We start from the raw sequence: 57671 nt of genomic DNA on the forward strand, positions 1-57671 counted from the left end.
CCGTTGCGCCCAGTTCCGGCGCCGCGATCTTCGCGAGCGAGCCGCCGAATTTGCCTACCGCCGTACGCGCGGCCGATACGATCACTACGTCAGTCATTTCAGTTTCCTTTGGCATCGATTGTTAATGCATTAGCCCGGGCATGATCCGCGTGCGCCCATGAGCGCCACGGCGCGCCGCTCAGACCGCTCAGGCATCGCGCTTCAGCACATAGCGGCCGGGCGCGGCCTCGATCACCGGATACGCCTTCGAACCCTGCGCCGCCGCCGGCTTGACCTGCTCGCCCGCGTTGGCCGCGAGCCAGGCGGACCACGTCGGCCACCAGCTGCCGGGATGCTCCGCCGCGGCGTCGAACCAGGCGTCGGCGGACTCGGGCAGCGAACCGGTATCGCCGTCGACCATCCAGAAGCTGCGCTTGTTCTTCGACGGCGGATTGATCACGCCTGCAATGTGCCCCGACGCGCCCAGCACGAAGGTCCGCGGACCGCTCAAGATGGGCGTCGACGCATACGCGGACTTCCACGGCACGATGTGATCCTCGCGCGAACCGTAGATGAACGTGGGCAACGCGAGCCGCGAGAGATCGATCTTCTCGCCGCATACCGTCAACGCGTTCGGCTCCTTCAGCGCATTTTCGAGATACGTGTTGCGCAGATACCAGACGCACATCGGCCCGGGCAGGTTGGTCGAATCGCTGTTCCAGAACAGCAGGTCGAACGCCTGGGGCGTGCGTCCTTTGAGATAGTTATCGACGACGTAGTTCCACACCAGATCGTTCGGGCGCAGATACGAGAACGTGTTCGCGAACTCGACGCCACGCATCAGCCCGGCCGGCGCGCCGTTCTTGCCGCCGATCGCCTGCTCGCGCATGCGCACGTGCGACTCGTCGACGAACACATCCAGCACGCCGGTGTCGGAGAAATCGAGCATCGAGGTGAGCAGGGTCATCGAGGCCGCCGGCTCTTCGCCACGGGCCGAGGCCACGGCAAGCGCGGTCGCGAGAATGGTCCCGCCGATGCAGAAGCCAAGCGTATTGATCTGTTCCGCGCCGGTGATCGCCTGCACGACGCCGATGGTTTCGAGCACGCCCTGTTCGACAAAGTCGTCCCAGGTCTTGTGCGCGATCGACTGATCGGCGTTGCGCCACGACAGGATAAAGACCTGATGCCCTTCGTCGAGCGCATAGCGCACGAGCGAGCTTTCGGGCGAGAGATCGAGGATGTAGAACTTGTTGATGCACGGCGGCACGATCAGCAACGGCCGCGCATAGACCTTCGGTGCGCGCGGCTTGTACTGGATCAGCTGCACGAGTTCGTTCTCGTACACGACCGAGCCTTCCGTCGACGCGATGTTCTTGCCGACCGCGAAACCCGATTCGTCCGACTGCGAGATCTTGCCGCGCTGCATGTCGGCCAGCAGGTTCATCATGCCTTGACGCAGGCTTTCGCCCTTGCTCTCGATCAGCGTCTTCTGTGCGTCCGGATTCAGCGCGAAATAGTTGCTCGGCGATGCTGCCGCGGCCCATTGCTGCACGGTGAAACGAATTCGCTCGCGGGTCTTCGGGTCGCTCTGCACGGCATCGGCGAGTTCCTGCAGATAGCGCGCGTTGAGCAGGTACCACGCGGCGGTGAACGCATACGCGGGCGTGGTCTGCCAGGAGGTATCCGTGAAGCGGCGGTCCTTCAGCGCACCCGGATCGATGTGCTGTTCGCCTGCCTGACGAAGCAGTTCGGATGCATCGCGGGAATAGTTGCTTTGCAACTGCTGCAGACGCTCGGGCGGAATCGCGGCGGTGGGAATCTTCGGCAGCGTCGGCAAGCCCTGCATCGCGGCGCCGAAGCCCGGCATGCTGCTGGCCAGTTTGGCGAACTCGGCCATGCCGTTCATGTTCGTGAAGTCGGGCATCTGCGGCATCGCGCCCGGCGCCGGAAATGCGCCCTGGAATGCAGCCGGAAAAGCTTGTGGGAAGCCACCGGGAAAAGCGTTGGGAAATGCATTCGCGAAGGCGCCGAACGCCGCGAACGGCGAGGCCGCCGCAGCGGCGCCTGCCCCTGCCGCCCCTGCCGCATCAGGCGCGGCATTCGTCTGCTGAGTCAGCTTCGCCCATTGCGCGGGATCGGCAACGGTGCGCCAGGCATTTAGCCATTGATCGAACGCTTGCTGTACGCCAGTCGTTTCGGCCGATGCTTGGGCCGAAGTGCTGTCGGCGGTACGGGAGCGGGAAGATGAGGAAGATGTTTTGGAAGCCATACCCGCCATTGACCTGTGAGTCTCGCAAGACTGGATTGCTGATGCAGGCATCGCCGGGCTTTCCTCGACCAGCGCGCAAGTATTGATGCGCCCTATGCGCGCCGCAAGAAACCGCCTTGCTACGCCGTGCCCGATGGATTGAATTCCGGGAACATTCTTGCTCCAGGCTATCGGGCATGTCAATGCTTCGTCCCGATTTTGCCGCAGTGCGATAAATTTTTAATTATCGTTTTCCCCCATCCGAAATATTGTATTCACAAGGGGTTTCGTCACGCCGGGGAAACGATCGTCTGGCACGCTTGAATGCAGGTTAGCCGGGCTCGACGCGACTCAGTCGGCCAGCCAGATCATCGCCGCCATGCGTCCCGTCACCCGATCCCGCCGATACGAATAGAAGCGCGTCTGCTCCGTCACCGTGCAATGCGTGCCGCCGTCGATGCGCCCGTCATCGACGCCCAGTTCCGCGAGCCGCAGCCGCGCGAGTGCATGGATGTCCGCGAAGTACTTGGCGGGCGCACCGCCGGCGGGCCGGAAGGCGGCCGTGGTGGCGTCGCGGCGGGCCGCCGGCGCCGCGCTGGCGAACGCATCGAGCACGTCCTCGCCCACCTCGAACGCCGACGGTCCGATCGCCGGCCCGAGATACGCATTCAGCCGCGCAGGCGAGACGCCCGCGAGCTTTGCCACGCGTTCAGCCGTCCGTTCGATGACGCCGCCCGCCAGTCCGCGCCAGCCCGCATGCGCTGCGCCGACCGCGCGGCCCTCGTCATCGCAGAACAGCACCGGCAGGCAGTCCGCCGTCATCACGACGCACACGACGCCCGCGCGATCCGTCACGCTCGCATCCGCGCGCGAGCGTTCGCCGAACACGAGGCGGTCGAGCACCGCCTGCGCGTCCTCGACCTGCGCGCCGTGAATCTGCTCGAGCCATGCAGCATGCCGCGAAGGCGTCAGCGCCAGCGCGCGGCGCCGGTTCTCCGCGACGGCCTCGGGCGCGTCGCCCGTCGAGAAACCCAGGTTGAGGCCGCCCGCGCCCGTGCCGTCATCGAACGGCGCGGCGCTCACGCCGCCCGCGCGCGTCGTGACGAAGGCGCGCACGCGCGGCGACACCTTCCATTGCGGCCACAGACAGGCGCCGTGATCCAGTGCGGCAACGTGATGCGTCATGCTTCGTCATCCTCGTATTCGTCGTCGTCCCAGTCTTCGTCGTCCTCGCCGATCACATAGACCTGCGCGAACTCCGGATCCTCGTCGTGTTCGATCTCTTCGTCCTCTCCGAAGCCGAGCGCGGCGCGGAGCGTCTCCATGTCCTCGGGGATCTCGGCGCGCCAGTGCACCGGCTTGCCGGTCGCCGGATGAATCAGGCCGAGCCGCCATGCATGCAGCGCCTGACGGGCAAAGTCGTCCGGCAGCGGCGTGACGGAACGCTTGCCGCGCACGTGCCCGTACAGCGGATCGCCCAGCAACGGATGACCCGCCGCCGCGCAATGCACGCGGATCTGATGCGTGCGGCCCGTTTCGAGATCGCAATGGATCGCGCTCACCGGCTGGTTGTGCCACACGGTTCGCTCGACGGTCTTGAAGTGCGTGCGCGCCGGCTTGCCCGAGGCGCTCTGCACGACCGCCATGCGCTTGCGTTCGCGCGGATCGCGGCCGATGGGCGCGTCGATCGTGCCTTCGTCGCGCATGTTGCCCCACACAAAGGCAACGTAACGGCGCTTCACCGTGCGCGCCTGCAACTGGCGCACGAGATCGGTCTGCGCTTCGAGGGTGCGCGCGACCACCATCAGTCCTGAGGTTTCCTTGTCCAGCCGATGCACGATGCCCGCGCGCGGCAAGCCGGCCGCCGCCGCGCCATAGCGATGCAGCAGACCGTTCAGCAGCGTGCCGCTCCAGTTGCCCGCGGCCGGATGCACGACCATGCCGGCGGGCTTGTTGATGACCACCAGCGACTCGTCCTCGTAGACAACCTCCAGCGGCACCGGTTCGGGCGTAAACGCGAGCTGTTCGGGCAGGAGATCCGGCACGAGCGTGATGGTGGCGCCAAGCGGCACCGGCTGACGCACTTTCGCACCGGCGCCATCGACCTGCACGCGCCCCTCTTCGATCCACCCCTGCAACCGGCTGCGCGAGAACTCCGGAAAGAGTTTCGCGAGCACCTTGTCGAGCCGGTCGCCGGCGAGTTCGTCGGGCACCTGCGCGATGCGCGGCGGTTCTTCGCCCGCGCCCCGCTGCGCCACCTGCGCCTCGGTCGCCTGCGCGCCTGTCAGGTCTGTCGCGCGGGGTGCGTCAGGGTTTGCATCGGGCGGCGCTGCGTCGTCGCCGATGGCGCTTGGGCTATAATCTTTGAGTCGGTCTTTGGTACGACGGGTACTTGAGCGGGTCATTTGAACGAGATTCGGCAGGACTTGCCGTAGAAAACCGCGCATTGAAATGCGCATGAGGAACCACGCAAAAGCCGCACGAGACATTGCGCGAGCGGCGGCGCCGGACACACAGCTGGACACAGCGAGAATCAGCCAGGAACACCAAGCACTGATGCGAGCCTTCAACACCATTCATCAATCGATGCGTCAAACGATCAAGTATCTTGCGCTGGCCGCCAGCGTCGCGATCGTCGCAGCCTGTCACGGCCTGCCGGAGAAGACCGACGAAACCGCGCTGTGGAACAACAACAAATTATATACGGAGGCTCAGGACGCGCTCTCCGGCAGCGACTGGGGCAAGTGCGCGAAGTACTTCGAGGCGCTCGAAGGCCGTGATCCGTTCGGCCACTTCGCGCAGCAGGCGCAGATCAACGTCGCGTACTGCAACTGGAAGGACGGCGAAACCGCCAACGCCGACCAGGCCATCGACCGCTTCATCAAGCTGCACCCGGATCATCCCGATATTTCCTACGCGTACTACTTGAAGGGGATGATCCACTTCAACGACGACCTGGGCCTGTTCGGCCGCTTCTCGGGTCAGGACATGAGCGAGCGCGATCCGAAGTCGCTGCGCGAGTCCTACGACGCGTTCAAGGTGGTCGTCGACAAATACCCGCAGAGCAAGTACGCACCAGATGCCGCGCAGCGCATGCGCTATATCGTCAACGCGCTGGCGTCGCACGAGGTGCATGCGGCGGACTATTACTATCGGCGTGGCGCGTATGTCGCGGCCATCAACCGCGCGCAGCTTGCCATTCGCGAGTACAAGAACGCGCCGGCCACCGAAGACGCGCTGCACATCATGATGCTGTCGTACGGCAAGCTCGATCAGCCGCAACTCGCCGACGACACCAAGCGCGTGCTCGCCGCTACCTTCCCGGACAGCCCGTACGTGACCGGCAAGCGTCGCCCGGGAACGGACGACAAGCCGTGGTATCAGATCTGGTAAGCGGCGTTTGAACGCGGGACGTCGGACCTGCAATTGTTATGGAAACGGCGCGCGATCGGTGATCGCGCGCCGTTTTGTTTGTGTGCCCGGCGTGTGCCGCGGCTTCCGGCTAGCTCACATAGTTCCACATGAGGCGGCCACTGCGCGACTTGAGCCAGACGTCGTAGCGGAAAACAAAGTCCGCGTAACTGGCGGGACTGGTCTGGGACAATCTCAGCAGCCAGACAGCGTACGCGAAGTTTTCGGCGTTCTTTATCTTGTCCACGGACGTCAGACGCGCCAGGCCGGCGAGGTCGCATCCGTTCTGCCCGGGGATGTTCTTCGCATACGCCAGGTCCAGCGACGTATGCCCGACCGCATGATGCCACTCATGCGTGACGACCTCCCCCATCTGCGACTTGAGGCTCCCCGACGGAACCTGCCTGGCCATCGTCTTGATTCCCTCGTCATAAATGCTGATCTCAACGTCCTTCAGTGCATCGGGGACCTGTGCGATCCCTCCAGACGAGCGCGTAGGCACATGAGTCGACATGACCGTGTTGGGACTGGCCGTGCCGTCCGCCTTGGTCAAGACGTTCTTGAACTGGAGCTTCGAATAGTCAAACCGCACCGAGAAGTCCTGCGCGCGCTCCACGAGCTTGAGAAAGTTTGCCCTGTCCGTGGCCAGGGTGCTTCCCCAGAAAATCTGCAGCACCTTGTCTACCTTGGCCACGTCGCTGGCCGCGGTGCTCCTCGCCATCCTCCGGGTCACGTCGAGGCTGGCTTCAGCGTAGTCCGCTCCGTCGATCACACGCACTCTCAATTCGCGAGCCTTTGGAACACTCACCCCGTGGACATGGTCAAGCGGGATCGGCGCTCCCCAAAAACGCCTCCACACGGCTCTGAAGCCCGTGGCGTGACGTCCACCCGTAGCGAAGATCAGCGACCAGCGGGAATCGATCCATTGCACAGGCGCGCCGTACGACACCAGAAGGTCCGCGCCCTGATTCACGAGCCGGTAACTGCCGTAGCTCGTATCCCAATCGACCCGATAGAGATTGCCGTCCTGCTTGATGAACACTTGCGGCGAGCTGACCCCGGAGTCGTCCGCGGTTTTCCACAGTCCGCGGCCGAGAGGCTCCAGCTTGTGATTCGTCTGCGTGACAGAGCCGGAAGGCAGCGACGTGCCGCCTCCGCCCTTCGCCGAGATCGGGACCGAATCGAGCAAGGGCTTTCGTGTCGGAACGGACGACAAGGCTTTGCCGCTCGGCGTCAGTCCTTTGGCGATCTGCCGGAACGGCACCGGTTCGACGACATCGTAGAGCAACAGCGCGGCGCCTCTGACGGCGCTCAACGCCAACTTCCCGAACAAGGTCGCCATTTCGCGGGCAACGTGTTTCATCAGCGCCCGCCCGCTCAGGCCCAACGCCCGGCCTGCCCGAACGAGCGCGCTCACGCGCAGCGCATTCGCGGCCAAGGTGCCCGACAACGAAGTACCGGCCGTTGCCACTGCCGTCATCACACCCACGCCATCCATCACCGCCTGAGCGATGTCGCTGCTGTCAGGGGCATAGTTCGGGTCGTGAATCGAGTAGTAGGACAGCTTGTAGAACGGCACGAACATTTCTGCGAGCGTTTGACCGGACGTTGGCGTGTACAACGATTCTTTCCGCTCGTCGGCGTAGCGGCATTGAAGCTGTCGCAGCAGATCGGCCTGAAGCGGCAGCAGCAGACGCTCCGCCGGAAGGTCCCGCGGCTTCGGCGACAGGCCTCCATCGGACACCACCACGATGGTCCATTCGATGCCTCCGCTCTCGTGGGCGCCGCGTATGAAGCGGCCTTTGCGCACGCATTCCAGACACTGGCCGTCGGCAAGTGAAGGGGGCGAGGTCCAGAACTTTGCTTGCTCGGTCTCGATGGTCGCCTCGTCGACGTTGCTGCACGATTCAGCACTGTCCGAGACACGAATGGATAACCAGGATCCCGACGCAAGCTTCAGCATCAGCACGAACTCTCTGTCTATATCGTCGTAGATCCGGATGTACTGCTTGACCGAACTTTCGAAATCATCCAGGGTCAAGCCAGCGAAAGCGAGCAGCCTGATGGTGCGGCTGAATCCGTCGAAGCCGGCGCTCGTGGTCTTGTACAGCGCGAATTGAGCCGCGTAGTCCGTATAGTTATCGTAGAAGTCGCTCGGCCGCATCAGATTCAGCGGCCGATAGCCATCGGGTTGCGAGAAATAGGGCCTGTATGGATTGTCCGCGAGTGCCGCTGCCATCGCGGACTGAACAGAAGCGAAATCCCGTCGCGCGAGTTGCTGCACATCAATGCGCTCGGCGTCCAGCGTATACACGGCTATCGCGATGAGCTGGATCAGTGTCTCGGCATGCTCATCATCCCGCGCTTCTTCCAACATATCGTGCAAGATCTCCGCGAGGTCAACCGTCTTCTCGCGAGGTATTTTTGGTGCGTACCACTGGCCGTGCAGGAGCGTGGCCCGTCTGTACGCAGCTCTCGCCTTCTGATATCTCGACCCGCCAGACAAGGGCTCCACCCCCTTCGCGCCCAGTATCTCGAGCAAGGTCAGGTACTCACGCATCAGCGTCCTTCTGCGTTCGATATAGGCGCGCGCGACGTCCAGCGCCTCCAGCGCCTCCCTGCCCGCCCGCGTCGCCAGCGCTTCGACGACGGCCGCGTCCAGGGCGGATCGCGCATGCAGATACGCGATCTCATACTGGTGGCGGACATTGACGATATCCCCCGTCACGCCCTGCCGAGCAACGAAGCGCGCCTCGCTCGCCCTGCCCTTCGCCAGTCCCTCCTGATAGACCGCATAGCCGCCGAATGCAAAGATCCCTTGCTCGAGGTCACTGAGTGATTTCCCGGCGCTTGTTTTGACACCGCTTTGCGAGGTCTGCTCCTTTTTCAGCGCCGCGATATGACTTTCGTACCACTTGATGCGACGCTCGACACCATCCTTGATGGTAGTCAGGGAGGCAATCATGCTCTGGTGGCCTGGCAGCATCTCGCGTCTGGTCCGCGCCAGATCGGCCTTGACCTTCGCAAGCTTGAGTTTTTCCGCGTTTAGCGCGTCATTGTCTGCAACCAGTTGCTGGTTGAGCTTCGTCAGTTCCTGTTCGGCCAAGCTGATGATTTTCTTGAACACGACCGTGCGATCGCCCACCGCGGAATCGTCGATGACCCGCGACAAAGACTCATGATCCACCGGCCCTGCGATCAGCGCGTCCCGGTACCACTGCAACAGATCGGCGTCGCCGTTGGTCGTGCCAATCGCCGCAGGAAGCACCGACGCCAGCCCGGCGAGGCGAAAGTCGATCTCCGTGCGCAGTTGGAGAATGGGCTCGAGCGACGAAGCCTGAGGCGTGCGATAGACCTTCAGGAATTCACTCTCGAGCTGCTTGAACAGTTCCAGCAGCAGATGCGAGAACGAGAGCGCGCGGCTGGATTGCACGATCCGCCGGGTGTGCGCCGCCATCCTCGCACCGACCTCGCCGGCGTGCGCAAAAGACGCCAGAAGCTGGGCGAGCAGCCACTTCGAACGACCTGCGTCCTGCTCATAGCCTTTTTTCCACACGCCACCCTGGTTCACCAGGAACAGCATGACGTCCCGCTGCTTCGAGGCGGCTGCCAGTATCCCGGAGGCGGGCGTCTTGAGTGCAAACGGCCAGTAGCGGCCGTCGAGATACATGTACGTGGAGGATGCATTCGCTCGGTACACCGCGCCCTCGACCCCTGCCACCTGCCCGAAGAAGGCATGCGCCCTGCTTGAATCGAAGGTCCTGGCCCGCTTCATCAACTTCGCGGCCGCCTGAGGCTTGACGACCGTCTCCGTGGCAGGCGCGCGGGTGAAACCCTTCGGCACCGTTTCGAAGCGCCAGGCGGGTTGGTCCTTGTCCTTGACGAGCGTGTGATACGGACTGTGCTCCGACGCGATCATCAAGTGCGCGCTCAGTACGCCTCTGATGCGCCAGGTACCGTGCACCGGCCAATAGCGGCCCTTTGCATAAAGGTAGTCGGTCTTCGACTGTGCCTTCGTCTTGTAGAAATTCGCACTGGTTCCTTGCGATGTGAAGTCGCCGGCCAAGGGCGCATACGGCTGCGTCGCGTTCTGCTGCACCAGCCATGCCAGGTGGTCCTCCGCGGTCGTGCTGAGGGCCGCCTGGCGGGGCAGCCAGTCGAGCTCGCTTTGCCGGGCTTGCGTCAGTTGCCCGGACTGCGAGGCACGAATGGCATAGAAGTCTTGCTGTCCATAGACGACCAGGAAGTCGCTGATGAGGTCGCACGGCCAGTAGACGCCATGGAGAAAGATGTAGCGACACTCGTCACGCTCGACATAGACCGTTCCTTCGACACCGGGCGCCAGATACCGGTAAGCGTATCCCGGTCCGGCGCCCAACACCTTTCTGGCCTCCCCGGCGAGGTCTTGGTCCAGCAAGGGGGGGCGATCGGCTGGGCGCTTGGAATCAGCCTTTTCCTTGGAACCCAAGGTCCAGTTCCGGGCAGACTTGCTGAACATGATGTTCAACGTTCGCTTGCCCGTATTGATCCTGGCGAAATGATCGCTTCCGACGACGATGTAGGGGTTTTCGAGCGGCCAGTAGTAGCCGGCAATGTAAAGGTATCTCGTGTAGTTGGCCTCATACAGGCCGACCTCGTTGCGCTCGTCGAATTCGCGCTCGCCGGGACGATAGCCGCGCAGCGCCCGATCCGACACATCGTTCCCGACCGCGTGCAGCAACTCGTCCGAGACACTGGTCTGCCGCGGCATCGCCCAGAAACTATCGGTATTCGGCTTGAGGTTCTCTTCCGAAGGTTCTCCCGCCGCCCCACGCCGGGTTCGCTGCGCTCGTGCGACCGCCTGAGCGTCTACCAGGAGCGGCGCGTCGAGCGCCGGCGGCATCCAGTTCGTGACGATGCTGGCCACGCCGGGCAGCAGGTCCACGTCGCCGCCCGATGCCTGCGTCCAGCGCCACCGTTTCCAGGCGTATGCCGTGCCGCCCGCCAGACCCGCGCCGATGAGTGCGGCAAGCGCCGCGCCACCGTACCGTTTCCATCCGCTGCCGGGCGTTGCGCCGCGCTGCGAAGCGGAGGTTCCCGCCGGATCGGAAGGCTGGGCGAGTCCGAGGGCAACCTGACGCCTGACCGCCGGCGCCTGGCGTTCCTCTCCGAGCAGACGGTCGCCTTCTTCGCTTCCCTGTCCCGCCCGTTCCTGCTGCTGCGCGGGCGCGGACGGCGTGTCGGGCGTCGCAACCGGACCGGCGGCGAGCCCGGATCGCGGACGGTGCACCGGGACCAGCTCGATCATCTCCGGCCGGTATCGATTGCCCGAACGAGCGGCTTCCTCCGACGCCGATGCCGCCGCCGTCCGGCGTGCGCTCGACGACAATTCCCGCGTGCACAGCCAGAAGAGCCCCAGGCCGGCGAGCGCACCGATTGCGCCGAGCGCGGCAGGCAGGACCCACCCGGAGGCGTCGCCCAGTTCACGCAGTTCCGCATCGGTGAGCTGGATGATGAAATCCTCCGGCAAGTGCAAGTCCTCCGCATCCGCCGCCTCTGCCAGCCATGCGGAGGCTTCTTCGTCGACGGCCGCCCGCACCACCGGGCCGGATCCCCGCGCGCCGCGCGACAGCAGACGGATCTGCCAATGCCCGGCGAGCCGTTCGATGGCCGGCGCCCACGACAATGTCCCCATGCCTTCTTTCATCAGCCGCCAGGTTTCCTGCGAGCGATCCCAACGGACGCGATACGCGCGCCCGCTCTCCAGGATGAACTGCTGCTCTTCGCCATTTGGGCTGAGCGTCGTGTAGATGCCTTCGTCGTCGGGCGTTTGCGATCCGAGGACGATATTGCGTGCCCACGCGCGCATCAGCGTGTGAGCGCCCGCTGCCGGCGGACCTGCTTCGCGTCTTCGTTCGTGCGGGACGCGCGCACCTTCCGCCCAGGCGCCGAACAGATGATCGATGCCTCGCTCGAGCCCGCTGATCGCCCACTTCGAGATGAAATCCTCCAGCGCCGCGCACAAGCGCCGGTGTGCCGGAGACGGTCCGCTCGCGAGGACCTCGATCAAGGCGATACCCCATTCCGACCATGAATGGGTCGGCGGCATCCGCGCGATGACATCCGGCGGCAAGCGCAGCAAGTCCGGAAGGATCGGCATGAGCTGCGCCAAGGCTTCCACGCCGGGCCAGTCGCCCGTCTCGCGAAGTTGACGCTGCACCGTCTTCAGCAGGCGGCGCTGTTCGCGTGGATTGGTGCACTCGCTCGCCCGGCTCAGCGACCAGCACATGCACAGGAACATGACCTGTTCATAAACCCAGCGCAGCTCGGGATGCTTCCTGCACGCCTCGATGCTCGCGGCCCATAGGTCGCTCGGATCCGAGTCGAGCGAAAAGCTTCGGATGGCGAACAACGCCTGCGCCACGCCGGTTTCGCCGGCCCCGGCCAGATGAGCAAACTTGTCGGGATGCGCCTGAATGTCATCCCGCGCGATCCGCAGGAATTGCCGCAGGGCCTGCTTCCACGACGCCTGTGAATCCGTCTGCCGGTACCAGTCCAGGCCTTGATGCAGGACCGGCAGAAGCGTGGTGCCGCCGGGGGATCCGACGGCCCACGCCCCCGCCGAAAGGCTCCACTGCGCCGCATGGATCAGCGTGTTGCGCGTGATGCATGGCGTCAGCACCAGTCTGATCCTGGCGCCGAGCGGCTGATCCGTGAGCTGCATCGCGCGTACGAAGTTCTCGAACACCGGGTTGCCGGTGTCCATGCCCATGGCTTCCAGCCAGGCATCGAGATCGAACGCCAGCGCGTTCCTCGCCAGCAGGTCGCGCAGTTCGGCGCTGCGCAACAGCCGCTCCAGCCATGCGATCCGTTCCGCCCCGGTGCCGTGTACCGGAAGAAACCGGAGGTCGTCGAACAGCGTCAGTCCGGATCCCGCCCATGCGCGGCAGGTTTGCGGCAGCAGGGAGATGACCGTCGCGCGCGTATCGTCCGCAAGCAGGATCTCGTACAGCCAGGCCGCGACCTCCGGCAGCGCCTCAGGAAGCTTTTTGCCGAGCACCCGGGAAACGACCCCGGCGAAACGGACAGCCGGCTGCATTTGCCTCGCCAGCCACGAATCGTCTCCCTCCAGCTGGAGAAGGACGGACACGTACTGCTCGAACGAAGGCTGCGCGGGAAGTTCGCCTGCCGTCCGGCCCAGCCGAAACACCAGTCGCGCTGACTGCAGCGCGTCGCGCCAGTCGCCGGCGTGAGCCATGAACAAGGGATGGCTCGCGAGCGCGGCGAGCTGATCGAGCGCGCTCGTCGTGGCGTCCTGCCACGAGCGGTCCCGGGCCCGGATAGCGAGCACCCGCGCGACCTTCTGGAGCGCGCTTAGGCAGTCGATCACGGGTAGCCGAAGGTCTGTCGGGAGCAACACCGGGTGTTCCTCCAGCAGCCGGCTCGCCTCTTTCAGCTTCAGCAAAAGACGGGTCTCGCCGGAGCGGATCCGCAGATAGCATGCGTACGCTTGGCGGGCAGCGTTCAGATACGCCGTCAGTTCGTGCAGCGCGGAGCGGGACGCTTCGAGCGATGAACTGACCCAGGCGGGAACACAGTCGGCAAAGCGGATCCGCAGCTTGTCGAGCAGGAGATCGAGCATGTCCAGCAGACCGCGGGAGGATTCCCCGCTCTGCATGACGAACCGTCCCAGTTCGCTGAATTGCGCGAACTTTGCCGCCAGATCTTGCAGAGGGTACCGATGCCCGCTTGCCGCTTGCTGGCGCATGAGTTCGGCCACGATTTCATCGAAGGAAAATGAACGCGCCCGGTAGTGGCTTATCTCGTCTTTGATCGCGAGCAACTGCCGATGAAGCATGCCCAGATCGCCCGGCTCGACGACTTCCCGTATCATGCCGGCCGGCAGACAGGCGGCCTTTTCGCGGATGAGTGCATTGATCCTGCTGATTTTCAGCGTTGCATCGTCAAGGGAATAAAGCGAGTCCAGGGCCTCGACCACGCCCTCGACGGCGCGCACATCCCCGATCCTGGCATTGAATGCCACGCGCATGCTGTCGAGCGTCTCGCTGAATTCCGTCGGCAGGATGCGGGAAAAATCCTGCCGCAGATGCATGACGATTCGCGACCATTCCAGCAAGGTGCCTCGCGCTTCACCCCGGATACTCTGAATCTCGACGCACAGCTTCTGGGCCATCGAGAAATACGTCAGGATCTCCTGCAGTTTTTCGACGCCGCCCTCGATCCGGATCCGGAATGCCTCGGGCCACAGGTCCTGGTACAGAACACAGACGGTCGCCAGGTCGTCCAGCCGGGTTTCCCAGTGCGCGGTGCTCTTGCAGACCGCTGCGACGTCCTGGCAGGCAGCAGCGGCATGGTGATAGCGATTGAAAAGACTCTCGGCGATACGCTGGGCCATTCTTGAAACGACTTCGCGCGTAACCCCTGAAAAATCGAAGGGTTCGTTTCGTTGAAACGCGTCTTCGGGGAAGTCCGCATCCGCTTCGCTTTCCTCGTCTGCGAAGGCCATGTCGGATAACGAATTCGCCCAGGCCGATTCTGCCAGGCTATTGACCGGAATATCCGTTGCGGAGGAATGGGCTTGATTACCGCGGCGATGGCGCAACCTTGTTTCGCTTTCCGAAGCAAATGGCATGGACCGAATCTCCCGGAGATTTTTCACGCTGGCAAGCAGACGTGTGGCGCCGGTCGATGCTTACTTGCAGCGCACGCTATGCCAGATTCCCGCAGAGAATGCCTTGGCCAACGAGGTCTGCCAAGAACAAAAAATGGCTCGTTCGGAAAGAGCGAATTGAATGATCGGGAACCTGCGTTTCGCGAAACAAACGCGGCACGGAATGAAGATCATCACCGGCACCGTTTCCCGGCGTGAGCACAATCGCCGGAAGACTGCCATTCGAGACGCTACTCAGCCAGTTCCGTCTTCCACTTCGCCGCATCGCTGAAGAATTCACGCACCACGTCCAGTTCACGCGTGCGCTTGAACGGCGGCAGGCTTTGCCAGATGCGCCGGCCATAAGGCTTCTCGACAAGACGCGTGTCGCAGATCATCAGCACGCCGCGGTCCGTCTCCGCGCGAATCAGCCGCCCGGCGCCCTGCTTGAGCGTGATGACCGCCTGCGGCAGCTGATGCACGGCAAACGGACTCAAGCCCTTCTTCGAGAGCGCATCCAGACGGGCCGCGAGCACAGGATCATCGGGCGGCGCGAACGGCAGCTTGTCGATGACCACCAGCGACAGCGCGTCGCCGCGCACGTCCACGCCTTCCCAGAAGCTCTGGCTGCCGACCAGGATGGCATTGCCGTACGCGCGAAAACGGTCGAGCAACTCGGTTCGGCTGGCATCGCCCTGCACGAGCAGCGGATTGTCCCAGCCACGGCGCTCGATCACCTCACGCAGCCGCGTGGCGATGCGGTCGACCGCGCGCAGCGTCGTACACAGCACGAACGCGCCGCCGCCCGCCGCCTCGATCACCGGCAGCGCGGCTTCGAACACGGCATCGGTGAACTGCGGCGAGGACGGCTGCGGTAGATTGCGCGGCACGTATAACAGCCCTTGCGACGGATAGTCGAACGGGCTCGGCAGGGTCATCGAACGGCGCGAGTTGAGGCCCATCTGCGCCGCGTAATGCGTGAAGTCGCCGCGCACCGAGAGCGTCGCCGACGTGAAGATCCACGCGCGCGGCACGCCCGCGCGCTGCTTGGCGAAGATCGGCGCAACCGACAACGGCGTCTCGTGCAGCTGCACCGTGTGCGAGAACACTTCGATCCAGCGCACCATCTCGTTCGGCTCTTCCTTCGCGGCTTCGGCGGCGGTCTGTTCGTCCGCGACGACCGCGCGTTCGAGCGACGTCGGCGGCGTGGTCCAGCCGGACAGCAGGTCCTGCAGCTCGCGCGCGCGACGCACCAGCGCCTGCAGCGATTCGGCGCGCTCCGCGTGCGCCGACAACGCCGCCGCCAGCGAGGCGAGATGCGTCTCGAGCGTGTCGAGCGCGTCGAACAGCGGATGGCTATCGGGCAACTGGCCGAGCGACAAACGCACCGAATCTTCCTTGAACACCAGCCGCAGATCGCGCGCGGCGCGTTCGAGCGCGGCGCCGAGCTTCGTCCAGTCGGCGGCATCGCGCGCATGCGACAGGCCTTCGGCGACCGTATCGCGCGCGAGTTCGAGCAGCTGCGTAGTCGACAGCGTGTCGCCGAAGAACAGCGTGGCTGTTTCCGGCAACTGATGCGCCTCGTCGAAGATGATGGTGTTGGCCATCGGCAGGAGTTCGGCCATGCCGGTGTCGCGCAGCATCACGTCCGCGAAGAACAGATGGTGATTCACCACGACGATGTCCGCCTGCTGCGCTTCCTTGCGCGCCTGCATGACGAAACATTCCTTGTAGTGCGGACAGTCCTGGCCGAGACAGTTGTCGCGCGTGGAGGTCACCATCGGCCAGACCGGCGAATTCTCGGGCACGCTCGCGAGCTCGGCCTTGTCGCCGGTGCGCGTGATCTTCGCAAAGCGCACGATCTCCTGCAAATGCGACGTGTCCTGGCGCGTCGGCAGACGGCCGTTGTCGGCCGTGCGCTCGAGATAGTAATGGCACAGGTAGTTTGCGCGCCCCTTCAGCATCGCCACTGAAACCGGCACCGCCAGCGCATCGCGCACGGTGGGGATGTCGCGCTGGAACAGCTGGTCCTGCAAGTGCTTCGTGCCGGTCGAGACGATCACCTTGCCGCCCCACAGCATGGCCGGCACGAGATACGCATAGGTCTTGCCCGTGCCCGTCCCGGCTTCGACGATCAGCGTGTTCTCGCCGCCGTCGATGGCCGTCTTCGCCGTGGCGATGCCGAGGTCTTCCGCGGGCGGCGCGTCGGGATCATGCGGCTTGTCCGACGGTCCGAGCTTGCGCGCGGGGCGGCGCTGCGCCTCGAACATCGCGGGCTCGGGCATTGCGCGGCCGGAGGCCTCCATGGCGGACGCGACCGAGCGCGCCATTTCGATCTGCGAGGCGCGCGGCCGATAACCGTCGATGGCGCGCGCAAGCAGTCCCTGCGCCGCGAAGATGGCGTCGAGTTCGACGGCGCGCTTGTCGGTGAGCGCGTGCGGCGCGGGGACGTCGTCGCGAGAGGGTGTGGGTGCGTTCAAGGCGTGCTCAATCCTGCGGGGGTACCGGCGGCGGCTGCGAAGGGCGCCGCCGGCATGCACTGGCACGCGCCGCCGGCGGCGCGCGGCGTCAGTGCGCGTCCGGGTCCAGCTGCAATTGCAGCAGGAGTATGGTGTCCTTCACCTTGAGCTTGCGCTTTTTCAAGCGTCTCAACTCGAGGTCTTCGATGCCCGACATCTTGTCGATCAGAATGTCCAGGCTGTGATGCTCGTCCTGCAACTGCGCGATGCGATCGCGCAGCAATGCGGCATCCATGGTGGGTTGTCGGGGTGCGTTCAAGCGCTGCTGCATGCTCGCCTCCTTTCATCCGCTCTTTCATCTGCTTCGCGTGTGCCCGCAACGCGGACACGAACGCGCTACTTGCCTTGCTGCTGCTGTTGCTGCTGCAGTTGCTGCTGGCGCTGCTGTTCTTCAGCGGCCTGCTGCGCCTTCTCTTGCTGCTTCCTCGCGGCTTCCTTCTGACGCGCCTCGACTTCTGCGCGATGCTGCGCGGCTTCCTGCTGCTTCTGCTCGTAACGCTGCGCCTTCAGATCCCGGTCCTGCGCGTCCTGCACACCGCGTGCGCGCGCATCGCTGAGTTGCTTCTGATAGTCCGCCTGCTTGCGATCGTACGCCGCCTGGTTGGCCGCGCGCTGCGGCGCCTCGGCCTGGCGCTGGGCCGCAGCCAGTGCGTTCTGACGCTGCTTCTCGTCGAACGACTGCTGACTCGTGCGTTCATTGGCCGCGCGCTGCGGCGCTTGCGCGTCGTATTGTGCCTGCTTGATCGCCGTCTGCTGGTCGCGCTGACGGGCGCGCTCGGTGCGCTGTTCATCGTCGAGCGCGAGCTGGTCCTGACGGATCTGCTGGCGCGCTTCGCGCATCTCGTTGCGCGCGTTATCGAGACAATGATTGACGAAGAAGTTGCTGTAGCAGTCGTGCCGCTTCACGCCATAGCGATAGTCGTTCGCCTCGGTGCGCTTGTTCAGCGCTTGCTGCCGTTGCGTGAATTGAGCCTTGAGCGCGGCGTCGGGATCTTGCGTGACGCTGGAAGAGGCGTCGTCGAGCGGACGGGTGCTGACTGCGCTGTCGGCGGCAATGGGCTTCGGCGTCTGCGCATCCGCATGATGCGGCACGAAAGCGGCGACCAGCACGGCTGCGGTGAAGAACCTGGCGAACGTCATGGCCGACGCGACGCGTGCGCATTCAGCTGCGCCGGCGTGGCCTGCAGCCGGGCCAGAATGGGCGGCGCGTAAAAAGCGGAATATGGGCAAAGGAATGAACGGCAACGTGATCAGGAATCAGGTGCGAAGCGGCTTGGGCGATGCCCAAATTCTATCACCGCACGCCGGAAGGCTTCGCCATTTATGGCAAAATGCCCCGCTCCAGCAACCCGGTCCGAACCGGCTCGTCACGCGGTCACGCGCCCGCCGCGCCTCGCTCACAGCAGGCCCGTGCGTGCGGCGCGATGCCCGCCGGCAGGCCTGAGAACAGCGCAGACACATGACGGAAACCGTAGCACTCAAGATCGTACAGCGCATCGCCGCCGAACTCACCGTGCAGCCGCGCCAGGTCGCCGCTGCCGTGCAGCTTCTCGACGAAGGCTCGACTGTCCCGTTCATCGCCCGGTATCGCAAGGAAGTGACCGGCAATCTCGACGATACGCACCTGCGCACGCTCGAAGAACGCCTGATCTACCTGCGCGAACTCGAAGAGCGCCGCGCCACGATCCTGTCGAGCATCGACGAGCAAGGCAAGCTCAGCGACGAACTGCGCGGCGCCATCGAAGGCGCGGACAGCAAGCAGGTGCTCGAAGATCTCTACCTGCCCTACAAGCCCAAGCGCCGCACGCGCGCGCAGATTGCCCGCGAAGCCGGTCTCGAACCGCTCGCGCAGGCCCTGCTCGCCGACCCGACGCTCGACCCGCAAGCCGAAGCCGCGAAGTTCGTCGATGCGGAAAAAGGCGTCGCCGACACGAAGGCCGCGCTCGACGGTGCACGCGACATTCTCTCGGAACAGTTCGGCGAGACGGCCGGCGTGCTTGGCAAGCTGCGCGAGCATCTGTTCAGCCAGGGGCTCTTGATGTCGAGCGTCGTCGACGGCAAGCAGAACGAGGAAGGCGAGAAGTTCCGCGACTACTACGACTACAGCGAGACGGTCCGCACCGTGCCGTCGCACCGTGCGCTCGCGCTGTTTCGCGGCCGGAATGCGGGCGTGCTGAGCGTCAAGCTCGGCCTCGGCGAGGAACTCGACGCGCAGGTTCCGCATCCTTGCGAAGCGATGATCGCGCAGCAGGTGGGCATCGCCAATCGCGGCCGCGCCGCCGACAAATGGCTCTCGGACGTCTGTCGCTGGTGCTGGCGCGTGAAGGTGCAGCCGCACATCGAAACCGAGTTGCTCACGCAACTGCGCGAGCAGGCCGAGCACGAAGCCATCCGCGTGTTCGCGCGCAACCTCAAGGATCTGCTCCTGGCCGCGCCGGCGGGCCCGAAAGCCGTGATCGGTCTCGATCCGGGCCTGCGCACCGGCGTGAAAGTGGCGGTCGTGGATCGCACCGGCAAGCTGCTCGCCACCGACACCATCTATCCGCACGAGCCGCGCCGCGACTGGGACGGCTCGCTCGCGAAGCTTGCCCGCATCGCGCAGGCGACGCAGGCCGAACTGGTGTCGATCGGCAACGGCACGGCCTCGCGCGAAACCGACAAGCTTGCAAGCGAACTGATCGCGAAGCATCCGGAATTCAAGTTGCAGAAGATCGTGGTGTCGGAGGCGGGCGCGTCGGTGTATTCGGCGTCGGAACTCGCAGCAAAGGAATTCCCGGAGCTGGATGTCTCGTTGCGCGGCGCGGTGTCCATCGCGCGCCGTCTGCAGGATCCGCTCGCGGAACTCGTCAAGATCGAGCCGAAGGCGATCGGCGTCGGCCAGTATCAGCATGACGTCAACCAGCGCGAACTCGCGCGCTCGCTCGATGCCGTTGTCGAAGACTGCGTGAACGCCGTCGGCGTCGATGCGAACACGGCCTCCGTCGCCCTGCTCGCCCGCGTGTCGGGACTCAATGCGACGCTCGCGCGCAATATCGTCGAGTTTCGCGACGCCAACGGGCCGTTCCCTTCGCGCGAGCATCTGAAAAAGGTGCCGCGCCTTGGCGACAAGACCTTCGAACAGGCCGCGGGCTTCCTGCGCATCAACAACGGTGAGAACCCGCTGGACCGTTCGTCGGTGCACCCGGAAGCGTATCCGGTCGTCGAACGCATGCTCGCGAAGATCAGGAAGCAACTCGGCGATGTGCTCGGCAAGCGCGAGGCCTTGACGGGCTTGTCGCCGGCCGAGTTCGTCGACGAGCGCTTCGGCCTGCCCACCGTGCGCGACATCCTCGCCGAACTCGAGAAGCCCGGCCGCGATCCGCGCCCCGAGTTCAAGACGGCGACCTTCAAGGACGGCGTCGAGAAAATCTCTGATCTCGTGCCGGGCATGATCCTCGAAGGCGTCGTGACGAACGTGGCGGCGTTTGGCGCGTTCGTCGATATCGGCGTGCATCAGGATGGCCTCGTGCACGTGTCGTCGATGTCCACCAAGTTCATCAAGGACCCGCACGAAGTCGTGAAGGCCGGTCAGGTCGTCAAGGTGAAAGTGCTCGAGACGGATGTGAAGCGCCAGCGCATTGCACTGACGATGCGTCTCGACGACGACTTCCCGTCGGCATCGGCCGGCAGCGGCGCCAACGCGCAGTCGCGCGGCGGACAGGATCGTCAGGACCGGCGTTCAGGCCAGCGTCCGCAGCAGCGTCGCGAGCCGGAAGCGTCGGGCGCCATGGCCGCGGCGTTCGCGAAGCTGAAACGCTGACGTATGCGGCGCCGCTGAGCCAAACAGGGTGAGGCGGCGTTTGCACCCGACGCAGTTGCGTCAGGCGTGATAGCCGAGAAATTCCCAGTCGTTGTTGTCGGTAGGCGTGGTCGGGAAATACCAGTACTGGGACGGTGCGCCGGTCTTCAGGCGAAAATACAGGGTGCCGTCCTGGAACACACTCCCGAGCCTGCCGACACGATTGTTTTCACCCCACTGATGCACCACCATCGGAGGGATGGGTTCGTCCTTGCGCGGATGCCGGCCCACATAAGTCCAGTCATCGTTGCTCGTCTTGTCGACTGGAAAATATCCGGCGCTGGTTCTCTTGAGTTTGAAGTATTCCGTGTCGCCGGTGTAGGGATTCTCGTAGACAAAGAAATCTCCAACCGATACGTACGACGCGCCCCGCTCCTCCCATTGCCTCAACGGCTGATTTCTGAAGTACAGGTCATTGATCACCGGCGTGCCCCTGCCCAGCGGTTGCCAATACGCGTTGGCCTTGCCCGTGGTCGGGAAGGAGCCGTAGGTGCCGTCCTTGAGTGCGCGATAGACCTGCGGACGGTCCGCCGCTGGATCAGTCGCGAACATCATTCCGGCTCGTGCGGTGCTGTTGTACTTCCCGTACTGTTGAACGCCGCGATACGCGTTGCCTGTCGCCGTCACCACGCCCGTCGAATTCACCGACGACGACGAGCCATACTCGGCCGGCGTCATGCCGCTCAGGGGATAAGGTGAATTGCATACGTCGGGATCGCCGTATGCCGTTCCGTTCATTGCCGCGAGTGCGGTCGCCCGCCCGAAGTCTCCGCGCGGAGGCGCATACGTGGCGTTCGCGGCCCGCAAGGTCTGACATTCATAAGGTCCCCAGAAATATTCCAGGAACAGGCCGTTATCCGTTTTCAGCCCACTGTCATCTGGAAGCTGTATTTCCCCAAGGATGTCTTCCGTACCCGTGGTCAGGTCGGCCAGCGTAATTTGCCACTCGTTATCCGCATGCCGGGGACTGCGTTCCACACGGAACCGATATTGATGACCGACCTTCCAGTCGTACGGACCCTTGATGCTGCTGCACGGGCCGCCTTCGTTGCAGGACACCGCGGGAAGCGTGTTCCCTGTTGCACCGGCGCCGCTCCAGATCGACACGATCGCCAGCTTCGTCCCATCGGTCCGCTGTAGCCCGAGATAGCCACTGTAGCGGTCGAAATTGACGTACTGCGCCCAGTACACGGATGAGGGTGCATAGCCCGGCTGCACATACTTTTCTCCGGGATCGATATCCACACGGAGAAAATAATCCCTGACGTCAGGACTCGCCGCCGCAAGCGTCCAGCCACCAGACGGTGTGATGGCCAGCGCCGACGGCACGACGCCGCCCGCGACGAGCGCCAGCGCCAGCGTTGCTGTACAGCACTTCTTCTTGAATTTGAGATTTGACATGACGCCCTCTTCTTGCGGTCGACGGTTGACCGGGTGGAGAAGACGCCATCGTATTGGCGAAAATTCTGGCTTTGATTGGGAAAAATCTTAAATCTGCCGCGTCCATCTCACTCGCATTTGAATGAGCGAGATAGACGACATCGCGCTCATCGTCGATACCGATGAGCGACCCTCAAATCTCGATCTTCGTGCCCAGTTCCACGACGCGGTTCGCCGGAATGCTGAAGAAATCAGTGGGCTTCGCGGCGTTCTGATGCATCCACGCGAACACCCGCTCGCGCCACACCGACATGCCCGGCAGTTCCGTCGGCACCACGGTTTCACGCGCCATGAAGAACGACGTGTCCATCAGTTCGAAGATCATCGCGTGCGTGCGCGTGATCTGCTCGAGTACCGCCTTGACGTCGGGCGTCTCGTTGAAGCCATACGCCGCCTTCACGAGAAACAATCCGCCGCCGATGTCCTTCACTTCGAGCCGGTGCGCGTCGTCCACATAGGGAATGTCGCGCGTCTGGAAATTCATGAAGAGCGTGCGCTCGTGCAGCACCTTGTTGTGCTTCAGGTTGTGCAGCAGGCTCACGGGCACCAGCGAGTCGCTGCCGGTGAGATAGATGGCCGTGCCCGAGACGCGATGCGGCGGATGCGCGAGCAATCCTTGCAGGAATGGCATCAGCGGGATACCGTCGGCGGCCGTACGGTCCTTGACGATCATGCGGCCCTTGTACCAGGTCATCAGCAGGAAGAACAGCGCTCCGCCGATGCACAGCGGCAGCCAGCCGCCCTGCTCGATCTTCAACAGGCTGGCACCGAAGAAGCCAATATCGATGGCGAGGAACACCGCGATCATCGCGCCCACCAGCCAGCGGTTCCAGCCCCACAGATTCACCATCACGACCGACACGAGGATGGTGGTGGTCAGCATGGTCGCGGTGACGGCGAGACCGTAGGCCGCCGCCAGATTCTCCGAACTCTTGAAGCCGACCACGATGCACAGGATGATGAACAGCAGCATCCAGTTCACGAGCGGGATATAGATCTGCCCGATCGCCAGTTCGGACGTATGCAGGATTTTCATGCGCGGCACGTAGCCCAGCTGGATGGCCTGGCTCGTCAGCGAATACGCGCCCGAGATGACCGCCTGCGAAGCGATCACGGTCGCAACCGTGGAGAGGATCACGAGCGGCAGCAGCGCCCAGTCGGGCGCGAGCAGGAAGAACGGGCTTTCGATGGCCTTCGGGTCATGCATCAGCAACGCGCCCTGGCCGAAGTAGTTGAGCAGCAGCGACGGCATCACGAGCGTGTACCAGCCGCAGCGGATCGGCTTCGCGCCGAAGTGGCCCATGTCGGCATAGAGGGCTTCCGCGCCGGTCAGCACGAGCACCACCGAACCCAGGACGATGTACGCCTGCAGCACGTGCTGCGCCATGAAGGAAAAGGCGTAATAGGGATTCATCGCGGCGATGATGCGCGGTTCCTTCACGATGTGCGCCGCGCCCAGCACGGCGAGCGTGACGAACCACACGAGCATGATCGGGCCGAACAGCCTGCCGACCACCGCCGTGCCGTGCCGCTGGATCCAGAACAGCGCGATCAGGATGACGATGGTGATGGGCAGCACGTAAGGCGTCAGCTTGGGTGCGGCGATTTCGAGGCCTTCGACCGCGGAGATCACCGACATGGCCGGCGTGATGACGGCGTCGCCGTAGAACATGCACGCGCCGAAGATGCCGAGCATCATCAGCACGCCCGAGATCTTGCCGGATTCCTTCACGCTGCGCAGCGCGAGCGTGGTCATGGCGAACACGCCGCCTTCGCCGTTGTTGTCGGCGCGCATGACGAACAGCACGTATTTGACGGCCACCACCATGATGATGGCCCAGAACAGCAGGGAGATGACACCGAGAATGGACGCCTCGGACAGGCCGATGCCGTGTGACGGGCTGAACGCTTCTTTCAGTGAATACAGCGGACTCGTGCCGATGTCGCCGAAGACGATGCCAATGGCCGCGACCGTAAGCGAGGGCAATGACTGTTTATGCTCGTGCGCGTGAGTCGTTGTGGTCATAAAAGCGGGATATCCGTCCAGGGCGGAAAAAACGAACGCCATTCTATCGAACGCGGCATGCCGGAGCACCTTTCTTGAGCGCTGCGATCGCGCCGTCGCAGACGTGAGTGAGAGTTTAGCATCGTGCCCCGTACGCGTTGGCGCGGGCGCGCGTCACCTTTCGTGACGCCTGCGTGTCCGGCCCAGACGGCCAAACGCCGTTGCATCCGGCATCGAGCCCGGACGAACGGCGTTGTTTCATGCCTGCGCGACCATCAATGCGCTGAAGATCATTCGCGCCCGTTTTGCAGCCCGCGCTTGATCCACGCACCCAGGTTGTGCGGACGCACCGTGTCCCATTCCTCGAACGGTTGATGAATCCACGGATTCGTTTCGAGAAACTGCACGTGATAGTCGGGCTTCACCTTCGAGCACGCCTTGTACCAGAGCACCGCCGAGCGCACCGCCGTGATGTCCGGATAGCGCTCCTTCAGATGCTCCTGCACGCGCGCCAGCGTGACGCCCGAGTCCACCAGGTCGTCGACCAGCAGCACGTTGCCGGAGAGGTCGCCGCGCGTCATCGTGATGTACTGCGCGATGTCGAGCGCGCCCTGCTCGGTGCCAGCGGCCTCGCGGTACGAACTCGTCGCGAGAATGGCCAGCGGCAGGTCATAGATGCGCGAGAGCTGGTCGCCGACGCGCAAGCCTCCGCGCGCGAGGCACAGGATCTTGTCGAACTTCCAGCCCGACTCGTGCACCTTCAGCGCGAGCAGTTCGATCAGCCGGTGGTATTCGTCCCAGCCGACCCAGAGGTTCTTCTCGTCGTTGCGCGGATCCGTCATCGCGATCATGGTGAGGCTCTTTCAGTTCGTTCCAAGTGTTATATGCGAAATGTGGCCGCAGAGGCGGCCACATTCTTTACAGCGTCCGTTCAGGCAACCCGGGCTCGCGTGGAGCTCAGACCTTGAACGGGTGACGCAGCAGGATGGTTTCGTCGCGATCCGGACCGGTCGAGACCATGTCGATCGGCACGCCCGCCACTTCCTGCACGCGCGTCAGATACTGGCGTGCGTTGTCCGGCAGGCTGTCCCATTGCGTGATGCCGATGGTGCTTTCCTTCCAGCCGCCAAAGGTTTCGTACACCGGCTCGCAGCGCGCCACTTCCGAAGCGCCGCGCGGCAGGATGTCGACCTGCTTGCCGTCGAGCATATAGCCGGTGCAGAGCTTCACTTCATCGAGGCCGTCCAGCACGTCGAGCTTGGTGATGCACAGGCCCGAGATGCCGTTGATCTGGATGGAACGGCGCAGCGCTGCCGCGTCCAGCCAGCCGGTGCGGCGCGGACGGCCCGTGACGGAGCCGAATTCCTTGCCGACCGTGGCGAGCGTCAGGCCGACCTGTTCCTGACGCGCGGCGTTGTCGGCGTCGTACAGTTCGCTCGGGAACGGGCCCGAACCGACGCGCGTGCAATACGCCTTCGTGATGCCCAGGATGTAGTTCAGGCGTTGCGGACCGATGCCCGCGCCCGCTGTGGCCGCGCCCGCAACGCAGTTGCTCGACGTGACGTACGGATAGGTGCCATGGTCGATGTCGAGCAGCGTACCTTGCGCGCCTTCGAACAACAGGTTGCGGCCGGCGTGGTTCTCATCGTAGAGACGACGGGAGACGTCGGTGACCATCGGCGCGAGACGGTCGGCGTAGCCGAGCATGGTCTCGAGGGTCTCCTGGAAGTCGACGGCCTTCGCGCCGAGATACTGCGTCAGCACGAAGTTGTGGAAGTCGAGTGCTTCGCGCAGACGCTCTTCGAACACGGTGCGGTCGAACAGGTCCTGCACGCGCAGGCCGCGGCGCGCGACCTTGTCTTCGTAGGCCGGGCCGATGCCGCGACCGGTCGTGCCGATCTTGCTGGCGCCGCGCTTGGCTTCGCGCGCCTGGTCGATGGCGACGTGATACGGGAGAACGAGCGTGGCGGCTTCGGAAATGAACAGACGCTTCGACACGTCGATGCCGGCGGCTTCCAGTTCGTCGATTTCCTTGAACAGCGCTTCCGGCGACAACACGACGCCATTGCCGATGTAGCAGGCCGTGCCCGCGCGCATGATGCCCGAAGGAATGAGGCGCAAGATGGTTTTCTTGCCGCCGATGATGAGCGTGTGGCCGGCGTTGTGACCGCCCTGGAAGCGGACGACGCCCTGGGCGTGGTCCGTCAGCCAGTCGACGATCTTGCCCTTGCCCTCATCACCCCACTGGGTGCCCACCACGACGACGTTGCGCCCCGGGTTCACATTCACTGCACTGGCAGACATGTTGATTCGTTAGCTGGTTAAAAACGCATTTTACCTATGTTCGCGAAAGGTTCCGAGTTTTTCGGGATGCGATTCGCGATTCCTGCGCGTGCGCGCGATTGGAATGTGCTACCAAAAACCCTTGCCGATCAAGCGATTGTATTCACCGCTGGACCCAGGCAAGCGTTCAGGACCGCGCTTCTACCGTCCACGCGCCGTTCCGCTCGACCAGCACGCGGTCGAAGGCGAATTCGTCCAGATCGTGTTCATGGCCGGGCAGCGCCTGGATCACCACCTCGCCCGCGTCACGCAGCGCGGCGATGGCCACGCGCAGCGGTTCGTCGTGCTTCCACGGCGCCAGGATCGCGCTGCCGCGTGCATCGACGGGCGAAATGCGCGCCACTTCGCGCAGGTCGAGCGAGAAACCCGTCGCGGGCCGCGCACGGCCGTACGCGAGGCCCACATCGTCATATCGTCCGCCGCGCGCAACCGCGTTCGGCACGCCATCCACATACGCCGAGAACATCACGCCGCTGTGGTACGCGTAACCGCGCAGGTCGGCGAGATCGATCATCAACTCGGCGCCTTCCACCTGGCTCGCGAGGAATGCGAGGTCGTCGAGGGCGCGCGAGATCACCGGCAGGTTCGGCAGGCGGCCGCGCGCGATCTGCAGCACCGACGCATCGCCGTACAGCGAAGGCAGCGCCCGCAGCGCGTCGCGCGGCACCTGACCGAGATGCGCGGTGAGTTCGTTCAGGCGCGGCACGTCCTTGCTCGCCAGCGCGTCATAGAGCGCCTCGCCGAGCGACACCGCGGCCGGTTCCAGTTCCAGCAGCGCCGCCAGCACGCCCGCGTGGCACAAGTCCAGCCGCACCTTGCGCAGTCCGGCCAGATGCAGCGAATCGAGCATCAGCTGCTGGATTTCGAGATCCGCTTCCAGTCCGGCGTGGCCATAGATTTCCGCGCCGATCTGGATCTGCTCGCGGGTCGCGTGCAGGCCGCGCGGACGCGTGTGCAGCACGACGCCGGCGTAGCAGAGACGCGTGACGCCCTGCCGGTTCAGCAAATGCGCGTCGATGCGCGACACCTGCGGCGTGATGTCCGCGCGCAGGCCGAGCGTGCGCCCGGACAATTGATCGACGAGCTTGAAGGTGCGCAGATTCAGGTCGCTGCCGCCGCTCGTCAGCAGCGATTCGATGTATTCGAGCATCGGCGGCATGACGAGCTCGTAACCGTACGAGCGGAACCGGTCGAGCAGACGGCGGCGCAGCTCTTCGATCTTGCGGGCTTCCGACGGCAGGACGTCGGCAATATTCTCGGGAAGCAACCAGGTGGACATCGATACGTTTCCTACGGGACGCAAGCTGTCGCGCTCAGTGCGCGGGCTCGCGGACAACAACGGTCAGGGACGAAGGATCAAGGACAAGATAGGTCAAAAGTCGGCGTGACGCCGCGTGCTTCACGTCGCGATCAGCAGCAGGATGAGCCCGAGCACCATCGCGATCAGCCCGCCGATGCGGATGTGATTCACCGGCCGCTCCGCAATGCGGCGAAACGTGTCGCGCCAGGCGGTCGGGAACACGAAGGGAAACATGCCTTCGATGATGAGCATCAGCGCAACAGCGAGCAGTAACGTCTCGGCCATGTCCAGGAAATCGAAGATGCGGCGCGACCGCGGATAACCGGTCGCGCCGCGCGGGCAGGATCAGCGCTTCGCCGTGGCGGGCGCGGACGTATCCGGGAGGCCGCCGGTCGGGCTCTTCATGAAGCGGAAGAAGTCGCTGCTCGGGTCGACGATCATCACGTCGCCCGGCTTGAACGTCTTCTTGTACGCTTCGAGGCTCTGATAGAACTGGTAGAACTGCGGATCGCGTCCATAGGCGTCGGCCGCGATGCCCGCCGCCTTGCTGTCTCCTTCGCCCTTGATCGCCTGCGACTGGCTGTAGGCGTCGGCGAGAATCTGCTGCTGTTCGCGCTCCGCGTCCGCCTTGATCTTGTCAGCATCCGCCGTGCCCTTCGCGCGCTCGTTCGCTGCCGCCTGCTGGCGCGCCGCGATCATGCGCTTGTAGACCGAGTCCGCCACCGTCGACGGGAAGTCGATGCGCGTCATCTGCAGATCCACGAGTTGCACACCGAACGCCGCAGCCGCGGCTTCCACGCTCTTTTGCGCGTCGCTCGCAAGGGCTTGCTGGTTGCCCAGCGCGTCGGTGAGCGAGCGCTTCGCGAAGCCGCTTGCGAGCGCCGTGCGGGCCAGCGCGGTGATGCGCTCCTGCGCCGTCTGCGTGTTCTTCTCGTTGCTTTCGAAGAGCTTCAGCGGATCGGCGACGCGGTACTTGACCACCGTGTTCACCATCACTTCGTTCTTGTCAGCGGTCGTGAAACGGTCCGCGCCGGATTCGTCGATGGTGAGCGTGCGCGTGTCGATCAGCGTGAGGGTCTGGAACGGCGGCGGCAGCTTGAAGTGCAGGCCCGGGCCCGCGACGCGCGGATTGCCTTCGCCATGCGCGGCAACGACGCCGGCATGTCGTTCGTCGACGGTAAAAATCATCGACGAGCCGATGAACAGCACGATGACGACCGCGACCACGAGCGCAATGATTCGGTTCATGTGTGCGCTCCTTACTGCAGGTCTTCGGAACGGCTGCGCGAGCGGAACGCGTCGCGCGAACGCAGCGGGTCGCTCGCGCTTGCGCCGCTGGCCGCACTGGCAGCACTCGCCGCGCTCGCGGGCGCGGCAACGGCCGGCGCCGATGCGGGCGCCGCGCTCTGGGCGCGTGCCTGCTGTCCGTCGGCCGCAGCCGGCGCAGCCGGCGCGCTGGCCCCATCGGCCGCGTCCTTCGCCTGCTGACGATTCGCTTCAACCAGCTTGTCGAGCGGCAGATACACCACGTTGTTGCCTGCCTTGCTGTCTACGAAAACCTTCGTGGTGCGCGAATAGATCTGCTGCATCGTGTCCAGGTACATGCGTTGGCGGATGACCGCGGGCGCCTTCGAATATTCGGCGTAGACCTCCTTGAAGCGCTCGGCGTCACCCTGGGCCTGCGTGACTTCGCGATTGCTGTAGGCGGTGGCTTCGTCGACCATCTTCGCCGCGTCGGCCTTCGCGCGCGGCAGGAGTTGATCGGCATAGGCTTGCGCGGTGTCGCGCGCGCGTTCGTTGTCCTGGCGCACGCGCGACGCTTCCTCGAACGCCGACTGCACCTGCTGCGGCACCTGCACGCTCTGCACCGCGACGCCCGTGACCTGAAGGCCGGTGCGGTAGGCGTCGAGCGAACGCTGGATGGCGTCCATCAGACGCGTGCGCAATGCCTCGCGATCCTTGTAGAGCATGTCGTCGGTGCTGAGGCCGCCGGCGATCTCGCGAATCGCCGCCTGCGCGGCCTGCACGACGCTCTGGTCGGGATCGAGATTTCGGTAAAGGAAGTCGGTGGCCGAGCGGATCTGGTACTGCACGGCAAAGCGCACGTCGACGATGTCCGCGTCGCGGGTCAGCAGCGAGGCATCGCGCACGTTGCCCTGCGACAGCGCGGTGCCGCGGCCCACTTCGACCGAGCGGATCTGCGAGGTATCGACGATTTCGTTCGACTGGAACGGATACGGCAGGCGCCAGTGGATGCCCTGCTGAACCGTCTGGCGATACTGGCCGAACTGCGACACGACGCCGACATGACCGTCCTGCACGACGAACACGCCGCTGCCGAGATAGATGGCGATCAGCACGCCGATGACGATGCCCAGCCCGATCTTGCCGCCGCGGCCGTTCTCGCGCGGCGCACCACCGTTGCCATTGCCGGGCTTGCGGCCGAACAGGCCAGCCAGGCGCCGGTTGAAGTCGCGCCACATTTCGTCGAGATCGGGCGGACCGTCGTCCTTGCCGTTCGGACGCTTGCCGTCCTGCGGACGCTTTGTGTCGTTCTTCACGCCATTGCCGTCGCCCCGCCCCCAGCGCGGATCGTTGATCGAAAAGACGGCAGGGTTGCCTTGCCGGTTAGTCCGCTCGTTGTAGTCGTTCACTCAGTGATTCACCATTAGACAGCCGGGTCGATTCCGGGCCGGTTCCATTCCGCTGCGGATCACTGTCCGTGTTCGGGAACCGTGTGGTCGTCACGTTGATCGGCAGGCCGCTGGTCGCCGGGCTGCGCGTTCGTGTCGTGTGTGGCGTTTGACCCGGACTGCGTGGATTGCGTTGCTTCGGACTTTGCTGCGGACCTGGCTTCGGACACCGCCTTGAAGTTCGCACCGGATTCCGCTTCGGATTCTTCCTGTGCGTCCGCGAATTCGGCGAGCACACTGGGAAGGCCCGCTTCTGTTTCCTCGGTCTCCGCCGCGGCGATTTCCGCGATTGCGGCGCGCAAAGCATCGAGTCCCTGACCCGTGCGCGCGCTCAAGAAAACGCGCGAAATATTACCATACTCATCCCTTTCGACCGCCTCGCCGCGGGCCGCGAGCTCCGGCACGGCGTCGATCTTGTTGAAGACGAGAATCTGGCGGATTTCGTCCGCGCCGATGCCGCGCAGCACTTCGTTGACCTGGTCGATCTGGTCGAGCCGCACCGCGCTCGAGGCGTCGACGACATGCAGCAGCAGGTCTGCATGAATGGTTTCCTCGAGCGTCGCGCGGAATGCCGCGACCAGCTGGTGCGGCAATTCGCGGATGAAGCCGACGGTGTCCGACACGACCACGTGCCCCGCTTCCTCGCCGAGATACACGCGGCGCGAAGTGGTGTCGAGCGTGGCGAAGAGCTGGTCGGCGGCATAGGCCTGCGCCTTCGTGAGCGAGTTGAAGAGCGTGGACTTGCCCGCGTTGGTATAGCCGACGAGCGACACCGACATGGTCCGGTTGCGCACGCGCTGGCGACGCTGCGTGCCATGCTGCCGGCGCAGCTTCTCGAGCCGCGACTTGAGCGCCTTGATGCGCTCGCCGATCAGGCGGCGGTCGGTTTCGAGCTGGGTTTCGCCGGGGCCGCGCAGGCCGATACCGCCTTTCTGGCGCTCAAGGTGAGTCCAGGCGCGAATCAGGCGCGTGGACAAATACTGGAGTTGCGCGAGTTCAACCTGCAGCTTGCCTTCATGGCTGCGGGCGCGTTGCGCGAAGATATCGAGAATGAGGCTCGTGCGGTCCACCACGCGGCGATTCAACGCACCTTCCAGATTGCGTTGCTGCGCGGGCGCGAGCGCGTGATTGAAGATGACGAGTTCGACGTCGTTCGCTTCGCACTGCAGACGCAGTTCCTCGACCTTGCCGCTGCCGATGAACATCTTGGCATCGGGACTCGAACGGCGGCCGGTGAGCGTGACGGCGGGATGAGCGCCCGCACTTTGTGCGAGCAGACTGAGTTCTTCAAGACTGGCTTCGAAATCGATTTTGCCGAAGTCGATGCCGACAAGCGCTGCGTTGATCAAATTGATATGTTTAATTTTTGAAGCGACCGGCGAGTTGCTTAATATGGACTATTCAAATGGCAATACGCACCGGTCGCGACATGGTTTAGGACGTTTCGGCGTCCGGGTGGAAATTCACCGGGCGGGCCGGCACGACCGTTGAAATGGCGTGCTTGTAGACCATCTGCGTGACCGTATTTCGGAGCAACACGACATACTGGTCGAAGGATTCGATGTTGCCTTGGAGCTTGATGCCGTTCACCAGATAGATGGAAACCGGGACATGCTCTTTACGCAATGCGTTCAAAAACGGGTCTTGTAACAATTGCCCTTTGTTGCTCATAGCAAACTCCGTATATTTTTTTGCAGGTTGGAAGTATTGTGGACGAAGAAAAAGAGATCCGCCGACAATCGCTACACTATAGCTGATTTTCGTTGATTCACGTTTCGGCGCCAGTCGGCCAAAAGGCCAGCAGCGCACCGCGCAGCGGGCCTCTCGACGGGGTTCGCGGCCGCCCCAACAGCAGCCCTGAACCCTTCCCGCCGACGCCGAAACGCCGGACTTTCACGCGGCTCTCATTCCTTGTCCGCGTAAGGGTTTCGAGTCGATCGAAACTCTATGCGAAGTGGAGTGCCCACCAGCCCGAAAGTTTCCCGGAAGCGCCCTTCCAGATAACGTTTATAGGTATCCGTGATCGCGTCGAGCGCGTTGCCGTGCACGACGATGATCGGCGGATTCTGTCCGCCCTGATGCGCATAGCGCAGCTTGGGACGAACCGGGCCGCGCCGTCGCGGCTGCTGGAATTCGACTGCGTCGATGAGGGCGCGCGTGAGCTTCGGTGTCGGCAGCTTTGCCATTGCCGCGGCATAGGCTTCGTCGACCGATTTCAGCAGCCCGCCGATGCCGGTCTTCTCCAGCGCCGAAACGTAATGGAATTTAGCAAAGTCCAGAAACTTGAGCTTGCGCGTAAGGTCGGCCTTGGTGCGTTCGCGCACATGTGAATCGAGCCCGTCCCACTTGTTCACGCCCACCACCAGCGCGCGCCCCTGCTCCACCACGAAGCCCGCGATGTGCGCGTCCTGCTCGGAGATATCCTGCTGCGCATCGAGCAGCAGGATCACGACGTTTGCATCCGAGATGGACTGCAAGGTCTTCACGACCGAGAACTTCTCGATGGCTTCGAACACCTTGCCGCGACGGCGCAGGCCCGCCGTGTCGATCAGCGTGTACTTGCGGCCCTGGCGCTCGAAATCGACGTAGATCGAATCGCGCGTCGTGCCGGGCATGTCGAACGCGATGACGCGCTCTTCGCCGATCAGCGTATTCACGAGCGTCGACTTGCCGACGTTCGGACGCCCGACGATCGCAATCTTGACGCCGTGCTTCGCCTTCTCCGCCTCGGTCTCTTCCGGCTGGTCGGCATAGGCGATGTCGAGCGCGTCGTTGATCATCTCGGTCACGCCGTCGCCGTGCGCCGCGGAAATCGCGCGCGGGTCGCCCAGGCCGAGTTCGTAGAAGTCGGCCGCGACCGCCGAGTACTTCATGCCCTCGGCCTTGTTCACGACCAGGAAGAGCGGCCGGCCGGTCTTGCGCAGATAATCGGCGATGGCCTTGTCCTGCGGCGCGAGCCCGTTGCGCCCGTCGACGATGAACACGACGATGTCCGCTTCCTCGACCGCCTGGCGCGTCTGGCGCGCCATCTCGTGCAGGATGCCGTCCTTCGCGACGGGCTCGAAGCCGCCGGTATCGACGACGAGATAAGGACGCTCGCCGCCCACGCGGCCCTCGCCGTAATGGCGGTCGCGCGTCAGGCCCGGCAGGTCGGCGACGAGTGCGTCGCGCGAGCGCGTGAGCCGGTTGAAGAGAGTCGATTTCCCCACATTGGGGCGCCCGACGAGGGCAATCACGGGTTTCATCTGATGTTGTTCAAGGTTGAACGCTAGGCGGACACGGTACGCGCAGCAAAAGTTGCCGTGCGTGCTTCTGTGCCCCTGCGTTGCTACGCCGCGCAGTGGCTGCGCCTGTCGAAAATTAGCATGGATTCGGCTTGCCGCACGCACGTCGCGCGGCCGTTCCGGCTTCGGCGCTCATTTGCCGGTTTCGCCGGGTTTTGCCTCTCGTGAGGCGTTTTCGGTCACTGCTGGCCGCGCGGCGGATGCGCGCGCCTCGTTGCAGTCATCCCGCGCTTGCGTGCGGGTTGTATCGCGATGCGCGCACGGCGCACCGCCTGTTTCTCGTGCGGCCCGTCGTGGCGGGCCTGCCGCGCCGCCTGAGCGGCGCGCGTACAGCGTATTTGCCGGAACGGAGTGTCGCGCTTCGTTCCAGCGGGTGATGAACGGTCGCGGCCTTAGTTGCTCGGACGGAAACCGTAGATATCGCCGTCGTGCGTCTGCACCACGAGCGTTTCGCCGGCCAGCACGGGCGCCGCGGTGATTGCGCTGCCGTCGGTCGGCGCACGGCCGATCAGCGTGCCGTTTTCCGTGTTCAGAAAGTGCACGAAGCCCTTGTAATCGCCCACTACGACCGCGCGGCCCAGGATGTACGGCACGCTGACGCGGCGGTTCTTCAGCACGTCGGACTTCCACAGCTGCGAGCCGTCCGACGCGCGGAAGGCGTTGACCACCGACCAGTCGTCGCCCGCCGCGACGACCTCTTCGCTCTGCGCGAGGCCGCTGTCGCTCGAGAAGTTCTTCTCCCACACCGGCTGGCCCGAGTTGGCATCGAAACAGCCGAGGCGGCCCTGGAAGGTCACCGCGCAGGTTTGCGCACCGACCAGCCCCGGCGCGCCGGTCACGTCGTTGATGCGCTCCACCTCGGTCACGCCCTTCGGATAGGACACCGGCGCCTGCCAGTAGGCGTCGCCCGTTTGCAGGTTGATAGCCGCGAAGGTACCGCCCGGGAAGCCCGCCAGCACCGCCTGGTTGCCCGCGAAGGTCATGCCGGCCGCGACGCGCAGGTTGAGCGGCACGGCGCGCAACTGGAACACCCACTTCTGCTCGCCAGTTTGCGCGTTGAATGCGATCACCTTGCCGTCGATCGTGCGCACGATCACGAGGTCATTGCCGACCAGCGGCGGCGACACGATTTCGCCCGGCGCCGTGGCGGTCCACAGTAGCTTGCCGTCGGGACCGAGCACGTCGACCTGGCCTTTCAGGCCGCCCACGGCCGTCAGATTGCCGTCGCTGCCCACGCCCGCCGACAGATCGTCCTTCAGCTTCACGCGCCAGACGTCCTGACCGGTCTTCGCATCGATCTTCGCGACCGAGCCGTTGGCGCCCGCTGCGAACACATAGTCGCCCACCGCGACCGGCGAGAACAGATAGCGGCCCGCCTTGCCGACGCTCGCCTTCCACGCCTGGTTGACGGTCAGCACCGGCTTGAAGTCCGCGAGCGGCACCGGTTCGCGGCGTTCATCCTTGGTCGACGAACAAGCGGTCAACAAGACGGTCATCGCGCAGGCGAGCGGTACGGCGTAGCGTTTCAAAAGAGTCATCAGTGGACGCAATGTGGAAAGTTGAACGGGTTGATCGGTGTGCGCGCCGCGCCGCGCGTGCGGCGTTCGGACGCGGCGGCCTGCACACGCGATCGATGCTTCGGGGACGAACCGGCGCGAACCTTAGCCGCCCAGCGCATCGAGCTTGAACTGGACCAGCTGACGCGCGGACGTGTCGTTCGCGGGCAGCGCGTCGAGCGCGACCTTGTAGGACGCGCGCGCATCGTCGCGCTTGCCCTGGGCCGCCAGCAAATCGCCGCGACGATCCGCGATGACGCCCTTGAACGCGTCGAGCGGAGCGTCCGCGAGCAGCTTCAGGCCTGCGTCGTAGTTCTTCTCGTCGAGCAGCACGAGCGCCAGGCGCAGCTTCGCGATCTGCTTGTACTCGTCGTCCTTCGCGTGGTCGATGACCCATTGCAGCTGGGTCTTCGCGCCGGCCGCATTGCCTGCCGCGTACAGCGATTTCGCCGCCGCGAGCGCGCTCATTTGCGCGTAGGCCGTGCCGCCGAACTTGTCTTCCATGTCCGACGCCATGCGTAAGACCAGCGCCTGGTCGGGTCCGTTCACGGCCTGTTGCAGATGGTCGTACAGCACGGAGGCTTCGGCTGCCTGGCGGCGCTGCCAGAAGTTCCAGCCGTTGTAGCCGGCGGCCACAATGAGCACCGCAAGCACGATCCAGGTCGTGGCGTTACCCCATTTGGCCCACCAGGCTTTTACGCTTTCAATCGATTCTTGTTCGTCGTGATAGCTCATCGTCCAGCTGATCCTTCCTGCGTTTCATGACCTGCAACGAGTGCCGCGCGCGATGCCGGCGCTGCGCGATCCGGCGGATGCGTGCGGCTGACCGACTACAACTTGCCTAAAAATTAGGCAGCGTCGTCATCGGCGGTTGCAACCATCGCATTGATTAGGTATTCGGTCAAGTCTTCGGCCGGCACGTTGACCTGCGCGTTCTTTTGACCGTCGGCGCCCTCCGCGCCCGAGCGACGCAACGGCTTCACGCCGATCAGGCCCTGCGCGAGTTCGTCCTCGCCGAGCACCACGGCAAACGCCGCGCCGCTCGCATCGGCCTTCTTCATCTGCGACTTGAAACTCGCGGACGCGCCGTCCGGGCTGCAATGGAGAATCACGTCGAGGCCCGTGTCGCGCAGACGTTCGGCGACGATGAACGCCTGCTCCGCCGCCTGTTCGCCCTGATGGACGACGTACACATCCGTGCCATCGGCTTCCGGCACGAGCTGTTCTTCCTTGAGCAATTCGAGGATGCGCTCGACGCCCATCGCCCAGCCGCACGCGGCCGTCGGCTTGCCGCCGAGCTGTTCGATCAGCGGGTCATAGCGTCCGCCGCCCGCGACGGTGCCCTGCGCGCCGAGCTTGTCGGTGACCCATTCGAACACGGTCAGATTGTAGTAATCGAGACCGCGCACGAGACGCGGATTGACCGTGAACGGAATGTTGTTCGCCTTGAGCAGACGCTGCACGCCGTCGAAATGCTTGCGCGATGCCTCGCCCAGGAAGTCGACGAGCTTCGGCGCGTTCTGCGCGATCTCCTGCAACGCCGGATTCTTCGTGTCGAGCACGCGCAGCGGGTTCGTGTAGAGACGGCGCTTCGCTTCCTCGTCGAGGACGTCGACGTGTTGTTCGAGATACGCGATCAGTTCCGTGCGGTGCGCCGCGCGTTCGTCCGCCTGGCCGAGCGAGTTCAGCTCGAGGCGGATGCCGGTCAGCCCCAGGTCGTCCCACAGGCGCTGGCACATCATGATGATTTCGGCGTCCGTGTCCGGACCTGCGAAGCCGAGCGCTTCCACGCCGACCTGATGGAACTGCCGATAACGCCCGCGCTGCGGACGCTCGTGACGGAACATCGGGCCGATGTACCACAGGCGCTTCGGGCCGTCATACAGCAGGTTGTGTTCGATGGACGCGCGCACGACCGCGGCGGTGTTCTCCGGGCGCATCGTCAGATGCTCGCCGTTGAGGGCATCGGTGAAGCTGTACATCTCCTTCTCGACGATGTCCGTCACCTCGCCGATGCCACGCGTGAACAACTGCGTATGCTCGATGATCGGCGTGCGGATGTTCTGATAGCCGTATGCGCGCAGCATCGACTTGACGGTGGTTTCGAAGAAATCCCACAGCGCGGCATCCTGCGGGAGGATGTCGTTCATGCCCTTCACGCCCGTCAGTTTCTCGAGCCGCTTCTTCTGTTCAGTCATCTGTCTTTAGAGTGATGCCGTGGACGTCTCTTCGCGCGCGCCGGCCTTCTGGCCGTAAGTGCGCTCGACGTAGTCGCTGACGATTTGCTGGAATTCCTCGGCGATGCGCTCGCCGCGCAGCGTCTTCACCTTCACGCCGTCGACGAACACGGGCGCCGCCGGATTCTCGCCCGAGCCTGGCAGGCTGATGCCGATGTTCGCGTGCTTCGACTCGCCCGGCCCGTTGACGATGCAGCCCATCACCGCGACGTGCATCTTTTCGACGCCGGCGTATTTCTCGCGCCAGTCGGGCATCGAGCGGCGCAGGTAGTTCTGGATCTGCGACGCGAGTTCCTGGAACAGCGTGCTGGTGGTGCGTCCGCAACCGGGGCACGCGATGACCATCGGCGTGAAGGAACGCAGGCCCATGGTCTGGAGGATTTCCTGGCCGACGACGACTTCGCCCGTACGCGCGCCGCCCGGCTCGGGCGTCAGCGAGATGCGGATGGTGTCGCCGATGCCTTCCTGCAAGAGGATAGACAGCGCCGCTGTCGACGCGACGATGCCCTTCGAACCCATGCCCGCCTCGGTCAACCCGAGGTGCAGCGCGAAGCTGCAGCGCTGCGCGAGTTCGCGATACACGGCGATCAGGTCCTGCACGCCGCTCACCTTGCACGACAGGATGATCTTGTCGCGGCCGAGACCGAGTTCGACGGCGCGTTCCGCCGAGCCGATGGCCGACTGGATCAGCGCTTCGTACATCACGCTCTGGAGTTCCCAGGGCGTGGCGCGCGCGGCGTTTTCGTCCATCATGCGCGCGAGCAGATCCTGGTCGAGGCTGCCCCAGTTCACGCCGATGCGCACCGGCTTGTCGTACTGGATCGCGGCTTCGATCATCTGCGCGAACTGCGTGTCGCGCTTGGCGCCCTGGCCGACGTTGCCCGGATTGATCCGGTATTTCGACAGCGCTTCCGCGCACGCGGGATGATCGCGCAGCAGCAGATGGCCGTTGTAATGAAAGTCGCCGACGAGCGGCACGCTGACGCCCATCCGGTCCAGCTGCTCGCGCACGTGGGGCACGGCGGCGGCGGCTTCGGGCGTATTCACCGTGATGCGGACCAGTTCCGAGCCCGCTTGCGCGAGTTCCTTGATCTGGATCGCGGTGCCGATGGCGTCGGCGGTGTCGGTATTGGTCATCGACTGCACGCGCACCGGCGAGTCGCCGCCGATGGTGACCAGCTGGCCGCCCCAGCGCACGTCGACCGCGTGCGACGCGCGGCGCCGCAACGGACCGCCGAACACGGGTTCGGCCGAACAGATCTTGCTGCTGATCAGGGATTGAGCTTCGGATTGCATCGCATGACCCTTTGGAAACCTTGCCGCCCGTTGCGGCATCCGGTTACGTCTGTGGAACCTTGAACGGGCGGCGCGGCTTGCGCCGTGACGCCCCTGTTTCGTGTGTTGCTTGCGTTTGTTGCTTGCGTTTCTTGCAGCGCGCGTGCTCAGGGCAATGAAAGACGCGCGACGTTGCCGCGTGCGGCAGAGTAGCGCTTGGCGTCGACGGGCTCGTCGTCCACCGACAGCGACTCCACGCCCTTGACATTGCCGACGGTCACCTTGAACGGCGGCTCGCCCTGCACGCGCTGCGTGTTGCCGGCGCGCACGAGTCCGGAATACAACTCCTTCCCGTCCTTGCCGCGCACGCTGAACCAGCTGTCTTCCTTGACCTTCAGTTCGACCGCGCCGGAGCCGCTGCCGGCCACCGCAGCGGCCGAACCGGCCGTGGCCGCCGCGGGAGCTGCCGCCTTCGGCGCCGATGCCGGCGTGGTCGCGGCCTGATGCGCTTCGCTCTGCACCGCCGACAGCGCCGACGACGACGCCGGCAGCGCGTTCGTGCCGAGCGGACGGGGCATCGGCTGCTCGCCCGGTGCGGCGGCGACTTCCGGCAGCGAGGCTTCGCCCGTGTTGGCGGCGGCGGCTTCGTCCGGCGTGGCCGCTGACGACGAAGCGGCCTTGTCAGCCGAATCCGCGCCCGCCGAGGCGCCGACACCCGTGGCCGACTTGAGGCGCGCGAGCCAGTCGCTCGACTCGCCGCCGGTATGCCAGGTGACGAGGGCCGCGAGCACGACGAGGACGGCCAGGATGCCCCACATCCACGAGCGCTTGCGGCCGGTCGAATTGCCGAGCGGCACCGAGACGCGGCCGCGCGGCATGTCCGCGCCCGCCGACACCGGCACTTTCAGATTCTGCCCGACCGCGCCTGCGTCGCGCCGGAACGCCTGCGTGAACGGCGCGGGATCGGCGCCGAGAATTTTTGCGTAGCTGCGCACGATGCCCGCTGCGAAAGTGCGGTCGGGCAAATGGCTGATGTCGCCGGCTTCGAGGGCGAGCAGCTTCGGCGGCGAGACCTTGAGGCGCGCGGACACGTCGTCGATCGACCAGCCTTTTGCCTGCCTGAGCTGCGCGAGACGCGCGCCAACTGCCTGAATCGAGTCCAGCGCCCCCGCCTGGCCCGCATTCAATGCCGCGCCTTCCGCTCCGGGCTGTCCGTCGGACGAACTGCCGGAATGGCTGCTGAAAGGCGTCGGATGTTGCGGCTCACTCATGCCAAATTCCTCGCATCGATTCTTTTATATAGCGCCGCGGTGATGTGCGTTTCGAACTACGTGAACGATACAACCCGGGCGTCATGGCAGACCGCTTTATAACAAAATGTTCGGCTTCGCGGTTTGCGGCGTCCGGTTTCGGCGCACCGGCTTCGCGCCGCATCAGACCGCCCGTACCTCGATGACCTTGCCCTGCGCCCGGTTCGTGCGCTCAGCCAGCCGCGTACGGTCCTGCACCGCCCCCGCCAGCTGACCGCATGCCGCGTCGATGTCGTCGCCGCGCGTCTTGCGCACCGTCGTCACGACGCCCGCGTCCATCAGGACCTGCGCGAAGCGCTTGATCTGCTCGTTCTTCGAACGCGTCAGACCCGACTCGGGGAACGGATTGAAGGGAATCAGGTTGAACTTGCACGGTACGTCGCGGGTGACGGCGAGCAGCTCGCGGGCATGCGCTTCGGTGTCGTTGACGCCGTCGAGCATGCAGTATTCGAACGTGATGAAATCGCGCGGCGCGACCTTCAGGTAACGCTGGCATGCGGCCATCAGTTCGCGCAACGGATACTTCTTGTTCAGCGGCACCAGCATGTCGCGCAGCGGATCGTTCGGCGCATGCAGCGATACCGCGAGCGCCACCGGCAGGTCGGCCGCGAGCCGGTCCATCATCGGCACGACGCCGGAGGTGGACAGCGTCACGCGACGGCGCGACAGGCCGTAGGCGTTGTCGTCGAGCATCAGGCGCATGGCCGGCACGACGGCGTCGTAGTTCAGCATCGGCTCGCCCATGCCCATCATCACGACGTTCGTGACGACGCGCTCGCCCTTGCCCGGGCCGCCCACTTCGCGCCCAAGCGACTTGCGCAGCGCGAATTCCGCCATGCGCAGCTGGCCGATTATTTCGCCCGTGGTGAGGTTGCGGGAAAAGCCCTGCTTGCCGGTGGAACAGAAACGGCAATTGACCGCGCAGCCCGCCTGCGACGACACGCACAGCGTGCCGCGCGTTTCTTCGGGGATGAACACGGTTTCGACCGCGTTGCCATTGCCGACGTCGATCAGCCACTTGCGGGTGCCGTCGGCGGAAACGTGATCCTGGATGATGTCGGGCATCGCCATGTTGGCGCGGCCCTTGAGTTTTTCGCGCAGCGATTTGGCCAGGTCCGTCATGCCGTCGAAGTCGTCGGCACCGTATTGATGGATCCAGCGCTGCAATTGCTTGGCGCGAAACGGCTTTTCGCCCAGGCTGTCGCAATAGGCGACGAGTCCGGCGGCGTCGAGATCGAGAAGGTTGACGGTGTTGCTCGTCATGTCGAGATGTGCCATTTCAGATTGCGAAGTCCGGGCGGCCTACTTGAAGCCCGGCCCGGGACCGTTCGCGCCAATTCCTGCGGTATTACGACTTCAGTGCGTCGCGGCGCGATGCCGCGCCTTTGACTGGCGCGGCGACGTACGCAGCGATTAACGCGAGTAGACGTTCACTTCCGGGAAGAAGAAGGCGATTTCCTGGCGCGCCGTTTCAGCGGCGTCCGAACCGTGCACGGCGTTCGCGTCGATGCTGTCGGCGAAGTCAGCGCGGATCGTACCCTTGTCGGCCTTCTTCGGGTCCGTTGCGCCCATCAGGTCGCGGTTCTTGCCGATGGCGCCTTCGCCTTCCAGCGCCTGGATCATGACCGGGCCCGAAACCATGAACTCGACGAGATCCTTGAAGAACGGACGTGCGGCGTGCACGGCGTAGAACTTTTCCGCGTCGGCGCGCGACAGATGAACCATGCGCGACGCAATGATCTTGAGGCCTGCGTTTTCGAAACGGCTGTAGATCTGGCCGATAACGTTCTTTGCCACTGCGTCCGGCTTGATAATCGACAGGGTGCGCTCGATCGCCATGAAAAACTCCAAAAAATGAACGGTTTACGAATTAAAACGAATCGACAATTGTAGCATGAAGCAAGGTATGATTGCGATTGAAACCTTACGGCGCCGTAAGCATCAAAAGCCTTGAGAGCCTGGACCGCGGAATTCGCTGGCCCTGGCCCGCATTGGCCATTCGAACTATTGAATTCGTCGCGCTGCGGGGCCATATTGGAGCAATACGCCGCATTGCAACAGGCGCATGGCAACGTGCCTCGCGCCCGCCGTGGCGGTGTCCTAATGCAGGTTTAAGTCCGCGCACCTTATCATCGGTGTGTGACGGATGTGGCGGGAAACCGAATCACAGACAATTGGAGCAAGGAGAAACCATGAACGAATCCCCCTACGGCTTTGGCCGCAACGGCAGCATCACTTCGGTTGAGACGCGCAACCGGGTGCTGCGCAACACGTACTGGCTGCTCGCCCTCTCCATGGTGCCAACCGTGCTCGGCGCCTGGATCGGCGTGGCAACCGGCTTCTCGCTGTTCGCGGCGACCAGCCCGACCATGAGTTTCATCGCGTTCCTCGCCATCGCGTTCGGCTTCATGTTCGCCATCGAGAAAACGAAGAACAGCGGCCTGGGCGTCGTGGTGCTGCTCGGCTTTACGTTCTTCATGGGCCTGATGCTGTCGCGCTTGCTGAGCTTCATTCTCGGCTTCACGAACGGGCCGCAACTGATCATGATGGCCTTTGGCGGCACGGGCGTGATCTTCGCGGCCATGGCGACCATCGCCACGGTCAGCAAGCGCGACTTCTCGGGCCTCGGCAAATTCCTGTTCATGGGCGTGATCGTCATTCTGCTGGCGGCATTCGCGAACATCTTCCTGCAGTTGCCCGCGCTCATGATGACGATCTCCGTGCTCGCCATCGTGATCTTCTCGGCGTACATGCTGTTTGACGTGCAGCGCGTGGTGAACGGCGGCGAGACGAACTACATCAGCGCAACGCTGGCGATCTATCTCGATCTGTACAACGTGTTCACGAACCTGCTGGCCCTGCTCGGCATCTTCGGCGGCAACCGCAACTGATCGACTAGCGGCGATACAAGGAAAAACGGCCTGCGATTCAAATTCGCAGGCCGTTTTTTTACGTCTGAGCAAATTGCTCGAATCAGTCCCGCTCGAACAACGCAATCGACTCGACGTGTGAGGTGTGCGGAAACATGTTGACCACGCCCGCGCCCTTCATCCGGTAGCCGGCTTCATGCACGAGCAGGCCGGCATCGCGCGCGAGGGTCGCCGGATTGCATGAGACATAGACAATGCGCTTGGGCAACGGGCCGTCGCCGCTCTGCGCGATGTCCGCCAGCGCCTTCGACACCGCGAGCGCACCTTCACGCGGCGGGTCAATCAGGAATTTGTCGAAGTGGCCGAGCGCGCGAAGATCGTCGGCGGTGACTTCGAACAGGTTGCGGCATGCGAACGACGTATGGCCATCGACGCCATTGGCCTTCGCGTTCTCGAGCGCGCGCGTGGTCAGCGCCTCGCTGCCTTCAATCCCCACCACTTCCCTCGACACCCGCGCCAGCGGCAGCGTGAAATTGCCGATGCCGCAGAACAGGTCGAGCACCCGGTCCGTGCGTTCCGGCGCGAGCAGCGACAACGCCCGCGCCACCAGCACGCGATTGATCTGGTGATTCACCTGCGTGAAATCGGTCGGCTTGAACGGCATGCGGATCGCGAACTCAGGCAGCGTGTACGCCAGTTCCTGATCGAGCGGATAGAACGGCACCACCGTGTCCGGGCCTTTCGGCTGGAGCCACCACTGCACGCCGTGCTCGTCGGCGAAGGTGCGCAGCAGCGCTTCGTCGGCTTCGGTCAGCGGTTCGAGAATACGCAGCACCAGCGCCGTCACTTCCGTACCCACGGCCAATTCGATCTGCGGCATGCGATCGCGGATCGACAGCGACGCCACCAGGTGACGCAACGGCACGAGCATCGCGGAGACGTGCGGCGGGAGCACTTCGCAGCTCGTCATGTCGGCGACGTAACTGCTTTTGCGCTCATGAAACCCGACCAGCACGCCGCCCTTCTTCTCGACGTGCCGCACCGTCAGCCGCGCGCGATAGCGATAGCCCCACGACGGTCCGTGGATCGGCCGGAACATGGTTTCCGCGCGCAGTTTCGACAGATGGTCGAGATTGTCCTCGAGCACGCGCTGCTTGACGGCGATCTGCGCACGCACATCGAGATGCTGCATCGAGCAGCCGCCGCAGATGCCGAAGAACGCGCATTTCGGCCGGGTGCGGATCACGCTTTCGCGCAACACCTTGACCACCTGCGCCTGCTCGAAGCTGGGCTTCTTGCGGTAGCTCGAATAGCTCACCCGTTCGCCCGGCAGTGCGCCTTCGACGAAGATCACCTTGCCCGGCTCGCCGTCCTCGTTCAAGGTGCGGCCGACGCCGCGCGCTTCCGCGTCGAGCGAAACGATTTCGATCTCGGGCGCGACGAAGTTCGGATCGGGGGTGACGGATTTCGCCGGCGCGGCGCGGCGGCGATGCGAAGTTTTTCGAGCGGTTTCAGACACCTGCGTACTTCCTGACTGAACGAGTGAGCAAAGGCAGGATTGTAGACGAACGCCGCGCGCTCACTTCGCAAACGCCGCCAGATATTCCTGCCAGTGCGGCGAAGTCTCCTTCGCGAGCGCGGTTTTCACCAGGCCGATTTCGTCCGCATACTCATCCGCCGTCAGGCCGCCGCGCATCATCTGGAACCGGCAATACATCAGGTAGGTATTGACGACGTCAGTCTCGCAGTAGTTGCGGATTTCCTCGATCTGCCCGTCGCAGTACGCATCCCACACCTTGCCGCCGTCCATGCCGAGCTTGCCGGGGAAACCGCACAGCTTCGCGAGGGCATCGAGCGGCGCGTTGGCGCGCGCCTGATACATCGCGAGCACGTCCATCAGGTCGGTGTGCCGTGTGTGATAGCGGCTGAGGTAGTTGTTGAACTTGAATTCGCGATCGTCCTGACCCTGGTCCCAATAGCGCGACGCCGCGATGCCATTCACCAGCGACCGGTAATGGAGCACCGGAAGGTCGAAGCCGCCGCCGTTCCACGACACGAGCTGCGGCGTGTACTTCTCGATCACGCGGTAGAACGACTGGATCAGCGCGGCCTCGCCGTCGTCGGTCGTGCCGAGCGAGCGCACGCGAAAGCCGTGATCGTCGCGAAACACGCAGGAGATGGCGGCCACGCGCTGCAAATGATGCGGCAGGAAGTCATTGCCGACGCGCTCGCGACGCGCTTCGAACGCATGTTCGGCGACTTCGCGGTCGGACAGGTCTTCGGGCAGGTCTTCGAGGCGGCGAATGCCGTCGACATCAGGGATCGTCTCGATGTCGAATACGAGAATCGGTGTCATTGAATCCTGGAACGCGGCGCCCCACGGACGCCGCCTTGAGCGTTAAAGCACGGCGTCCTTGCGAACGCCGTTGGAAGCGAAAAAGCGCTTGAGCCGCACGAGCGCCTCTTGCTGGATCTGGCGCACGCGTTCGCGCGTCAGTCCCATTTCGTCGGCGAGCTCTTCGAGCGTCGCGGGCTCGATATGGTTCAGCCCGAAGCGCCTTTCTATCACATGACGGTGCTTGTCGGACAGCCGCGACAGCCACAGGCGCGTCAGCGATTCGAGTTCGCGATGCTGCACTTCGGCGTCGGGCGACTGGCTCTGGTCGTCCGACAGCAAGTCCAGCAGGCTGCTGCCCGGATCGAGGTCGAGCGGCGCGTCGAGCGACGCGGTGTGTTCGTTGAGCGCGAGGATATCGGTGACTTCCTCGGGCGTCTTGCCGGTGAGGTAGGCGATGTCGTCGATGCTCGCGTCGCGGCGTTCCGGCGCGACGGCCTGGTTCGAATTAGCCGAATTTCTTTCGAGATGGCGTTTCGCGCGCAATACCTGATTGAGTTCGCGAATGACGTGCACCGGCAGACGCACCGTGCGCGCCTGATTCATGATCGCACGTTCGATACTCTGGCGAATCCACCAGGTGGCATAGGTCGAAAAGCGAAAACCGCGCGTCGGGTCGAATTTCTCGATGGCGTGCATCAAGCCGAGATTGCCTTCCTCGATCAGGTCGAGGAGCGGTACGCCCCGATTCAGATAACCCTTTGCGATGCTCACGACGAGCCGCAGATTGCGCTCGATCATCACCTGTCGCGCGTCGAATTCACCGGCCTTGGCGAGACGCGAATAGCGCTGCTCTTCTTCCACGGTGAGCAACGGCTTGACGCTGATTCGATTCAGATAATGCTGAATGGTGTCGGCCGTGAGTTCGGCCTGCATGAGCGAGCGGAAGTCGTCGGGGTCGGGCGCGGAATCGTTTGCGCGTTCGGCCGTTTCTTCTCCGCGTTTGCCCCGGCCCGATGTTCCTTCCTCGGAATCGGAGTCGGAATCTGAGTCGACTTCGACGTCGACATTCTCGGCGTCGTCGTCAGTATTCGAAGCACCGTCTTCCACCGACACTTGCAAAGGTCGGCTGATCGTCTCAGTCTCGGCTTGCGGCAGGCGGCGCTTCGTTTTTGGCATGATGATTTCGCTCTATTGCGGCGGCAAATACTTCAGTGGGTCAACAGGTTTACCCTGCCGGCGAACTTCGAAATGCAACATCACACGGTCCGAATCGCTGTTCCCCATCTCAGCGATTTTCTGCCCTTTAGTGACCGCGTCTCCCTCTTTTACCATCAAAGCGCGGTTATGTGCATACGCGGTGAGAAAAGTTGCATCGTGCTTGATGATAATGAGATTGCCGTAGCCGCGCAGCCCATTTCCGGAATACACCACCCGGCCATCCGCCGACGCATTGACCGGGTCACCCGCCGCACCGCCGATGTTCAAGCCCTTGTTGCTTGCCTCGCTGAACGTGTTGAGGATCGGCCCGCGCGCCGGCCAGATGAAGGCCGGCTGACCTGCCGGCGCGGTCGCGCCCGCATCGGCGCCCGGAACGCCCGGCGTCGACGCAGCACCTGCCAGCGCACCCGCGGCCGTACCTGCTGCTGCTCCCGGCGCTGCGCCCATGCCCGAGTTCGGACCGTAGTACGGCGGCTGCGCCGTGGCACCCGGCTGGGGCGTCGCGGCGTAGCCGTTGGCGCCGTTGAGCGGCTGGGCCTGCACCCCGCCGCCGGTGATCGGCGCCGTCGATACGCCCGGCGTCGCGGCGGCGAGATTCGCGCCCGGCGGCGCCACGCGGACCAACTGGCCAACTTCGATCTGGTTCGGGTTGGTCAGGTTGTTCCACGTCGCGATGTCGTGATAATTCTGACCGTTTTCGAGTGCGATCCGATATAGGGTGTCGCCCGGCTTCACACGGTAGAAGCCCGGCGGCGGCGGACCGTTGTCCGGCGTCTGCGCCGCCATCGTGCCGAGGGGCGCGCCCGTCCTGTCGACGACCGGCGCCATGTCCATGCGCGTCGAACACGCCGCCAGCACGGACAACGCCAGCACGCATACGCCGCGCTGCGCCGCGCTTACGTGTTGGTCTGCCGTTCCTTCTCGCAAAGCACGCAAGATACTCATCGGTGTCAAATCACTCCGGATTTTAAGGGTACAAAGAAAACGCGATCGAGCTGCTCTTCCCGCCATTGCGTGGGCGAGACGCGGGTGACGAGCGTCAGCACCTGCGACTGCGCGGCCTGCGATCCGACCGGCGCGACGAGCTTGCCGCCCACTGCCAGTTGATCGAGCAGCGCCTGGGGCACGTCGAGGCCCGCGCAGGCGATCACGATAGCGTCGAACGGCGCGGCGGCGGCGAGTCCCAGCCGGCCGTCGCCGTAGTGCAGCCGGATGTTCGGCACGCGCAGCGGCCGCAAATTGAGCTTGGCACGCTCGGACAGCGGACGCACGCGCTCGATCGAATACACCTCCGTCGCCACCTGCGACAGCACGGCCGCCTGATAGCCGCAGCCCGTGCCGATTTCCAGCACCTTGGTCAGGCTGCGTCCGGTCGCGACGAGTTCGATCATGCGCGCGACGACCGACGGCTTCGAAATAGTCTGGTGATGACCGATGGGCAGCGCGGCGTCTTCATACGCCTGCGCGGCGAGCCCGGGATCGACGAACATGTGGCGCGGCACCACCGCCATCGCGTTGAGCACGCGCGGGTCGGTCACGCCGTTCGCGCGCAGCCGTTCGACCATGCGCGCCCGCACCCGTTCCGACGTGAGCGTCTGCGTGCCGGACAGCGCGACATTGGGCGCGCCTTTCTTGGTGCCCGGCGAGGCGGCGTTCAGATCACGTCCGGCTGCACGCGGCGTGTGTGCGGCATGATGGGTGTGCGCGGCCGGATGGGTCTTCGACGTGCTCCGCCCTGCGCCCGTTGCAGACTGCGCAGCGCCACGCGCAGGAAACACCGACGTGGCCGGTTTCGCGGACGCCGCTGCCGTCGCGGGGTTTTTCATGGTCGCGTTCGGCGTGCGCGCGGGCACCGGCTTCGGCTGCGCGGCAGGCTTGAGCGTGGCGGCGGGTTTCGCGCGCGCATCGGCGGCGCGGCTCGCGGGCTTGCGCGGCTCGCGAACCAGATCCGCGAGCGCCAGCGGAAAGCGCTTGGCGCGCTCGTCGCTCATGTGCGGCCGCTCCCGGCACGCGCCCATTCGCGCGTCTCGGCCAGGAGTTTCGTATGCGTGAGGTCCAGTTGCAGCGGCGTGATGGACACGAAGCCGTTCGCCACCGCGTGGAAATCGGTGCCTTCGGTGGCATCGAGCGCGTCGCCCGACGGACCGATCCAGTAGATCGGATTGCCGCGCGGATCCGCCTGGCGGATGACCGGTTGCGACGGATGGCGCTTGCCGAGCCGCGTGACCTTCCACTCGCCGAGCTGGTCGTACGGCAGGCTCGGAATGTTCACGTTGAGCAGCGGATGGCCGGGCATCGGATGTTCGAGAAAATGCGCGACGATCTCCGCCGCCACGCGCGCCGCATCTTCGAGATGCAGCCAGTCGCGGCCGACCAGCGAGAACGCAATGGCCGGAATGCCGAACATGAAGCCTTCGGTGGCGGCGGCGACCGTGCCGGAATACAGCGTGTCCTCGCCGACGTTCTGCCCGTTGTTGATGCCCGACACCACGAGATCCGGCTGCTGCTCGAGCATGCCGGTCAGCGCGATATGCACTGAATCCGTGGGCGTGCCGTTGACGAAATTGAAACCGTTGGGCGCCTGATGGATGCTCAGGGGCCGCGACAGCGTCAGCGAGTTGGACGAGCCGCTGCAGTTCTGCTCCGGCGCCATCACGGTGACTTCGCCGAGCGGCTGCAACACGTCGTGCAGCACATTGATGCCGCGCGCCAGATAACCGTCGTCGTTGCTGAGTAGGATTCGCATCCGGCGATTGTAACCGAGGAACCCTGACGCGACGACGCCCTCCAGACTCGCTTCGGGCGCCGTCCCTGCCCTACACTGAAGCCTCTTCAACGAGGAGATGCCATGCGCGCCGTACGCTGCAACGAACACGGATTGCCCGCCACGCTCGCCATCGAGACGCTGCCTGACCTGCATCCGGAAGCGGGCGAACTCGTCATCGACGTGAAAGCCGCCAGCGTGAATTTCCCCGACGTGCTCGTCATCCAGAACAAGTACCAGTTCAAGCCGCCGCTGCCGTTCACGCCGGGCGCCGAGTTCGCGGGCGTCGTGCGTGAAGTGGGCGCCGGCGTCAGCGGTTTTGCGCCGGGCATGCGGGTGGCCGCCTATGCGGCGCACGGCGCGTTCGCCGAACAGGCGCGCGTCAACGCAACGGACGTGATCGCGCTTCCCGACACGCTCGAATTCTCCGCCGCCGCCGCGTTCATGCTCGCCTATGGCACGTCGTATCACGCGCTGGTCGATCGCGGCGCCTTGCAGGCCGGCGACACGCTGCTCGTGCTCGGCGCGGCGGGCGGCGTCGGGCTCGCCGCGATCCAGATCGGCAAGCTGGTCGGCGCGCGCGTGATCGCGGCGGCGTCGAGCGCGGAGAAGCTCGCGTTCTGCCGCGAGCACGGCGCCGACGATGTCATCGACTACGCTCATGAAGACTTGCGCGAACGCATCAAGACACTCACCGGCGGCAACGGTCCCGATGTGATCTTCGACCCCGTCGGCGGCGCGTATGCCGAACCGGCGTTTCGCAGCATCGGCTGGCGCGGGCGCTATCTCGTGGTGGGCTTCGCGAACGGCGAGATTCCGAAGCTGCCGCTCAACCTGGCACTGTTGAAGGGCGCGAGCGTGGTCGGCGTGTTCTGGGGGCATCACATGAAGCGCGAGCACGCGCTCGCCGAACAGGAATTCGCCGCGCTGATCGAGTGGATCAAGGCGGGCACACTGCGTCCGGTCATCACGAGGCGCTACACGCTCGACCAGACACCGCAGGCGCTCGACGACATGATGAACCGTCGCGTGACGGGGAAGATCGTGATCGAGATGTGAAGCCGCGCGCTACGCGTCGGGAAGGATGCGCGCGTGGGCGCGGTCGACGTCACGCCGCATATAAAGCGGGTAATCGGCGGGACGCATCTGGGCGCCCTGAAGATCGCTGAACGCCGACATCACGCGATGCACCGTCAGCAACTGTTTCCACAACCGTTCCTTCAAGGCCGCGAACGGCACCACCGACGGCGGCAGCACCACCGCGCCCGGTCCCCAGCCGGGCCGCCAGGAGCGCGCGAGTCCGCGCCGCATGAACAACGTGAGCGTAGGCACGCCGATGGCCGACGCCAGATGCCCGAGCCCGGAGTCGTTGCCGATGAACCAGCCCGATTCGGCGATCCACGTGGCGACATCGCCCAGGCGCGTGAGCGCGTTGAGTTCGTGGCCTTCGCGCGGAAGGTCGTCCCAGCCGGCGAGTTCGGCGGGCGCGACCAGGAAGCTCGGCAACAACTGACGGCGTGTCAGCGCACGGGACAACGCCAGGAATTTATGACGCGCCCACATCTTTTCGGGATGACTGCCGGTGGGATGGATGACCACCCGGTGCGCGACCCTTCCGCGCACGACGCCGGGCGGCACGACGAGCCCGTTGGACCGCGTGACGTCGCGCAGATGCAGCACGTTGACGCCGATATCGACCACACGGTCCACCATGTGCTTCGAGCCGCCGTACTCGGGCAACGCCGACAGACAGAGCGTGCGCCCGGTGCGGCTCAGCGCGGGACCGAAACGGGTGGGCCGTAGCTCGATGACGGTATCGAATGCGCCGCGATGATCGGCGAAACCTGCGTCCGCATGCACCCCGGTCCGTCCGACTTTCACGTGGGGCAGCCAGTCCGCGAGTTGCTCCGCCACCCAGCCGAACACCACCGGACGATAGCCATTGCGGACGAGATTATTGACGAGGACGAGCCCGATCAGGCTGTCTCCGATCGGCTGTGGCAAGGCCACGGCAACCGTGGTGTCGACTTGCAATCTCATGCTGGACGGGCGCAAACGCGTGAGTGAACCCCGCGCCGCCAGCGGATGGCACCTGCGGTCAGGACGACGGCAGGCGTGGGGTCGCTTCATGGCGCGGTAAGTGAGCCGAACCTTGCAGCGATGCACCGGATGTATGCAGCCGCGCCGCCGATTCAGTCTTCTCTAACGACCATAACCGAACTGCGCCAGACCAACTGACATGTTTTGTCGCGCCCGTCGGCAGAAAGGGCGACCGCGGCAACATCGCGGCCGCTATCTGACCATGTCTGTGTGACAGCCTAGAGTTTCTCCGTGTCGCCGCTCTTCGGCTGCCACTTCATGAGGCGCCGCTCGGCCAGCGCGACGAGGCCGTCGAGCACGAGCGCGAAGGCCGTCAGCACGAGAATGCCGGCGAACACCGTGTTGATGTCGAACGTGCCTTCGGCCTGCAGGATCAGATAGCCGACGCCGCGCGCCGAGCCGAGATACTCGCCGACCACCGAGCCGACGAACGCGAGCCCGACCGACGTATGCAGGCTGGAGAACACCCAGCTCGTCGCGCTCGGCAGATAGACGTGCCGCAACAGCTGCTTGCGATTGGCGCCGAGCATGCGGGCGTTGGCGAGCACGACCGGGCTCACTTCCTTCACGCCCTGATAGACGTTGAAGAACACGATGAAGAACACCAGCGTGACGCCGAGCGCCACCTTCGACCAGATGCCCAAGCCGAACCACACCGCGAAGATGGGCGCGAGAATCACGCGCGGCATCGAATTGGCGGCCTTGATGTAGGGATCGAGGAGCGCGCTGGTCAAGGGCGCGAGCGCGAGCCACAAGCCGACGCCAAGACCGGACACGGTGCCGATCACGAAGGCCAGCACGGTCTCGATCAGCGTCACCCACAGATGGACATAGATTTCGCCGCTGGTGAACCACTCCCAGATGCGCACCAGCACCTTCTGCGGCTCGCCGAAGAAGAACGCGGCCTTGGAGCCGTCGTCGAAATAGAAAGGCGGCAGGAGCGTCGGGCTCGTCAGCACGTACCAGAGCACGAAGCAGGCGAGCAGCAACAGCCATTGCCACACGATGAGATTCCCGCGATTCGGGCGCAGCTTGTTCCACATGATCGTTTGGTCTTATTCGGCGGCGGCGGGCTTCAGCTGCTGCTGGTAGCCCTTCAACACTTCCTCGCGCAGCACGCCCCAGATTTGCGCGTGCAGTTCGACGAAGCGCGGATGCGAGCGGATCTCGGCGACATCGCGCGGACGCGGCAGGTCGATCCTGAACTCGCCGATCGGATGCGTGCCCGGCCCCGCCGCCAGCACGACAACGCGGTCCGACATCGAGATCGCTTCGTCCAGGTCGTGCGTGATGAAGAGCACGGCCTTGCGCTTGGCGGCCCACAGGTCGAGCAGCTCGTTCTCCATCAGCTGGCGCGTCTGGATGTCCAGCGCGGAGAACGGCTCGTCCATCAGGATGATGTCGGGATCGAGGATCAGCGTCTGCGCCATCGCGACACGCTTGCGCATGCCGCCCGACAGCTGATGCGGATAACGATCGCCGAAACCGCCCAGGCCCACGCGCTTGAGCCATTCCTCGCCGCGCGCGTCGGCATCGCGCTTCGACATGCCGCGGAACACGAGGCCCGCCGTCACGTTGTCGAGCGCGGAGCGCCACGGCATCAGGCCGTCGGCCTGGAACATGTAGCCCGCGCGCCGGTTGATGCCGTCGAGCGGCTCGCCGAACACCTTCACGGCGCCCGACGAAGGCGCGAGCAGTCCCGCCGACACGTTCAGCAAGGTCGACTTGCCGCAGCCGGTCGGCCCGACGACGGAAACGAATTCGCCCGGCGCGATCGCGAGGGTGGTATCGCGGACCGCCGTATAGCGGTCCGTGCGGCTCGCGCGCGAGACGAACGTGCAGGTGACGTCGGCCAGTTCGAGCGCAGGAGTGGAAGACGAGGACATCGGTCAGGCCTTGACGTTGGCGAGCGCCTTCTTGACGAAGTCGTTGGTCCAGGTCTTCGAGAGATCGATCGGCTTGCCCTTCACGGTTTCGTCGAAGGCCTGCAAGGTCTTGAGCGAGGTTGCGGGGCCGTCGGCGGGCATCAGGCCGTCCGGCGAGAGCGCTTCCTTCACGTGCTGCCAGGAATCGAGATAGAGCGCGCGATCGCCGAGCAGATAGCTTTCCGGCACCGCCGCGATCAGGTCCTTGCCCGATGCGCTCTGCAGCCACTTGAGCGCGCGCACCATCGCGTTGGTCAAGGCCTGCGTGGTGTTCGGATTCTTCGTGATGAAGCTCTGCGATGCATACAGGCAGCCGGCCGGCATGTTGCCGCCGAACACCTTGACCGTGTCCGCGAGCGTGCGCGTGTCGGAGACGATGCGGATCTCGCCCGCGCGCTCGAGCTTGGTCATGACCGGATCGAGATTGGCGATGGCGTCGATCTGCCCCGACTCCAGCGCGGCAATCGCACCCGCGCCCGCGCCGACGCCGATGAACGCGACATCCGATGCCTTGAGGCCGGCCTGCGCGAGCACGAAGCTCGCCATGATCGACGTGGACGAACCCGGCGCCGTCACGCCGATCTTCTTGCCCTTCAGGTCCGCGACCGACTTGTAGTTCGGCATCGTCTTCTTCGAGACGGCGAGCACGATCTGCGGCGCGCGCCCTTGCAGCACGAATTCGCGGAAATACTGGTTCTTGGCCTGCAACAACAGCGTGTGTTCGAACGCGCCGGACACGACGTCCGCGCTGCCGCCGACTGCGGCCTGCAAGGCCTTGGCGCCGCCGGCGAAGTCGGAGATTTCGACGTCGAGCCCTTCGTCCTTGAAGTAGTTGCGGCGCTCGGCGATGGTGAGCGGCAGGTAGTAGAACAGGTTCTTGCCGCCGACGGCGATGGACACCTTGCTCTGTTCGAGCTTGGCCTGGGCGAAGGCGAGCGGCATGTTCGAGAGTGCGCCACCCGCGAGCACGGCGCCGCTCGCGAGGAAGGTTCTGCGTTTCATCGTTCTAGTCTCCTGGACTTTGTTGTTGTCTCTCGCGCGTGAGCACGCGTTCAGGCCGGGTTCAGATTACCCTAGCCGCGCGCAGCCGCGCAATATCGTCGGCATGATACCCGAGCGTCTGTAGGACTTCATCCGTATGTTCGCCGAGCTGCGGTCCGAGCCAGCGGGTCTCGCCCGGCGTCTCGGAAAGCTTCGGCGTGACGTTCGGCAGCGTGATCTCGTGGCCGTCCTGCCACGGAAAGCGTTGCAGCATCTGACGCGCGATAAATTGCGGATCGGTGAACATGTCGGCCACACTGTAGATGCGCCCCGCCGGCACCTCGGCCGCGTTGAGCACAGCGAGCGCCTCGTCGATGCTGCGCGTCGAAAGCCATGCGGCAATCGCCGCATCGATTTCCTGCGTGCGCGGCACGCGTCCGTCGTTCGACGCGAGCGTGGGATCGTCGGCGAGATCGGCGCGCTCGATGGCGTTCATCAGCCGCTTGAAGATCGGGTCGCTGTTGCCGCCGATCACCACGCTGCCGTCGCGGCACGGATACGTATTCGACGGCACGATGCCCGGCAGCGACGCGCCGGTGCGCTCGCGCACCATGCCGTACACACCGTATTCGGGCACCACGCTTTCCATCATGTTGAAGACGGCCTCGTACAGCGCGACATCGACCACCTGTCCCTTGCCGCCGTTCACCTGCTTGTGATGCAGCGCCATCAGCGCGCCGATCACGCCGTGCAGCGCCGCGATGGAATCGCCGATCGAAATACCGATGCGCGGCGGCGGCAGATCCGGATAGCCGGTGATGTGGCGCAGGCCACCCATCGATTCCGCGATTGCGCCGAAGCCGGGCCGGTCGCGATACGGACCGGTCTGGCCATAACCCGAGAGCCGCACCATCACGAGTCCGGGATTCTCGGCCGAGAGCGTCTCGTAGCCGAGCCCGAGTTTCTCCAGCAGGCCGGGGCGAAAGTTCTCGATGACGACGTCGGCTTCCTTCGCGAGCCGCCGCACGATCTCCTTGCCCTCCTCGGCCTTGAGATTCACCGTCACGGATTTCTTGTTGCGCGCCTGCACCGCCCACCACAGCGACGTGCCGCCGACTTCCGGATAAAGCTTGCGCCATTTGCGCAAGGGATCGCCGCCGTTCGGGTCTTCGATCTTGATGACCTCGGCGCCGAACTCGCCCATGAAGCGCGCGGCGAACGGGCCGGCGATCAGCGTGCCGAGTTCCAGCACTTTGACGCCGGCAAGCGGTCCGGACGTGGTGCTCATGACGTGTCTCCTTGGGATTTTTTTGTGCAGGCTCAGAGCGGCATGTCGAGCGGCTTGAAGCGCGGGGTGCCGTCGGCGAGGGTTTCGTTGAACATCGCCGCGGGGCGCACCCACAGGCCGCGTTCGTGCGGCCACAGATGTTCGTAGACGATCATCGCTTCCTCGGTTTCCGAGTGCCGCGCGACGCCGATCACGCGATACAGCCCGCCCTTGTAATGACGATGGGTGGCGAGCGCGAGGGCTTCGGTTTCAGTCATCGGATCAGGTCCTTCATACGGAGCGCCGATCGAGCATCGCACGCGCGATGGTGCCCGCATCGACATATTCGAGTTCGCCGCCCACCGGCACGCCGCGCGCGAGACGCGTCACCTTCAGGCCGCGCGCCTTGAGCGTCTGCGCAAGATAGTGCGCGGTGGCCTCGCCTTCGTTCGTGAAGTTGGTCGCGAGCACGACTTCCTGCACGATGCCGTCGAGCGCGCGGCTAATCAGGCGTTCAAAATGGATTTCCTTCGGTCCGATGCCGTCGAGCGGACTCAGCCGGCCCATCAGCACGAAATACAGCCCCTTATACGTGAGGGTCTGCTCGAGCATGATCTGGTCGGCGGGCGTTTCGACCACGCACAGGAACGTGGGGTCGCGCTCTTCGTCGCTGCAGACTTCGCAGATCTCGGCTTCGGTGAAGGTGTTGCACTGCGCGCAGTGCTTGAGATGCTCGGTCGCGAACAACAACGACGCGCCGAGTTTCTCGGCGCCGGCGCGGTCATGCTGCATCAGGTGATACGCCATGCGCTGCGCCGATTTCGGGCCGACGCCGGGCAGCGCGCGCAGCGCCTCGACCAGCGCCGCCAGGGCGGAAGGTTGTTTCATGTGTCCTCGTGACGCACCGGCCAGAGACGTCCGGCGCGCGGCGCGCGGTTCAGAACGGCAGCTTGAAGCCGGGCGGCATCGGCATGCCGGCCGTCATGCCGCTCATCTTTTCCTGCGTGGTGGCCTCGGCCTTGCGCACGGCGTCGTTGAACGCGGCGGCGACCAGGTCTTCGAGCATGTCCTTGTCGTCGGCGAGCAGGCTCGGGTCGATCGAGACGCGCTTGACGTCGTTCTTGCAGGTCATCGTCACCTTGACGAGACCGGCGCCCGACTGGCCCTCGACCTCGATCAGCGCGAGCTGGTCCTGCATCTTCTTCATGTTTTCCTGCATCTGCTGGGCCTGTTTCATCAGCCCGGCGAGTTGGTTCTTCATCATGGTTCGGCTCCTTACTGGAAAACGTGTGGCGGACGGGTGCGCGCGCGAACACGGCGCCCGGTATTCAATGCGGCTGCACGACGTGCTTCGTCAAGACGGATTCGCGCCCGTCGCGGCGATCGGCTTGATCGATCCCTGCACGATGCTCGCGCCGAAATCGCGGATCAGCGACTGCACGAACGGATCCTGCGTGATCTCCTGCTCGGCTTCCTGCTGGCGCCGGGCACGCGCGGCGGCATCGAGCGCGGCGGCGGTGCGGCGCGCGGGGCCGACGGTGACGTTGACTTCGAGCGCACGGCCGAGTTTCTCGGCGAGCGCGGCCTTGAGCTTCGCGACGTGCGCGGCGTCGGTGTACATCTGCACCGGCACCGCGAGCGTGAGCGACGAGGCGTCGCAGGCGGTGAGCTCGCTGTTGAACGCGAGCTGGTAAGCCACGCCCTTCAACGGGAGATCGACCGCAAGCGCAGCCCATTCGAGCGTCAGGCCGAGTGCGTCGAGCGGCACGGCGGGCGGCAACGGCGTTGTGTCGACCTTTGGTTGCGGCGTAGTCCGCGGGGACGGCTCGCTGCCGAAGTGCAGGTCGTCGGGACCACTGTCGAACGCGGGCACGAAACCGTCGTCGGGCGGCATGAAGTACTCGTCTTCCGAGCCCGGCGGCGGGTAGTCGTCGGACGGCATGTCTTCCCACGGCGGGACGACTTTCGACGTGCCGGCGGAAGCGGACTTGGCTTCAGGCTGCGGCGGTTGCTGTGGCTGCTCGGCTACCGCGACGGCTTCGCGGCGCGCGGCGGGAACCGGCACGGGCACGACGGGCTTGGGTGCTGCCTTCGGTGCGGGCTTCGCCGCAGCTTCCGCA

44 protein-coding genes (1 of these 44 cut by a window edge) are annotated in these 57671 nt (G+C 64.5%); 4 read left to right on the forward strand and 40 right to left on the reverse strand.

All coding sequences use genetic code 11. The features are described 5' to 3' along the window. Window positions 1–187: 187 nt before the first annotated feature. From phaC to QCE88_RS09945, 3 genes are all read right to left on the reverse strand, one after another. Complete coding sequence (phaC, locus tag QCE88_RS09935) at window positions 188–2248, reverse strand: class I poly(R)-hydroxyalkanoic acid synthase (RefSeq protein ID WP_309901425.1); 2061 nt, start codon at window positions 2246–2248, stop codon at window positions 188–190. Window positions 2249–2578: 330 nt separating this feature from the next. Continuing rightward, window positions 2579–3412 carry a peptidoglycan editing factor PgeF gene (gene pgeF / locus QCE88_RS09940; protein WP_309901428.1) on the reverse strand — a complete coding sequence of 278 codons (834 nt, stop codon included), beginning with the start codon at window positions 3410–3412 and terminating at the stop codon, window positions 2579–2581. Further along, a complete protein-coding gene (locus QCE88_RS09945; RefSeq protein WP_309901430.1) occupies window positions 3409–4632 on the reverse strand; it encodes an RluA family pseudouridine synthase in 1224 nt (407 codons plus the stop codon). The genes pgeF and QCE88_RS09945 overlap by 4 nt, the downstream gene beginning before the upstream one ends. Window positions 4633–4783: 151 nt before the next feature. Between QCE88_RS09945 and QCE88_RS09950 the strand changes: the two genes are divergently transcribed. Further along, entirely contained in the window at window positions 4784–5620 is an 837-nt protein-coding gene (locus QCE88_RS09950) for an outer membrane protein assembly factor BamD (protein ID WP_309808475.1), read from the forward strand. 109 nt (window positions 5621–5729) lie between these two features. Here the strand turns inward: QCE88_RS09950 and QCE88_RS09955 are convergent, their stop codons facing one another. The 4 genes from QCE88_RS09955 to QCE88_RS09970 all read right to left on the reverse strand — a co-directional run bounded on the left by QCE88_RS09955 (window position 5730) and on the right by QCE88_RS09970 (window position 17947). Continuing rightward, on the reverse strand, window positions 5730–14270 hold the full coding sequence (locus tag QCE88_RS09955) for a hypothetical protein (RefSeq protein WP_309901433.1): 8541 nt from the start codon (window positions 14268–14270) through the stop codon (window positions 5730–5732). Between the two features lie 269 nt (window positions 14271–14539). Next, entirely contained in the window at window positions 14540–16768 is a 2229-nt protein-coding gene (locus QCE88_RS09960; protein WP_309901434.1) for an ATP-dependent DNA helicase, read from the reverse strand. An 88-nt stretch (window positions 16769–16856) separates the two neighbouring features. Next, a complete protein-coding gene (locus QCE88_RS09965) occupies window positions 16857–17042 on the reverse strand; it encodes a DUF465 domain-containing protein (protein ID WP_309903488.1) in 186 nt (61 codons plus the stop codon). Between the two features lie 101 nt (window positions 17043–17143). Beyond that, window positions 17144–17947 (reverse strand): colicin transporter, encoded by an 804-nt coding sequence (locus QCE88_RS09970; protein ID WP_309901437.1) that lies wholly within the window; start codon window positions 17945–17947, stop codon window positions 17144–17146. Between the two features lie 319 nt (window positions 17948–18266). On the opposite strand from QCE88_RS09970, the gene QCE88_RS09975 reads away from it, so the two are divergent. Next, window positions 18267–20606, forward strand: coding sequence for a Tex family protein (locus tag QCE88_RS09975; protein WP_309901439.1), 2340 nt, complete (start codon window positions 18267–18269; stop codon window positions 20604–20606). 60 nt (window positions 20607–20666) lie between these two features. Here the strand turns inward: QCE88_RS09975 and QCE88_RS09980 are convergent, their stop codons facing one another. The 18 genes from QCE88_RS09980 to ndk form a co-directional block, all read right to left on the reverse strand. After that, entirely contained in the window at window positions 20667–22046 is a 1380-nt protein-coding gene (locus QCE88_RS09980; RefSeq protein WP_309901441.1) for a DUF3472 domain-containing protein, read from the reverse strand. A gap of 172 nt (window positions 22047–22218) precedes the next feature. Then, entirely contained in the window at window positions 22219–24111 is a 1893-nt protein-coding gene (locus QCE88_RS09985) for a potassium transporter Kup (protein WP_309901443.1), read from the reverse strand. A gap of 269 nt (window positions 24112–24380) precedes the next feature. Next, entirely contained in the window at window positions 24381–24941 is a 561-nt protein-coding gene (locus QCE88_RS09990; RefSeq protein WP_309901444.1) for a phosphoribosyltransferase, read from the reverse strand. 106 nt (window positions 24942–25047) lie between these two features. Beyond that, a complete protein-coding gene (locus QCE88_RS09995; protein ID WP_309901446.1) occupies window positions 25048–26394 on the reverse strand; it encodes an adenylosuccinate synthase in 1347 nt (448 codons plus the stop codon). 166 nt (window positions 26395–26560) lie between these two features. Further along, window positions 26561–27712, reverse strand: coding sequence for an ATP phosphoribosyltransferase regulatory subunit (locus tag QCE88_RS10000; protein WP_309901448.1), 1152 nt, complete (start codon window positions 27710–27712; stop codon window positions 26561–26563). A gap of 120 nt (window positions 27713–27832) precedes the next feature. Then, window positions 27833–28024: a DUF2065 domain-containing protein gene (locus QCE88_RS10005; protein WP_309811530.1), complete on the reverse strand. Its 192-nt coding sequence runs from the start codon at window positions 28022–28024 to the stop codon at window positions 27833–27835. 54 nt (window positions 28025–28078) lie between these two features. Continuing rightward, on the reverse strand, window positions 28079–28981 hold the full coding sequence (gene hflC / locus QCE88_RS10010) for a protease modulator HflC (RefSeq protein WP_309901450.1): 903 nt from the start codon (window positions 28979–28981) through the stop codon (window positions 28079–28081). 11 nt (window positions 28982–28992) lie between these two features. Next, a complete protein-coding gene (gene hflK / locus QCE88_RS10015) occupies window positions 28993–30387 on the reverse strand; it encodes an FtsH protease activity modulator HflK (RefSeq protein ID WP_309901452.1) in 1395 nt (464 codons plus the stop codon). Between the two features lie 59 nt (window positions 30388–30446). Continuing rightward, window positions 30447–31775 (reverse strand): GTPase HflX, encoded by a 1329-nt coding sequence (gene hflX, locus QCE88_RS10020; protein WP_409018076.1) that lies wholly within the window; start codon window positions 31773–31775, stop codon window positions 30447–30449. 85 nt (window positions 31776–31860) lie between these two features. Then, entirely contained in the window at window positions 31861–32097 is a 237-nt protein-coding gene (gene hfq, locus QCE88_RS10025; RefSeq protein WP_035930711.1) for an RNA chaperone Hfq, read from the reverse strand. 233 nt (window positions 32098–32330) lie between these two features. Continuing rightward, a complete protein-coding gene (gene der / locus QCE88_RS10030; protein ID WP_309901454.1) occupies window positions 32331–33671 on the reverse strand; it encodes a ribosome biogenesis GTPase Der in 1341 nt (446 codons plus the stop codon). Window positions 33672–34102: 431 nt separating this feature from the next. Further along, complete coding sequence (bamB, locus tag QCE88_RS10035) at window positions 34103–35248, reverse strand: outer membrane protein assembly factor BamB (RefSeq protein WP_309901456.1); 1146 nt, start codon at window positions 35246–35248, stop codon at window positions 34103–34105. A gap of 123 nt (window positions 35249–35371) precedes the next feature. Next, window positions 35372–36001, reverse strand: coding sequence for a tetratricopeptide repeat protein (locus QCE88_RS10040; RefSeq protein ID WP_309901458.1), 630 nt, complete (start codon window positions 35999–36001; stop codon window positions 35372–35374). Between the two features lie 113 nt (window positions 36002–36114). Beyond that, the gene (hisS, locus tag QCE88_RS10045; RefSeq protein ID WP_309901460.1) at window positions 36115–37464 is read right to left on the reverse strand and encodes a histidine--tRNA ligase; all 1350 of its coding nucleotides are present in this window, start codon (window positions 37462–37464) and stop codon (window positions 36115–36117) included. A 6-nt stretch (window positions 37465–37470) separates the two neighbouring features. Next, window positions 37471–38799: a flavodoxin-dependent (E)-4-hydroxy-3-methylbut-2-enyl-diphosphate synthase gene (gene ispG, locus QCE88_RS10050; protein WP_309901463.1), complete on the reverse strand. Its 1329-nt coding sequence runs from the start codon at window positions 38797–38799 to the stop codon at window positions 37471–37473. A 146-nt stretch (window positions 38800–38945) separates the two neighbouring features. Further along, window positions 38946–40049 carry a helix-turn-helix domain-containing protein gene (locus tag QCE88_RS10055; protein WP_309901465.1) on the reverse strand — a complete coding sequence of 368 codons (1104 nt, stop codon included), beginning with the start codon at window positions 40047–40049 and terminating at the stop codon, window positions 38946–38948. 162 nt (window positions 40050–40211) lie between these two features. Next, window positions 40212–41351 (reverse strand): 23S rRNA (adenine(2503)-C(2))-methyltransferase RlmN, encoded by a 1140-nt coding sequence (gene rlmN / locus QCE88_RS10060; RefSeq protein ID WP_309903492.1) that lies wholly within the window; start codon window positions 41349–41351, stop codon window positions 40212–40214. 150 nt (window positions 41352–41501) lie between these two features. Beyond that, window positions 41502–41927: a nucleoside-diphosphate kinase gene (ndk, locus tag QCE88_RS10065; protein ID WP_309901467.1), complete on the reverse strand. Its 426-nt coding sequence runs from the start codon at window positions 41925–41927 to the stop codon at window positions 41502–41504. 353 nt (window positions 41928–42280) lie between these two features. Here ndk and QCE88_RS10070 point away from each other — a divergent pair, with 353 nt between their 5' ends. Then, window positions 42281–42979 (forward strand): Bax inhibitor-1/YccA family protein, encoded by a 699-nt coding sequence (locus tag QCE88_RS10070; RefSeq protein WP_309901469.1) that lies wholly within the window; start codon window positions 42281–42283, stop codon window positions 42977–42979. 82 nt (window positions 42980–43061) lie between these two features. Here the strand turns inward: QCE88_RS10070 and rlmD are convergent, their stop codons facing one another. The 6 genes from rlmD to surE form a co-directional block, all read right to left on the reverse strand. Continuing rightward, window positions 43062–44387, reverse strand: a complete 1326-nt coding sequence (gene rlmD, locus QCE88_RS10075) for a 23S rRNA (uracil(1939)-C(5))-methyltransferase RlmD (protein WP_309903495.1) — start codon at window positions 44385–44387, stop codon at window positions 43062–43064. A gap of 150 nt (window positions 44388–44537) precedes the next feature. After that, window positions 44538–45314 carry a 3'-5' exonuclease gene (locus QCE88_RS10080; protein WP_309901471.1) on the reverse strand — a complete coding sequence of 259 codons (777 nt, stop codon included), beginning with the start codon at window positions 45312–45314 and terminating at the stop codon, window positions 44538–44540. 42 nt (window positions 45315–45356) lie between these two features. Next, window positions 45357–46472, reverse strand: coding sequence for an RNA polymerase sigma factor RpoS (gene rpoS / locus QCE88_RS10085; RefSeq protein ID WP_309901473.1), 1116 nt, complete (start codon window positions 46470–46472; stop codon window positions 45357–45359). Between the two features lie 12 nt (window positions 46473–46484). Then, window positions 46485–47459: a peptidoglycan DD-metalloendopeptidase family protein gene (locus QCE88_RS10090; RefSeq protein ID WP_309903497.1), complete on the reverse strand. Its 975-nt coding sequence runs from the start codon at window positions 47457–47459 to the stop codon at window positions 46485–46487. A 5-nt stretch (window positions 47460–47464) separates the two neighbouring features. Continuing rightward, window positions 47465–48532 (reverse strand): protein-L-isoaspartate(D-aspartate) O-methyltransferase, encoded by a 1068-nt coding sequence (locus QCE88_RS10095; RefSeq protein ID WP_309901475.1) that lies wholly within the window; start codon window positions 48530–48532, stop codon window positions 47465–47467. Continuing rightward, the gene (surE, locus tag QCE88_RS10100; RefSeq protein ID WP_309901477.1) at window positions 48502–49260 is read right to left on the reverse strand and encodes a 5'/3'-nucleotidase SurE; all 759 of its coding nucleotides are present in this window, start codon (window positions 49258–49260) and stop codon (window positions 48502–48504) included. The genes QCE88_RS10095 and surE overlap by 31 nt, the downstream gene beginning before the upstream one ends. Window positions 49261–49362: 102 nt before the next feature. Here surE and QCE88_RS10105 point away from each other — a divergent pair, with 102 nt between their 5' ends. Beyond that, a complete protein-coding gene (locus tag QCE88_RS10105; protein WP_309901479.1) occupies window positions 49363–50337 on the forward strand; it encodes an NADPH:quinone oxidoreductase family protein in 975 nt (324 codons plus the stop codon). A gap of 9 nt (window positions 50338–50346) precedes the next feature. On the opposite strand, the gene QCE88_RS10110 is transcribed toward QCE88_RS10105, so the two are convergent. The 9 genes from QCE88_RS10110 to dnaX all read right to left on the reverse strand — a co-directional run. Next, a complete protein-coding gene (locus QCE88_RS10110) occupies window positions 50347–51318 on the reverse strand; it encodes a glycosyltransferase family 9 protein (protein ID WP_309901482.1) in 972 nt (323 codons plus the stop codon). Between the two features lie 278 nt (window positions 51319–51596). Next, entirely contained in the window at window positions 51597–52421 is an 825-nt protein-coding gene (locus QCE88_RS10115; protein ID WP_309832441.1) for an ABC transporter permease, read from the reverse strand. Window positions 52422–52433: 12 nt separating this feature from the next. Then, window positions 52434–53264, reverse strand: coding sequence for an ABC transporter ATP-binding protein (locus QCE88_RS10120; RefSeq protein ID WP_309901484.1), 831 nt, complete (start codon window positions 53262–53264; stop codon window positions 52434–52436). A 3-nt stretch (window positions 53265–53267) separates the two neighbouring features. Then, window positions 53268–54305 (reverse strand): ABC transporter substrate-binding protein, encoded by a 1038-nt coding sequence (locus QCE88_RS10125; protein ID WP_309901486.1) that lies wholly within the window; start codon window positions 54303–54305, stop codon window positions 53268–53270. Between the two features lie 61 nt (window positions 54306–54366). After that, complete coding sequence (locus QCE88_RS10130; protein ID WP_309901487.1) at window positions 54367–55572, reverse strand: CaiB/BaiF CoA-transferase family protein; 1206 nt, start codon at window positions 55570–55572, stop codon at window positions 54367–54369. A gap of 32 nt (window positions 55573–55604) precedes the next feature. Next, window positions 55605–55829, reverse strand: coding sequence for a DUF1653 domain-containing protein (locus QCE88_RS10135; protein ID WP_309808513.1), 225 nt, complete (start codon window positions 55827–55829; stop codon window positions 55605–55607). Between the two features lie 13 nt (window positions 55830–55842). Beyond that, on the reverse strand, window positions 55843–56439 hold the full coding sequence (recR, locus tag QCE88_RS10140) for a recombination mediator RecR (protein ID WP_309901489.1): 597 nt from the start codon (window positions 56437–56439) through the stop codon (window positions 55843–55845). Window positions 56440–56488: 49 nt separating this feature from the next. After that, a complete protein-coding gene (locus QCE88_RS10145; RefSeq protein ID WP_014191628.1) occupies window positions 56489–56815 on the reverse strand; it encodes a YbaB/EbfC family nucleoid-associated protein in 327 nt (108 codons plus the stop codon). Between the two features lie 90 nt (window positions 56816–56905). Next, window positions 56906–57671 carry the 3' end of a DNA polymerase III subunit gamma/tau gene (gene dnaX, locus QCE88_RS10150; RefSeq protein ID WP_309901491.1) on the reverse strand. The gene runs 1958 nt beyond the window's last position, so 766 of the gene's 2724 nt are visible here — the last part of the coding sequence; its start codon lies beyond the right edge, outside the window; it ends in the stop codon at window positions 56906–56908.

It is taken from the genome of Caballeronia sp. LZ035 (genome assembly GCF_031451175.1).
Classification (GTDB): Bacteria; Pseudomonadota; Gammaproteobacteria; order Burkholderiales; family Burkholderiaceae; genus Caballeronia.

Coding starts and splice junctions, on each gene's coding strand:
- QCE88_RS10115 (WP_309832441.1), bottom strand. CDS start 52,421: ATGTGGAACAAGCTGCGCCCGAATCGCGGGAATCTCATCGTGTGGCAA.
- surE (WP_309901477.1), bottom strand. CDS start 49,260: ATGCGAATCCTACTCAGCAACGACGACGGTTATCTGGCGCGCGGCATC.
- QCE88_RS09950 (WP_309808475.1), top strand. CDS start 4,784: ATGCGAGCCTTCAACACCATTCATCAATCGATGCGTCAAACGATCAAG.
- QCE88_RS10125 (WP_309901486.1), bottom strand. CDS start 54,305: ATGAAACGCAGAACCTTCCTCGCGAGCGGCGCCGTGCTCGCGGGTGGC.
- QCE88_RS10145 (WP_014191628.1), bottom strand. CDS start 56,815: ATGATGAAGAACCAACTCGCCGGGCTGATGAAACAGGCCCAGCAGATG.
- QCE88_RS10070 (WP_309901469.1), top strand. CDS start 42,281: ATGAACGAATCCCCCTACGGCTTTGGCCGCAACGGCAGCATCACTTCG.
- ndk (WP_309901467.1), bottom strand. CDS start 41,927: ATGGCGATCGAGCGCACCCTGTCGATTATCAAGCCGGACGCAGTGGCA.
- QCE88_RS09970 (WP_309901437.1), bottom strand. CDS start 17,947: ATGACGTTCGCCAGGTTCTTCACCGCAGCCGTGCTGGTCGCCGCTTTC.
- QCE88_RS10120 (WP_309901484.1), bottom strand. CDS start 53,264: ATGTCCTCGTCTTCCACTCCTGCGCTCGAACTGGCCGACGTCACCTGC.
- QCE88_RS10105 (WP_309901479.1), top strand. CDS start 49,363: ATGCGCGCCGTACGCTGCAACGAACACGGATTGCCCGCCACGCTCGCC.
- QCE88_RS10110 (WP_309901482.1), bottom strand. CDS start 51,318: ATGAGATTGCAAGTCGACACCACGGTTGCCGTGGCCTTGCCACAGCCG.
- pgeF (WP_309901428.1), bottom strand. CDS start 3,412: ATGACGCATCACGTTGCCGCACTGGATCACGGCGCCTGTCTGTGGCCG.
- QCE88_RS10055 (WP_309901465.1), bottom strand. CDS start 40,049: ATGAGTGAGCCGCAACATCCGACGCCTTTCAGCAGCCATTCCGGCAGT.
- QCE88_RS09975 (WP_309901439.1), top strand. CDS start 18,267: ATGACGGAAACCGTAGCACTCAAGATCGTACAGCGCATCGCCGCCGAA.
- hfq (WP_035930711.1), bottom strand. CDS start 32,097: ATGAGCAACAAAGGGCAATTGTTACAAGACCCGTTTTTGAACGCATTG.
- der (WP_309901454.1), bottom strand. CDS start 33,671: ATGAAACCCGTGATTGCCCTCGTCGGGCGCCCCAATGTGGGGAAATCG.
- recR (WP_309901489.1), bottom strand. CDS start 56,439: ATGAAACAACCTTCCGCCCTGGCGGCGCTGGTCGAGGCGCTGCGCGCG.
- QCE88_RS10090 (WP_309903497.1), bottom strand. CDS start 47,459: ATGAGTATCTTGCGTGCTTTGCGAGAAGGAACGGCAGACCAACACGTA.
- QCE88_RS09990 (WP_309901444.1), bottom strand. CDS start 24,941: ATGATCGCGATGACGGATCCGCGCAACGACGAGAAGAACCTCTGGGTC.
- QCE88_RS09980 (WP_309901441.1), bottom strand. CDS start 22,046: ATGTCAAATCTCAAATTCAAGAAGAAGTGCTGTACAGCAACGCTGGCG.
- hisS (WP_309901460.1), bottom strand. CDS start 37,464: ATGACTGAACAGAAGAAGCGGCTCGAGAAACTGACGGGCGTGAAGGGC.
- QCE88_RS10040 (WP_309901458.1), bottom strand. CDS start 36,001: ATGAGCTATCACGACGAACAAGAATCGATTGAAAGCGTAAAAGCCTGG.
- QCE88_RS10095 (WP_309901475.1), bottom strand. CDS start 48,532: ATGGGCGCGTGCCGGGAGCGGCCGCACATGAGCGACGAGCGCGCCAAG.
- QCE88_RS09965 (WP_309903488.1), bottom strand. CDS start 17,042: ATGGATGCCGCATTGCTGCGCGATCGCATCGCGCAGTTGCAGGACGAG.
- hflC (WP_309901450.1), bottom strand. CDS start 28,981: ATGAACCGAATCATTGCGCTCGTGGTCGCGGTCGTCATCGTGCTGTTC.
- QCE88_RS09955 (WP_309901433.1), bottom strand. CDS start 14,270: ATGCCATTTGCTTCGGAAAGCGAAACAAGGTTGCGCCATCGCCGCGGT.
- QCE88_RS09995 (WP_309901446.1), bottom strand. CDS start 26,394: ATGTCTGCCAGTGCAGTGAATGTGAACCCGGGGCGCAACGTCGTCGTG.
- rpoS (WP_309901473.1), bottom strand. CDS start 46,472: ATGCCAAAAACGAAGCGCCGCCTGCCGCAAGCCGAGACTGAGACGATC.
- bamB (WP_309901456.1), bottom strand. CDS start 35,248: ATGACTCTTTTGAAACGCTACGCCGTACCGCTCGCCTGCGCGATGACC.
- ispG (WP_309901463.1), bottom strand. CDS start 38,799: ATGCAATCCGAAGCTCAATCCCTGATCAGCAGCAAGATCTGTTCGGCC.
- rlmN (WP_309903492.1), bottom strand. CDS start 41,351: ATGACGAGCAACACCGTCAACCTTCTCGATCTCGACGCCGCCGGACTC.
- QCE88_RS10135 (WP_309808513.1), bottom strand. CDS start 55,829: ATGACTGAAACCGAAGCCCTCGCGCTCGCCACCCATCGTCATTACAAG.
- QCE88_RS09985 (WP_309901443.1), bottom strand. CDS start 24,111: ATGACCACAACGACTCACGCGCACGAGCATAAACAGTCATTGCCCTCG.
- QCE88_RS09945 (WP_309901430.1), bottom strand. CDS start 4,632: ATGACCCGCTCAAGTACCCGTCGTACCAAAGACCGACTCAAAGATTAT.
- QCE88_RS10000 (WP_309901448.1), bottom strand. CDS start 27,712: ATGTCCACCTGGTTGCTTCCCGAGAATATTGCCGACGTCCTGCCGTCG.
- QCE88_RS10080 (WP_309901471.1), bottom strand. CDS start 45,314: ATGACACCGATTCTCGTATTCGACATCGAGACGATCCCTGATGTCGAC.
- phaC (WP_309901425.1), bottom strand. CDS start 2,248: ATGGCTTCCAAAACATCTTCCTCATCTTCCCGCTCCCGTACCGCCGAC.
- QCE88_RS10130 (WP_309901487.1), bottom strand. CDS start 55,572: ATGAGCACCACGTCCGGACCGCTTGCCGGCGTCAAAGTGCTGGAACTC.